Origin of the sequence: Wolbachia endosymbiont of Tettigetta isshikii (genome assembly GCF_041154185.1) — a bacterium.
In the GTDB taxonomy this organism is placed as follows: Bacteria; Pseudomonadota; Alphaproteobacteria; order Rickettsiales; family Anaplasmataceae; genus Wolbachia.
Map to the genome: position 1 here is coordinate 1 of NZ_JBFTEN010000003.1, position 57,671 is coordinate 57,671.

Genomic DNA, 57,671 nt, shown 5'->3' on the forward strand with positions numbered 1-57,671 from the left:
CCAGTGAAGTGAGGCGCATAATATTCAATATGCCGCCGCGCTCGATGAAGTCCATGTGCATCAGTGTTGCATGGCCCGTGCGGATACTGGGCAATCAGCCAACTGCAAGGATAATAGTTGCAAGCTATTCTCGGCGGCTTAGCGAAAAGCACTCGCTCGATACAAGGTGTATAATGCAGTCTGGTTGGTGTAAGGAGTTATTTCCTGGGGTAGAACTATCCAAAGAGCAAAATACTAAATATAAGTTTCAAACAGGGCAGAGAGGATACAGAATTGCAACATCTGTTGGAGTGACATTGACCGGTGAAGGCGGTGATTTCATCATTGTGGATGATCCACTGAGCTCCACTCAAGCTTTGAGCAAAACGCTTAGAAACCGTGCTACAAAATGGTTTGACCAGACTTTAGTAAGTAGGCTCAACAATAGAAAAAAAGGAGTCATCGTTCTTGTGATGCACAAACTCCACCTGGAAGATTTGACCGGCCACCTTCTTTCCAAACCAAAAATCATATGGCACCATATTCGTTTACCAATGATGTCTGAAAATAAGGAGGTTATCTATTCAGTTAAAAAGACAGCGCCTACTTTTTTTTGTTCCTGTCATCCAAGTAACTAAAAATGGGCACACCAGCAATAAACGCTGAGTTCCAGGGTCAGCTACTTACATAACACCACCTGCAAGGATATACTCAAGAGAAGAAGATAAGTTGCTATACCCCCTAGATGGAGGAAAAGAAGAAGTTGAGATGATAAAGGCTGAACTTGGGAGTTACGCTTTTGCTGCTCAATATCAACAAAACCCTCTACCGCTTTCAAGTGGTATACTCAAACTAGAGTGGCTGAAGCGCTATAGAAATTTTCCTGATGACCTCTCGCATGTAACCCAAAGCTGGGACACTACGGTTTCAACAAGCAACTCTAGCAACTTCAGCGTCTGCACCACTTGGACAAAAGCAAGCAATAAGTTTTATTTACTCGATGTATATCGTGCAAAACTCGAGTACCAAAAGCTTAAAGAGCAAGTTCTGTCACTGGCTGCAAGATGGACACCACACGCAGTTTTGATCGAAGCAAAAACGAGTGGTCAACAATTGGTGCAAGAGCTAAAAGCAAGCAGTGAGTTGCCAATCATTGAAATAGTACCATATGATGACAAACTTGCCCGATTCCACCAGATTGTTCCGATTATAGAGTCTGGAAAAGTTTTTCTGCCGCACCAGGCGATACGTCTCAATGATTTTGAGTATGAGATTTTAATGTTTCCAGAAGCACATTACAATGACCAAGTTGACAGCACCGTGCAATACCTACAGTGGATCAGAGAAAGCACCTCTCGGGTCGCAGCTATACGCACATTGTGATTTGAGCCTACCAGAAGACACCGTCATCCTGCAGCGACTCGAGATATTTTGCTATGCTCATCTGCGTTTCTCCTAAACCATAATGCAAGAGGTCTTTTGACTGAGATACCCAGTTTAAAGCTTAGGAGCATAGATAAACCTTACTTATTTTACTATCACTGTTTACTTCTTCTAAAAAACATGTTACTAGTAAACTGTAGGATTTTCAGTAGATAACGGAGGAAATTTTGGCAGTTCCAAAAAGAAAAAAGTCAAAGTCAAGGCGTGATATGCATCGTTCTCATCATGCTGTTCAGCCTAAGAACATTGTGGTATGCCAAACAACTGGGGAGTTTATGTTACCTCACAATATAGCAGTTGATGGCAGTTACAAAGGAAAACGGGTTTTTATCAAACAACAGGCAGAATAACTATCATGATATGTTACCAACAGTCAACAATAACATAGTCATTGCACTTGACGCTATGGGAGGTGATTTTGCACCTCTCTCAGTGATTCAAGGTGCTAGTTTTTTTTTAGATAACCTTGTCGACCCAGGTATTAAAGTTTTTTTTCATATTTATGGGGATCAAAAAGAAGTATCTCCTTTGCTTGCGAAATATAAGAAGGTAAGTAACGATTCTGAGTTTACTCACTGCTCTGACAATGTTCTTGCAAATGATAAGCCATCTTTTGCACTGAGGCATCGTAAAGACTCAAGTATGAAAGTGGCTATTGAGGCAGTGAAAGAAGACAAAGCTTCTGGGATAGTGTCCTCAGGCAATACCGGAGCGTTAATGGCAATTTCCAGATTTGTTTTAGGAACATTGCCAAACATTTATCGTCCCGCTATCGTATCTGTTTGTCCAACTAAGACAAAAAGCTTTGCACTGCTTGACCTTGGTGCAAATGTTGATTGCAATGCTGACTCACTATTTCAATTTGCATTAATGGGGAGTATATTTGCAAAAATAGCATTAAAAATTGACAACCCTGAGGTCGCTTTGCTAAATATTGGTACGGAAGAAGTTAAAGGCAATGACTCAGTACGAGGAGCCTTTGAGTTACTCAAGAATACTCCAAGTATTAACTTCAAAGGATATGTAGAGGCAAGTGAATTTTTAGAGGGTAATATAGATGTGATTGTTGCTGATGGTTTTGTTGGCAATGTAATGCTCAAAACGGCTGAGGCAACCGCTAGTACTTTCATTAATCTAATAAAAAAGGAGGTATTAAACTCATGGACAGCAAAAATGCTTGTTGGCATATTGTTGAAACCCAAGCTAAATAAAGCATTAATGCGTTTTAATCCTAAAATTAGAAGTGGCGCTATGTTTTTAGGGCTAAATGGTATTATCATTAAAAGTCATGGAAATTCTGATGCTATTTCTTTTGCTCATGCTATAAAATTTGCAGTAAACACCATTAGTGAAAATTTAAACCAGAAGATAATTAGTGAGGTAAGTCACGTTGAATAAAAGTTTTATATTAAGCACTGGATCTTGCCTGCCAAAAAAAACATTGAGTAATGACGAAATTGCACTAATGGTTGAGACAAGTGATGAATGGATCAGACAGAGAACAGGAATAACTCAAAGGCATATAGCAGACGAAGGAGAATTAACATCAGATCTAGCTGTCAGTGCAGCAAAAAATGCTATAGAAAAAGCTCAAATTTCAGTGGATGAAATTGGTTTAATCATAGTGGCAACAACAACACCTGATAAAACTTTTCCTAGCTGTGCAACTATTGTACAAAGTAAGCTAAAATGCAAAAACGCATTTGCCTTTGATGTGCAAGCGGCATGCTCTGGTTTTATATATGCAATTACAATTGCTGATTCGCTTATAAAAGCTAACAATAGAATTAAATATGCACTGGTTATAGGTGCCGAAATAATGTCTAGAATTGTTGATTGGAAAGACAGGTCAACTTGTGTACTCTTTGGTGATGGTGCCGGTGCGGTGGTAATAAAATCTGCGGCACATTGCAATGAAACAGCAGAGCACTACACAAGGGGTATAATATCAGCTAACCTATATTCTGATGGCAATGTAGATGTATTGTGTACAAATGGAGGAATATCTTCAACTGGTGATTCTGGAAAAATATGCATGAATGGAAGAGAAGTGTTTAAATGTGCAGTGGATAAGTTAACAGCCTCAATAGAAGAAACACTAAGATGCAATAATTTGAAAATTGCTAATATTGATTGGCTGATTCCCCATCAAGCAAACATCCGTATCATTGAAGCTATAGTAAAGAAATTAGATTTACCTATGGAAAAAGTAGCTAATACAGTTGATCAACACGCAAATACTTCAGCAGCATCGATCCCGCTAGCAATTGATTATGCAATACAAGAGTCAAAAATAAAACCAGGGAGTCTGGGATTACTGACTGCAATAGGTGCAGGTTTAACCTGGGGTTCCGTGTTGCTGCGCTACTGACAACTTCAGCTATTACTACTTGCTACTTTCAATTTTCTCTATCAATTTCTTGACCAAACCTCTCAGTTTTCTACTGGATTCATCAAGCTCTTGAATCTGCGAGTTATCCTTTTTCATGAGCTCCTTATAATTACCCTTTATGTAGTCAATCATCTCCTTTATCTGAGCAATCATCTTGTTAATATCCATACTGCCTAAACTAGGTATCATGTCAGGCATAGCTCCGTCTAACATACCACCAGCCATAAGCTGCTGAAACATTTGCATGAATGGCCTTAAGGTCTGATTAAGCAATTCAGGATCCTTAGCTAATTTTTCTATTTGCTCTTTGCAATTATCCATATACTGCTTCATAAATTCATCGCCTTGCGCTTTACCTGTCATAATTACACCTACTTAAAATACGTATTTTCTATTATATATCTTTCTCAAATTAAAAACAATACAAAATGCCAATCGCAGCTACATTAATACTTTGTTAAACAATGAAAATGCTGCTCTTTGGCTCATAAAGAACTGCATACTCCCTTTAACCACTCCTTATCTTTAACACTGTTTTCTAAGTTTTTATAGACAAATTGATGGTAGCTATTTATCCACTTAATTTCATCTTGGGCAAGTATTTGCACGTCTATTAACCTTCTATCATATGGAATGGAGGTCAATTGTTTAAAGTTTAAGAAGCCGTTTTCTTGCCTTTCAACATACATCAGGTTTTCAATTCTTATTCCATACTCTCTTGGAATGTAATAACCAGGTTCATTGGAAAGTATCATCCCTGGCATAAGTTTTACTTTATTTCCTTTTGATATTGCCTGTGGCCCTTCGTGCACTGATAGATAACTTCCCACTCCATGCCCTGTACCATGCATATAATCTATTCCAAATTTCCATAAGTGAATACGTGCCAGGATATCCAATTCTCCACCAGTAGTGCCAAGAGGAAAGACGGCATTTGCCACAGCAATGTGAGCTTTGAGTACTATCGTATAGTGGGCTATTTGTTCATTGGTTGGATTGCCAATTGCTACAGTTCTTGTAGCATCGGTTGTACCATCAAGATATTGGCTACCAGAGTCAATCAAGTATAGTCCATCTTTCTGAATTGCCTTATTCGTCTGACTACTTGCACGGTAATGAATAATTGCTCCATTTTCATTAAATGCAGAAATTGTTGGAAAACTTGGTTGCTTAAACAAATCCTGCTCTTTTTTGTATTCTAAGAGTTTTTCTTCAGCGTTAAGTTCGGTGATTTCATTGCTAATATTATTTTTAAACCAACATAGAAAATTTGTAACTGCTACTCCATCTCGGATATGTGCGTTTATAGCTCCAGTTATTTCAATTTGATTTTTTACTGCTTTATGAATCAAGCAAGGATCCTCTCTTTCAACTACCTGCTTATTTTGTATTACAGTCATAATACTCATTGGAGTTGTGCTTGGATCTATCATTATCGAATTTGGCTTGCGCAGCGAACTTTCCAGTTCACTGACATCAAAAACATTTATATGGTTATCCAAATTTGCTTCTATAGTTGAATGTTCTTTGTCTTGAACAAACAAATCAACATTGCCGCTTTTATACAATACGGCGCGGCCTAGTATACATGGAGTATATTTAGTATTTTCATTTCTTAAATTTAATAACCACGAAATTGAATTTGGATCAGTCAAAAGCACTGCCTCAACTTCTTTATCTATGCTTTTAGTGACTTTTTCACATTTATTCTTATTACTTTCACCGGATGAATGCGAAACTATCTTTTGTTCTCTACGACTAATTTCTTTTTTAATTGAATAGGGTACCAATTTACAAATATCTTCATATTTTCTTATCTCTTTTACGGTAAAATATTGCAAATAATAACCTAGTGAGGTGGTCAATGTTAAGTTTGCTTTTACCCATTCGCGTGGATCCTCTTCTTGTATATTATATAGTTGAAAACTACCCTGATCGAGCTGATTGCGAGCTTGTGTGATATAGCGTCCATCCGTAAAAAATGGGCACTTGTTGTCTTTTGTAACGATAAGTAGCCCATTTGTTCCTGTAAAGCCACATAGCTTTGTTAGCTCCTCTGAATACTCATTTAAATATTCGTCTTTAGTATGCAACATAAACGCATCAACATTTATTTCGCGCATAAAAAAACGAAACTCTTCTATTTTTGACATAATATTACCTTTACGCAGAATTAGGAGCTGCTTTTATCTTCCTATTTCTCAAATACACCAATATGCTAACTATTGCTGCTGGAGTGATGCCTTGTATTTGTTTTGCAATGCCGATTGTTGCTGGTTTTATCGCCTGCAACTTTTCTATTACCTCACTTGATAAGCCTTTAACTTGTGAATAGTTGAAATTTATTGGAATTTGAGTGTTAATTTCCTCTCGTAGAAACTTCATATCTGCTTCTTGTCTTACTAGGTAAGGCTTGTATTTTGCTTCAATTGCAATTGCTTCACGCACTTCATTTTTAGCTGTATTATACGTTTTGGTATTATTCAGGCACGTGATGCTGTTTAACTCCAGCCATATTTCTTGTAATTTGTTCCAATCAATATTGGGGTAGCTAAGTAGATCCAGCGCTGTTTTTCTTATTCCATCATAAGATATTTTAATACCATAGAACCTGAGCTGCTGAGGAGTAATTTTTAGGCTCTCCAACTTCTCTTCAAGCTGTTTAATGGATTTAAGTTTATTCTGTAAAACAGAGTTCCTCTCATATGACACAAGAGAAATGTCATAACCTTTTTGTGTGAGCCTCCTATCCGCATTATCTGACCTGATTGCTAGCCTATATTCTGCACGTGAGGTGAATAATCTGTAAGGCTCGTTTACTCCTTTGGTGACCAGATCATCTATCATTACGCCGATATACGAATCTGTGCGGTGAAGAACAAAGCTTTCTTTTTTTTTAGATGTAGAGAGTGCTGCGTTGACTCCGGCAATAATCCCTTGCCCTGCCGCTTCTTCATATCCGGTGGTGCCATTAATTTGGCCGGCAAAATATAGACCTTTAATTTTCTTAGTTTCGAGGGTATGAAATAGCTCTCGTGGATCAATATAGTCATACTCAACCGCATATCCAGGTCTTAATATTTCTGCGTTTTCAAGCCCTTTGATACTTCTTATCATTTTATGCTGCACTTCGATGGGCAATGAATTTGAAATTCCGTTTGGGTATACAGTATCATCATCGAGCCCTTCTGGTTCTAGGAATATTTGATGACTATTTTTTTCTGAAAATTTTTTAACTTTAGCTTCAATAGACGGGCAGTATCTTGGTGCAACAACATCATCTAAATATGAAGAAGCTGACCTGTGAAGATTCTCTCGAATTATTCTATGTGTATTTTCATTAGTATGAGTAATGAAACATGAAACCTGAGGTTGGTTAATTTTCTCTGTGAGATAAGAAAACGGTGCAGGTGGATTGTCGCCCACTTGCTCTTGCAATACTGGCCAATTTATAGTGCCACGATCGAGTCTCGGTGGAGTTCCAGTGCGCAGCCTACCTAGTTTAAAATCATATTTCTTCAGCGTATTTGCAAGCCCTACTGCAGACTTATCCCCCATTCTTCCTAAAGGGGTTGTTTGTTCTCCTATATGAACCACACCACACAGAAAAGTCCCTGTAGTTAGAACGACTTTGCTTGTTAATATATGTTCCCCTGAGCTTGTTATTACAGCTTTGATGTGCGGTTCTCCGTTGCTATTACTTTCGATAAGGAAATCATCAACTGACTCTTCTTTTACGGTCAAATTACTATAGTTTAGAATGATCTCCTGTATTGCTTGCTTGTATAATTTTCGGTCTGCTTGTGCTCGTGGTCCCCATACTGCTGCGCCTCTGCTGCTATTTAGAACGACCGAGTGTATACTTGCTTGATCGATTGCTCTTCCCATCATGCCATCAAGAGCATCAACTTCTCTGACTACAGCACCTTTTGCAACTCCTCCAATTGCTGGATTGCAGGACATTTCTCCTATAGTTGAAATTTTATGGGTTATAAGTAGCGTGCTTGCACCAAGGCGAGCTGCAGCTGAAGCTGCTTCACACCCTGCATGACCGCCACCTACTACCACTACATCATATTTATGCATGCTTTCTTGAGTAATTCCTACCATACTAATATTCCAATTATTAGTGGTTAATGTCAAATTTTACGGTATCTGTTATCTCAACGCTGCATGCACAATCGTATGAACATTTGTTCCAAAACAGTGTATGTAGAGGGTTTTGCCTCAAACACAAGGTATTCCAATCCTCGCTACACAAGGAACGAGCGTACAACAGTGGAAAAAGCTACCCAATAGCAACAAAAAAACTACTTGACAACCTTCGCCGTTACCCTTACCATAGTACTGAAGTTATTATTTATCTTCAGTCTGCGCAGATTAAATGACAAAAAAACTTAGCATATTTGGTGTCTCATATTTAATTTTTTGCACTATGTGTGCTGCATGTCTTTTTAAAACTTCTGGTTTTTTATCTATACAAGCTGAAACGCGCTTATAAGTCGTTTAAAACATCAAAAAACGCCAATGTTATAAGATAGATAGTGAATAACTAGCTACTCGGTTTTTTTGCCTTTTTTCCCGCTTAGTAAATTTCTTAAATATTTATTATTAAAGTAGTATCCTAGATCCCAGTATCGAGTACTGGGATGACAAAAAAGGCTACTTGGGTGACGCAATTGTAAAATGAAATGAGATTCCAGCGTCGCGTGCTGGGATGACGGGAAAAGTGCGCTTAGATGATACCCATAACTTTGTCATTCCAGCGCGTGAAGCTGGAATCTAGGAAAGTTTGCTTGCTCACAAGCAAACTAATTTTGTGAACATAGAAAGTAGCTAATCTCAATTTAAAACACACCATTTAATCATTATGGAAAGACTGAATCCCAGTGTCGGAGCACTGGGATGAGTGTGCCGTAGAAGCGGTAAGCTGAAGCTGCACAATAGATGAGCCTCGGAGCTGATTTACAAGAGCAGGCTTCAAACAACCATAAGCTGCTTTGGTAAAGAGCCAAGGTAGTGAGCGTTATGGAAAAGGTGCAATTATGCGTCATGTGTGAAATAGAGAGGCGAATGAAAATGAACCACTGAAGAAGTGTCGAAAGGCTTTAGACGACGTCAAAACCAGGGGTTTCATCCTAACCTGGGATAAATCTACAGGAAACTTGTTTACTGGGTAGGTGGCGTCCGGCATAGAGGTGGCGCGAATCTATTTTTGGCTATTGTGTAGAACTACGGGAACCTGTCGTTTCGATGATAAGGTAGGAATCCAAGAAGCTAAACTTCAAGGATGAGAGTACCGATGCGGAAAACATGGGAGGATCAGTTTGTAGTAGTGAAGAAGTCTCTGTAATGGAGATGGAGAGAAGGGACTGAGTCATTTGGATTTTAGTTATTTGTCAACCGAAATGGGAGGAGCAAATAATTAAGGTAGGTCTTTGATGTAAAGGCTAAAAATGACAAGAGCTCTGTGAATCGAGAGGTTCATGCACAGTTCTGTGAGGTGCTGGTGGGGAAGTTCCACCGGTCTACTCGACCAAGAAAAGGCTACCTGGATGACAGGAGAGAGTGTCATTTCAGCTAGCATCAGTTTCCCGGCGCACTTGCTCTCATTGGTTGATTACTTATTGTTATACCACTTAAATAAGGTTCAGGCTTATTACATGTCTTGCACGCTTCCTCGCATCTCTAATTTCACTACTTGAACCTTCAAAAGGGATTAATCTTGTTGCTTGTATTACCTCTTCCACATTCTTGCTACTTTTCAAGTGACCAAGATATTCTCTAGCTGTCATACTTATTTCTTTTTTATCTAGATGATCTTGGAATTTTTTGCTACTTAGATTCATATTAACATTGATAAGTACCGGCAGGCTACCTTCTACATTAATTTTAGTTCCGAAGTCATATAACTGTACTCTGGATATCTCTTGACCATTAACCTTAATAAGACCAAGCTCCTTATCCTGTTCTGCTAGAAGTTGACATTCTGTTTTAATTTCTTTCGCTAAGATTTGCTTATCTTCATTGAATAATTGGCTGTTACCTTTAGTAACATCAAAGTGTTTAATAAGCAAACCTTTTTTCTCTACTTTATAGCCAGCAGATTTTATTCCTTTTTCTACAACTTCAATAAGCTGATCGACATCCTTTAACCAAGAAACAAATGTTGCATTGCTGTCAAAGTAAGGATAATTATATCCTATTCTATAAATGGCAACAACGTGATTACTTGTCACTAAGTGAATGGCAAAATTACCTTTAATTCCGGCTATATAATTTGATAAATCACTGAATGTTTTGTAGCCCTTATTATATATTGAGTTTGAAGGTAGGCTATTTGTAGCAGGATCTAGCTGTCTTTCAAAGCTACTAAGTAATTTACTAAAAGCAAAAATCTCTCTTTCTTCCCTTTTAGATATTTATTTACCATGCGCTATACGCTCATAAATTTCAGCCGAAGTTTCTAGATTATTTAAAAATAGCTTGCCACTCTGTGATAATAAAGCCTGAGATAAGCCACGCGTGATAGCAGTACAACTTATCATTAATTTTAACGTTCCTTGCTTCAAAAGAAGGCAGATATAGACCTTGTTTTACTTGTCTTACATCTGCATTAGAAATACTATGTAAAAACTTTTCTTGTTGCTTTTTCTCAGAGTGTGTTGATAGTATAACACAGCTCTCATAAGGAGAAAGCAATTCTACAATACTTGAATGACCTTTCCTCCTGGCAACGTCGCTTGGTTTTTCACCACACTCATTCTTGATACCAGCATCAGCACCTCTTCTTAGAAGAAACTCTATAACCTCTCGTTGACCTTCTTGAGCAGCATAATGCAATGGTGTTCAGCCACCTTTATCAGGATCACTAACACTCATTCCTCGGTCGAGGAAAAACTCTACAACATCCTTATGCCCCCTTGCAGCAGCCACATGCAAAGCATTATCTCCATTAACATTTCTAGCATAAATATCTGCTTTTTTTTTGCTATAAGAAATTCTGCAACCTCTAGATGGCCTGCTTCAGCAGCAACATGTAACGGTGTAAAACCATTACCTCCAGGGTAGTTAATGCTTAGTCCTCGGTTAAGGAAAAATTCTACAACGTTCTTATGACCATTAAAAGCAGCAGCGTGTAAAGCTTTATTTCCATTAGCGCTTTTAGCATAGATATTAGCCCCTTGGTTAATGCGCCTTTTTAACCCTATCGAGATTGCCTTGCTGTGCAGCATCAAGTAATTCTTGATCAATTGTTCTCATAAACCCTCCAAAGTTGTTACTAAATTATGTAAATTCCACTGCCTATACCATAGATATTTTTTGTATGCAACAACTTTTTTTGAAATTGTGAGTTTGAATTGATGGTAACTTTTATGTTGTTACACTCTGAGCCAGCTAGTAACTACTCTATTTCTGCCACTATTTTTTGCTTTATATAGGTATCTGTCAGCGCGTACTATAAATTTTTTAATGTTATCAAGATCAGATTTTTGCATTTCTGCAATTCCAATGCTCACAGTCACACTATGAGTCGTGTTCTCGCCTGAGAGCACAAAAGGTTCTGTAGCGATAATTTCACGTATCCTCTCTGCAACAGTGTATGCATCTGATATATTGGTATCTGGCATTACAATAACAAATTCCTCACCACCAAACCTAGCTAGCAAATCCGTCACTCTGATATTTTCAGAGATTCTCTTCTGCATTTGCTTTAAAAGTTCATCCCCAGCACTATGCCCGAAATCGTCATTTACTACCTTAAAATAGTCTATATCAAGTATCATAAGAGATAACCTTCTGTCCTTCTCTACAGAATCTTTAACAATGTTTTTCAAGTGCGCATCAAAATATCTTCTGTTATAACAGTTAGTTAGCGGATCCTTTATAGACATTTCTGCATTATTGAACAAGTTCATTCTCAAGGCATCTTGATACCTCTTACGTTTCACTTGTAAATTAACTCTTGCTATTAACTCACTCTCGTCCAGCGGTACTGTTAAGTAATCGTTAGCACCCACGTTAAGCGCTTTTACTAAATTGTTTTTATCATAATCTTCAGAGAGAATCAGAATTGGCGTGTAACGTGTTTCTACTTTACTGCGAAACTCAGAACATAAACGTAGGCCATCAGTTTGCGAAAATTGCATGTCGGAAATAATCAGGTCGTAGTTATCCTCAATACCAGTTTTCGATGCCTCAGTTGGATCATTCAGCACTTTAATTGAACCAAAACGTTGACTCAGTACATTATATATCTGTTCCGCTTGAAAGACATCCTCATCCACAACAAGTATGTTAGCATCAAAAATCTGGTTGGAATAATCCATAATACTGCTTCCTGCTATCCCACCAATCTCAGCGTTAGTTTCTCCTCTCAAACGCAATTCATCTATTACCATCTTCAAGCGCGTGAGGGACTTGATTCTCGCAGACAGAGCAGTTTCATCTATTGGTTTAGTTAGAAAGTCATCTGCACCAGCATTAATGCCCTGCACTCTATCATGAGTGTCATGCAGCGCAGTCACCATAATTATTGGAATATGGGTTGTTAAGGGATCACTCTTTAAGCTCTTACAAACTTCAAAGCCATTTATTTTCGGCATCATGATATCGAGTAATATAATATCTGGCTGCTGCTTTGCTACCAAATCTATAGCTTCTTTGCCATCATGAGCTACGATAACTGTATAGTACTCTGCTTTTAGTCGAGCTTCTAAAAGCTTAACATTAGATAGTACATCATCTACTACCAGAATCTTTGCTGTCATTGCCTTTAGATGTATTATCTATATTATAACTAGCATAAAACTTACCATCTTTACCAACTATATAATTTACCTTTTCGACACTATACTTTTTATACAAATCTTCAATTCCGGCATCTTTTAACAATTTCCTAGTTCTCGACTTTGCAATCATAAAATACCTATATATATTCCTAATAAGGTCAATAAACGCAGGCATCTGATTCTTATCAAGAACAACTATACTCACTAGTGCTATAACTAAAATTTCTGAAAGACCTATATTGAACATTTTTCCTACGAGGCAAGTACTTTAATTCTTCTTATTATAAATATTAATTTACTTAAATCAAGCTTAGAAGCAACCATCTCATCTAAGAAACTATTATAACGTTCTATGCAATCCATATCGTTACAAGCCCAGGCTTGAACTTTATCTTCACTGTTACTGGTGGATTTTATAACTTTGACAGCTAGCTTATAGTGATAATTGCTTAAGTCATCCAATAAATCATTAATTAAGCTGCGGTCCCAATAAGAAGAATGACTTTTCATCTTGATAGCAATTGTTCTAATCAGATCGAACCTCAGTAGCGACTTTAATTCAAAGTATATTTTACCAGTGTCAAGAATAGGTAAAGATGTCTGCTCAGAAATGGATATAACGTCCAATGCATAGGCCAAAATACACAGATCAGCAACTTTTTTGGCTAGATCTTTATTTATATTAAGTTCCACTAAAGAAGCAGACCCATGGTGATAGACCTTCAATAGATGTTCATCTAAAACATCAGTTAGGTTCTGGCCTAAAGTCTCAATTGCATCTTTAAATTTTGTGACATCATCCAGCTCTATAGAGCCGAGCTTGCTGAGATTTTTTACCAACCAAAATGACACTCTACCAATAAACTTTTGCACATTCCTAACTATTTGCAAGTATGAGTTAACATCAATCTTTCCATCCAATTCATCAATTTTCTGCCACAGGTTATTTAAACTATATAAACGGTTAACAACAATATACACATTAACTGCTTCATGCACTTTGATTCCAGTATTTTCAACTAGATTATTAATAAATATGCACCCCATCCTATTCACTATATCGTTTGCAATGCAAGTGGAGATAATTTCTCTGCGAAGTTGGTGTTTTAATATGTAATCCTTGAACTCTGTTACCATTTTTTGCGGAAAGTAGTTTAGCAAGTAATCACGACACAAGGAATCTTTTTCAGGCAGGCTGGAAAGTATAATTTCATTTTTTATTGCTGTTCTAGCGTAAGATATCAGGACAGAAAGCTGAGGGGAACTAAAACCCTCTGCTCCAGTTAACATTCTTGCTATTTCCTCATCAGCTGGAAGAAATTCCACACTTCGGTTCAGCAGCCCAGATCTCTCCAAGCTGAGTAATAATCTGTGATGCTGCTCTAACCTTTCCTTAGCTTGCAAGCACTCAAGAAGTAATGCTTTTGTTTCAATCCTGTTATGATCCTCTAGTACTTTAGATGCAACTTCGTCTACCATACTAGCCAGTATTTCGTTCCTTTTTTCTAAGGAAATGCCTCCTCCTTTCATAATCGAAACAAATGCAATTTTGATGTTAACTTCCAAATCAGAACATATTACTCCTGCCGAATTATCAATGAAATCTGCATTGATATATCCACCCTTCTCTGCATACTCTATTCTTCCAAGCTGCGTACAACCGAGATTACCACCTTCTATGAACATAGAAGCTTTAATATCCTCACCATTCACTCTTAACTCATCATTTGCTTTGTCACCGACCATGTCATGGCTTTCACTTTTCGCTTTGACAAACGTGCCAATTCCTCCATTCCATATAAAGTCCACTCTTGCTTTCAACAGATATCGTATTAAGTCATTTGGAGATAACGTATCTTCTGTTATGTCGAAACGTCTTTTTATTTCTTGAGAAATGTTTACTTGCTTTCTGCTGCGCTCAAATACCCCACCACCCTCAGAAATCAAATACTTGTTATAATCCATCCAAGTTGAAAATGGCAATTCAAAGAGACGTTTACGTTCTGTGAAACTCTTTTCTGCATCAGGACTCGGGTCAACAAAAATATGCATATGGTTAAATGTGCCGATTAAACGCATATTTCTTGAAAGCAGCATGCCGTTCCCAAACAGATCGCCAGCCATATCTCCAATTCCAATAACAGTTACATCTTGATAAATATCCCTATTCATTCTCCAAAAATGCCTTTGTGCTGCAATCCACGCACCTCTTGCTGTAATACCCATCTTTTTGTGGTCGTAACCTGCCGATCCACCAGATGCAAATGCATCGCCAAGCCAAAAATTATACTCAGAGGCTATTTGGTTGGCATAATCAGAAAATGAAGCAGTGCCTTTATCTGCCGCAACTACTAAGTATGGATCATCTTCATCATACCTGATCACGTTTTCTGGTGGAATTATTTTACCATCAACTACATTGTCAGTAATATCAAGCATTCCTCTGATAAAATTCTTATAGCACTCAACGCTTTTCTTTCTTAAGATATTTTTATCTCTATAAACTTTCTTTATTATAAACCCACCCTTTGCACCAACAGGGACTATAACCGCGTTTTTCGTCATCTGAGCTTTCATGAGCCCCAAAACTTCAGTACGGAAATCTTCCGTCCTATTCGACCATCTCAAACCACCACGGGCTAGTTTTCCTCCCCTTAAATGTATTCCCTCAAAAAGGTTCGAATACACGTACAATTCACGATATGGATGCGGGTCAGGCAAACCATTTATTTTACTTGAATCGAATTTTGTAGATAAATATGGTTTATCATCTTGATAATAACTGGTTCTTAAAACGGCCATTATCAAGTTAAATATCGAACGTATAACGTAATCATGTGAAACATTGCTGATCTCTTTTAAAAGCTCCTCAATTTTCTCTCTGAAGATGTCTGTAGTTTCTGCTCTATCAATATCTATACTAGGATCAAATCTTGCATGAAATAACTGTATCAAATACTTCACTATCTTTGGATACTCTGAAACTACTTTTTGAATGTATTCTGGGTTGTATTTAAATGACGTTTGCTTCAGATAAGCACTTAGCGCTCTAACCAGAAGTACCTCCTTCCACTCCAGCCCAGCAATAATGATCAAACTGTTGAAATAGTCATTTTTAATTTCCCCTTTAAATACTTTTGCAAGCGTTATCTCAAACTGCTCTTTTAGAGTAATGTTGTCTATTATCTCATCGACCCTCGACAATACAAAATGGTGTATCCATATTCCGCCATTGATTTCTATGTAATAACCATTATGAGATAGGATCTTCGCCCCCAGATTCTTAGTAATTCTCAATATCTTTGATAATTCAAGGCCGCCATTGCTCGGAGTGTAAACCTTTAATTGGTAATTTAGATTGTCACAAGTAAGTCTTAAATCGACCTCACTTACTCTTTTTTTCCTTACTATCTCCAATTTTTTCATATCGTAATATGCGTCGTTAGGCTCGAAACTCTCTTGATAGCTTATCGGAAATGCTTTGCAATAACGGATAAATACATCCTCAACAGTACCGAAAGTATTATATAGGTTATCTATAAAACGATCTTCCCACTTTTCTGTAATGTTTCTCAACTTGTTTTCGATACAAAGAACTTCATCATCAAGAACACTAGCACCTTCAGCCTTTAGCACAACATGCAATTTCATCAAGTCATACTCGTTTATAATGTGGTGGTTATAAATATCTGCACCTTTTGCATTTATCTCATCCTTCAATATGTCACGTACCTTGAACATTAACCTTGCACTAGCATAACGCATCGGTATCAGCACTATGCAACTAACAAAGTCTCCTATCTTTCTTAAAAACAATTTGACTCTTGGTCTAATTGCAAGAGACATGATCGAAGTACAAATTTTAAATAACTCATCTTCATTGGACTGGAATAATTCATCACAAGAGAATGCTTGCAAGATAGAAACTAAAGCTTTATTGTTGTGGCCACCAGGTATGAAGCCTGCCCTTTTCTCTATTATCTCAATTTTACCCTTTATTACCGGAATAGTTCGAATATCTTGAACTTCAGCTATAGAAGTAAACAATCCAAAAAAACGCCGTTCCTTTATCACGTTACCCTGATCATTAAATTCTCTCACCCCTATACAATTCATGTATGTACGCCGATGAACTATTGAAATCAGATCTGACCTTAATATATATAAATGATCAATGCCTACACAGGGAACCAATACATTTTGATACTCTTCACTTGCTCTCATCAAACCAAGATTTTCCTTACCAATTGGAGTGAACTTCCCATCTTCATCAGGAATGTATTCTTGATAACCTAAAAATACAAAGTTGTTATTCTTCAACCAAGCTAGAAAATCTTTTTCCTGGATCCCAGTATCAAGTACTGGGATGACAGAACGACTTACCTCATCAAGCTTCTGCAGCATCAGGTGCCAATCTTTTACAACGCAATTAACCGCCTCCAGTGTTCTGTGTAGAGACTCTTTTAGAGTATCAACAAAACTGTCACTTATGCATTTAATAACCACATATATCACCGACTCCTTGATACCATTATCATCTTCTAAATGGCAAATCTCATTAATAAGGCCACTTTTTCTTTGGATGTTAATTATGCTGTTGCTGTAGTAGCATATAGTTAAATCGTGCGACTTAATGGTGGCAATAATAGAGTCAACCAGAAAAGGCATGTTGTCATTTGCTACTTTAATTATAGTAAAATTGCCTTCTATCCCTGGTACATCATTTACATTGCTTACCATTAGCTTACTTTCTTCTTTCTCTTTTTTAAGGATGAAGTTGTATGCGTCTTCTGCAATGTACAGAAGAAATTTATCATTGATCTTTAGGTCGCTATTATAGACAAAATTATAAAAGTACTTAATAAACTCTTTGACTTTTTCCTTTTCTTCTTGATTTTCTTGATTAATCAACTTAAATAAAGACTCAGTGTCAACATTATGCTCTACACACATTTTTTGCAATCAAAATACATAGCGAGTTTAAACCATTTTGACTAAGATTTCATTACTAAAAGCACATATTATTAGCTCATGCCTTTCTATTGCATTCACCAGACCACCATAAGTGCCCTGAAAAGGAGTGTGAAGTTTCCCTGCAATAAAGGTGCTAAAGTGATACATAAGAACTACCTAGCTATAAGTCCAGTTCCACCTATGGTTATTACCACATATGATGCAAACTTTTTTTGATCAGGCATTAACTTCCTACTTCAAATTATTATAATCCTTTGTTATTGCATAATTCCGAACAAATGTCAATTATATAACAGAGGTTTCAGATTGACTTTTAACGCACTTCAGTATATATAATTTCAATATCTTAAGTTATCAGATATGTCAGATTTAAAAACAATGATGTTGAATTTTGGACCTCAGCACCCAGCTGCACATGGAGTGTTGCGTCTTGTATTGGAAATGGATGGTGAAGTAATCGAAAGAGCAGATCCCCATATTGGGCTTTTGCATCGCGGCACTGAAAAATTAATAGAACACAAAACGTATCTCCAAGCTTTGCCGTATTTTGATCGTCTTGACTACGTATCACCAATGTCGCAAGAGCACGCATATTCACTGTGTGTAGAGAAATTGTTGCAATGTGAAGTGCCAGTCAGAGCAAAGTATTTGCGTGTTTTGTTTTGTGAGCTGACCAGAATACTAAATCACTTACTCAGTATCTCTTCTCAAGCACTGGATGTTGGAGCAATGACTCCTCTTTTATGGCTATTTGAAGAAAGAGAAAAAATATTGGCATTCTACGAAAGAGCTTCGGGTGCAAGGTTTCACGCAGCTTACATTAGGCCAGGTGGAGTGGCGGCAGATATTCCAGAAGGCTTGATTGAGGACATTGCAAAGTTCATAGAGCAATTTCCGCAGTATATAGACGATGTCGACGAACTTTTGACGGAAAATAGGATATGGAAACAACGTACTGTAGAAATCAGTGAAATATCGATCAAACAAGCGCTTGACTGGGGTTTTAGCGGACCAATGCTGCGTGCTGCTGGGCTTGCTTGGGATTTGCGAAAAAGCCAGCCATATGAGATATACGACCAACTGGATTTTGATATACCAATCGGCCAAAATGGCGACTGTTATGACCGTTATTTAGTCAGGATGGCGGAGATTAGGCAATCTATTAGTTTGGTAAAGCAGTGCATAGAAAAAATGCCCGAAGGACCAGTAAAAACTGAAGATAGAAAGATTTCTCCACCGCCAAGAGCAGAGATGAAAACGTCCATGGAGGCTCTCATTCACCATTTTAAGCTTTATTCGGAAGGGTATCGTGTGCCAGAAGGTGAGGCTTATGCAGCTGTTGAGGCACCAAAAGGCGAGTTTGGGGTATATATAGTTTCAGATGGTACTAATATGCCCTATAGGTGCAGAATAAGAGCACCAGGCTTTGCGCATTTGCAAGCCTTGGACTTCATGTCAAAAGGGCACATGCTTGCTGATATTGCAGCAATTATTGGCTCGCTCGATATAGTTTTTGGTGAGATTGATAGGTAAACTATAGATCGTTTGGTAGCAACCAGAAGTTAATAGATCTACTGCATAACAAATCGGCTTTTGGCATATGCAAAAAACTACTTGACAACCTTCGACGTTACCAATACTGTAGTATTGGAACTATTCATTTAGCTTCAATCTGTGCAGATTAAACGACCAAAGTATCACGGTTGGCGTCTTATGTTTAATTTTTTGCACTATGTGCACCTTATGTCTTTATTAATTTTACTTAAACTTCTAGGTTTTTCCCTATACAAGCTGAAACCAGCTTATAAGTCGTTTAAGACAGTATAGTATGCCAATTTGCATGATTAGAGAGTGAGCAACTTCTACCATGGGATTTCTTTTGTCTTTTTTTCTGCTTAGTAAATTTCTTAAATATTTTTTGCTAAAGTAGTATTCTGGATTGTGTCATTGTGCTTTTGAATATCAATAGCTTGTTTCTTATACTCGTTAGTTCGTTCTAAAAAGTCTTTACCCATTTTCCTTACATTAAAAATGTTGTCAGATTTCTTCGTTCCATAACATTTACCTCAATTTCAGTTAAACATAGTAACACTCGAATGTTAATTTTTAGTTTAATTACCTCCATAAATTAACCTTGGTTTGCATCAGACTTCTTGCATAACCTGATATGGTTTTGCAAAAAGTCCAATGTCTACACAGACTCAAGAAGCATCGCTAGAGGATTTTCTATATAATGCTTAAATGCGTTTAAAAATCTTGCCCCGAGTGCTCCATCAGCTGTTCTATGATCAACAGAAAGTGTTACCATTATTATTTCTGCTATCTCTATTTTTTCATTGATAACAATAGGCTGTTTCTTAGATGTACCAACAGCCATAATGCAGGATTGCGGTGGGTTAATTATAGCGCTGAAAGTTTTTATACCAAACATGCCTAAGTTGGAGATAGTAAACCCTCCTCCTTGAAATTCTTCAGGTCTTAATTTTCCAGATCTTGCTCTGCTTACTAGATCTTTCACTTCCTTTGATATAGATAAAACACTTTTTTTATCAGCATTTTTTACTATGGGAGTGATTAGTCCATCTTCAAGTGCTACAGCGATTGAAATATCTATATTTGCATATCTCAGTATCTTATCATCTATCCAGGAAGAATTTACATCAGGGAATTTCCTCATGCTGAAAGCCACAGCTTTTATAATTAGATCATTAATTGTTACTTTGTTGTTTTTATCTGCTGAATTAATCTCGTTTTTGAGCGATATTAGCTTATCAACCCGACAGTCTACAGTTAAATAAAAATGTGGTATATTCTGCTTAGACTCAATCAGGCGTTGTGCTATCACCTGGCGCATGTTACTTACTTTGACTATAACGTCTTCGCTCGATCTTTCACTATTTTCAATTTGTACACCACCGTCTAAAAACTCCAATACGTCAGCTTTAATGATACGGCCATATGGCCCGGTACCTTTTAGTCGCTTTATATCCAGATTTTCATTTTGAGCTATTTTCTTGGCTAATGGGCTTATTTTTATTCTACCTTCCGTTGTCTTGGTATTTTCTTCTTTTCTGGATCCCAGTGTCAAGCACTTGGATGAAACTGAAGGGTTAGATGACACTGAAGAATCAGATGGCATTAAAGGGTTAGATAACGTTGAAGGGTTGAATGGCGCTGCAGAATTGGATGACGTTGAAGAGCGTGCTTCAGCTTCTTTCTTAGCTTCAACATTGGTAGTAGAAACTGTAACATAGTTATCAAGTGCACTACTATCTTCTCCCTCTTCCAGCATTAGAGCTATTGGTTGATTTACAGGCACGCCACTTGCTCCTTCCGGTACTAGAATTTTTGCTAAAACCCCTTCATCCACAGACTCAAACTCCATTATGGCTTTATCAGTCTCTATTTCAGCAATTACATCACCTACTTCAACTCTATTCTGCTCTTTTTTACACCACTTTACGATTTTTCCCCCAGTTTTGCTCATTGTTGGGGAAAGAGCAGGCATTAATATTTCTATGGACATCTATTGTAAATTAAAAATCTACTCAATTTTTAATTTACTCTTTATCTTATGTCAATCTAATCGTGAATTATGATGAATAAACCACTTATGTCATTCCAGTGCGTGATACTGGGATCTTGGTTCAAAAATAGATCTACTATTATCCTATTGTTTTTGTTGCTTAGTCCTAACTTGTTTGCCAGAAACTTTGTTTCAATAAAATCAAATAAAGTCAATATGAGAACAGAACCAGTGTTTCACTATCCTGTAACATGGATATACACTTGCAAAAATCTGCCACTGAAAGTGACAGAAGAGTTTGAAAACTGGAAAAAGGTCTGTGATATAAAAGAAGACTGCGGATGGATAAAAAGTAATCTGCTCAGTAACAGGCGCTACGCGATGATAAAAGAAGATACTTATGGATATCAAAAACAAAATATGGACAGTAAGATTACTATGAAAATGGACGAATACGTTATAATGAGAATAGAAAAATGCAATGAGAAATGGTGCTCGCTATCCTCCTCAAAACGTAAGGCGTGGGTGCAAAAAGAGTATATATATGGGGTTGATTAGGTTGAAAAAGGATCTTGATTGGTAGCAGTTTCTAAACCTTCTGTGGTAGGCTCTTCAGGTAAAGCAGAGGGCGCATCATTGATTTTTTGAGACTCATGGGAACTGCTTTCCTCTGCAGAGCTATTGCATTGCCCACAAAAGCTCTGTAACATTTTCTCAGCAGATGAATTTAAAATTTGTATAATAGACTTTTCACTCTGCTCTTTTAGCGATTGATCCATTCTAGAAATCAACTAAGAAAACTTGCTATCTTCCTTTTCAGCTTCACTTCTTATTTTATTTCCTATACTTTCAATATTATCCTGGTCAATTTCTTCTTTTGTTATGTTAAATGAATTTGCAATTTCTTGATACTTGATCTTACATTCGCCACTGCCAGTTGTACAAAGAGCAATGGAATCGGACATTTCACTTGCAGCCCACTTGTGTATAGCGTAAGCCAAATAGTTATCATGGTTTTAATGTTAAATTGTTGTTCTATTAGCCCAGAAATCTTATTTCTTAGAGACATAAAGCACCACCTTACATTAGCTGTACCTTTTTGTTAAAATACAGCAATTGAACTGAATAGCAAATTAATACGTGATTTACTTTAATTAATTATTAAAGTAAGAGGTAAAACACATGGTGTTAAGGCACTTTAAGCTATGATTCAGAATCTTTTGGCTCTGACCCTAACAATTCCTTTTTAACTTCCTCTTCTATTACCTCTCTTATATTCACGTTAAGGTTCCCTATCGAAAAATCAGTCATAGTTTCAAGATCGTATCGATTCTCTATTACTTTTTCAATAGTAGCATTTATTTTTTCTGTACTAAATTCCTTTATAATAGGTCTAATATTCAAATGTCCTGGAGAGCCTTTACCATAAATTCTTTTGCTTTTGTTAATGCAACCACCTGCACCAGGTCTACTGCTTCTCAAACTACTGTTACACTCTACTGCTTCATACTTGATTTCACCATCTTTTATATATGCTATTTGATTATCTGTGGATGTTTTATCTGTTACTATTAGTTTTTCTAATTTTAAATCTCCTTGAGATGCTAAATTGTCTACATGAACCTGTGTGCGATACTCCTTATCGCTATATAACTTATTTACCCCTCCACCTGCAACAGTAATTAATGGCTTGCAATCTTGTTTGTTCGAACGACATTTTTCTATAAAAATGGGTCCCCCGTCTTTATCTGTGTAACTAGATTCTTGGTTACCTCCTCCACCTGTAACTCGCACCTTAATCACAGGATAATCAGGATCAATTTTCAATTGAGCTTTAATATAATCTCCTGGCATTCCTGTTCTAGTTTTAGTGGAACAGGCATCCTTCCCTCTGGAGCGCATACGCCAGCAGCCAGGAGGTGTATCTTTTATGTGACCTGCTTCACCACTTCCCCATGCTTCTATTTCAACACGATCAAACATTATTGATAAGTCATCTGTATAACCATCTCCAAGATCATAAGATCCTTGATTACTTTCCTCAAGTTTTTGTTTCTTATCTTTCAATTGTTTTATTATTATTTCACACAATCTATTTTTTAAACCCGCCAAGTCAAGCCTACACAATTTATCAGCATAAAAAACCTCTGTTCTATTTGCTTTAACCAGCTGATCTTTCAATTGTGTACACTTTTGTATTTCACCTCCTTCGTTTTTCAGTGTTCTACCATCTTTATCTTTACAATCCACTTCCTCATATCTTAAGTAAAATGATTGACCATCTTCTTTGTTCAAATACTGCGTTGAGAGACTACAAGCCTCACCAAAGCAAAGGCAACCATCTTGACTCTGTTCACATTTTTCTTTACGCTTTCCATCTATTAATTTATATACTATCTTGCATTTGTTGCAATCCTGTTTTGTATCCATTTCATCATCCTTTTTCGCAACGCAATTGTTTCTATTCGTATTCCCTTCGGGAATGAAAATATATCCATGCTTATTGAATATTATTTTATTTAGCTCGCTCTGTGGCTTTGCCAAAACATCAGTTGTTTCGTTGCAAGGGAAATAATAAAGTTGATTCGACTCCTTTGAATAAACAGTATTGTACTTAATGTACCTTGCTCCCATTGATTTTAATGATATTATCTCATTTTCTCTCTTAAGTACAAACTCTTCTGGTTCTGGCTTCCAACCAGAAAGACAGAGCATTTTTCTTTTAGAATTTTTTTGGTCCATTACTCTCGTGTACATTACTTTTATCTTTGGCAGTCCCATATCATCTAATTCCAACTTAGTAGATTTGATTTCGTTGCCTTCTGTGGGATTTGTTATACTGTAATCCTCACCATTAGGAAACTGGATCCCAATATTAGGAGTAAGTCCATATTTTTCCAAAATTGCAAACTGAGGATTCTTTCTCAATATACCTTCTATAATATCAGTGATGTTACTTTCATCATTACTATTCTTAGTTGTTTTTTTTACTATTCTTGGTTTTACCACTCTAAAAGACCGTGGGTCAATTTTTTCCCTATCTTCACTGGCATCAAAACTGATGTTAAAAGTACAATAGCCATCACTATAACTTCCATTTACTTGCTGCATGCAATTTTCTCTTCTCATCTTTATTTCTATTTTTAACGTATTTTCATCTACTAACTCCACTACTTTGGGCTCTGGAGCAGGAGGTGATGGGAAACAACGAGCAGGAAATTGCAATCTTCTTTGAGATTCCTCCTCTTCAGTACCACGGTATTCAGTGCAGAGTTTATTTTTTTTTCTGTATGTTTCGAAGTAGTGTGTAGTACCATCTCTATCTAAGATAGAATGCTCCTTAACTTCACACGGAGTAGGGCTCCCCCCAACCTTATCCTTTTTGTACTTTCTGGGGAAATCTAACTTTTCTCCGATTTCTCCGTCTTTTCCTATTAGGTCACCAATGATTACCTTAACCTTAGGATCAAAGTAGTCATTTTTTTCGTTTGTCACAGGAACAATTCTAACTTGTGGGGGTAACATCGCAAGTTGTTCGCAGAACGCAAGTGGGCCAGGTGCAAGTGGTACAGGAGTGCACTTTACTTTTGTTTGATAGCAAGTATCACAGGTATTTGCCATATCTCCAGGACGGAAAATATTTGCTCCTTCGCCTATTCTAGAAAAATATGAGAAAACCCCCCCCATGCAGGCTGCTTTTTGGCTGCAAGCACATATCTTAGGAGAGTTAACAAATTTACTTTTCTCTTCGTCAGTGACATCATCTGCCCATTCCCATCCAAGACCTTCCACAATTCCTTCCTTAATTTTGCCGCCATCTAATATTGTATCTCCTTCCCAATCGATGAAAACTGCTGCAGAAATTCCAGCTCCGCTTGTCTGCGTTCCGTATATCTGGCGGCATGATGTTTTATTGGGTAATATATAACAATTACCTCCTTCATAGTCGCAAACTTGAATCTTCGGATCAAAATAATCACTTATTCCTTGATCTTTCACTGCCGTTACTTTAATTTCTTTTAATAAGTGAGGATCAAATTTTAAATCATCCCATTTGCCAGTAATGAAGTTCCAAAAACCTTTTCCTATTGAGCTCCCTGTAGCTTCAGCGTCAGTACGAAAATATATATCCGGGCAAACATCAGAGTACCCACTGTTTGCACCAAGCAAAATCAACACTAGGAAAAAAAATTTGGCTTTAAGCCTTACACTTCTCATAAAACACCGGTAACCACTTACTAACTTCTTCCCCTTTTTCTTTTATTGCTTCGTACATATACTTTATAGTATCTTTATTAGCTGAAAGTATGTATATTTCTTGCATATCTTTCAAATCTAAATTCAAAGTTACTAATCCTTTGTACTGTTTTATTAAAAATAAACCTTCTTGTGTTGGCGTTTGCAGGATTATGTTCAGTTCCTCTTTCGATAGAGAAAATGCTTTCATGTATAACCTATTTGCATTGACGTTCGGCATCAAAATCCTTGTATCAACGTGTTTATCCAGATATTGAGTAAATTTGCTGGCAAATGCCAGGTTTAAGTTCTCAGTACTTAGAATTACCACAACATTTAATTTTGTCATCCTGTTCATCCAGTTATCAAACTCTTTTTCTGTAGGAAAAATATTACTTATTTTCCATGCTTCATCTAAAACGAGTATTGCAGGTGAACCATCACATTTTGCTTCAAAAGAGTATAAGAAATAGTAAAGTATCACGGACATAGATTCCTTTCGTTTTGTAAGATTTGCTGTGTTGAGAGATATAGTTCTCATTTCCCAGTCAATGTCCGATTCATCACCATCTTGAAATAAATAAGCAAACTCACCATCACCACACCATTTACTTATCTTACCCCCAAGAAGTAAGAGCGCTTCAGAAATTTGTGAAATAGAACGCGATTCCCTTGGTATAGCAAATATAGAATCTACAATTTTTTTTATCTTCTCTTCCACATCCACCGAGTTTGTATCAGCCACCATTCTTTTGATCAGTTCAACTAGCATATTCCGATTGGAGGCACTATCTTCAATGTTTAGGGGATTAAATTTCAAGCTTTTATCTTTATATTTTGGATCAATTATGTAATATCTACCGTTCACCGCTTTAGTAAAAATTATTGACTTTCCAGTGTTATCTAATATGACAATTCTTGGATTAAACTTTCTTGACTCTGACAATAGGAAGTTAATCAGTGAAGTTCTGCCTGAATTTGGAGCGCCAAGTATCGTAGTATGACCATTGTTTTTCTTTCCATGAAAATTAAAAAAGTAAGAGCTTCCTTTTTTTGAAAAAAAGACTGTTACTGCTTCCTTCCACCTTCCTCCTTTTAATGTACCTGACGTAAAATCATGTAGCATAGCAAAGCTGCAGGCATATCTTTTTAATATATTCTTCGGTTGTGTAACAAAAGTAAAATTGCCAGGAAGTTGTGCCCAAAAATGATCTTCCATATGTAGATCAGCTCTAAACATCATCAAACCGACTAACGACATTACGGCGGACAAATCGCTGATGTTTTCGGCTAGTCTCTTTCTATCGTCAGCAAAAATTGTGAAAATAATTTTCTGTTGACAAAAGTTTATAGCAGAAGTTTTTTCCAGTTCTATTATTTCTTTGATTTCTGAGTTTTGAAGTAATGTACTATCCTCACTGACTTGCAGCATATTGATTTGTTTTTTGAATTCTTTGACTGCTTTGTTATTACTAGTGAATATTATTATCTCTGTAATAATAAGCTCAGAGTCAAGTTGTAAACACCTATCTATATTTTCTAAAGGGATTTCCCGATATTCCTTTATACAAAAAATAGAACCAAATTTCTGTTGATTTTCAAATGTTGTTTGAAATGTGTTAAAACCAAAAGCTACCTTTAAGTTTTGAACATGTTGCGACAGGTCGCTTTCACATATCGGGTAGTCTTTGTGTGTTAACGTAACAATATAATGAAGAAATTCCATCATTTCAGAATACATTTTACATTCACTAAACCTTAGGCCCAGCTTTTTAGCTCCGAAATGCTCCAAATCACTTTGAATTAAATCAGTTACCCTTTGTAATTCCCGATGGTTTTCTTGTAGAGACAGCTTATGCTGATTTTTTATTCTGCTAAGAAAAAATGAATTATTAGTATGCTCACCAAAATCGCTAAATAATACTATGATGTACAACTCGTTTATGTACTGCAGTTTACTATCAGTAAGTTTATTAAGCCACGTTGAATGTAGCTTATCAGAAAAGTCTCCAGTTTTATTCCATTTTAAGCTCAGTTTATTGCGCTTTCGGACAGTATGAATCCAAACAGTGAAATATAAGCTATTGATATTTTTTGATATGCTTTTTCTAATTTCAGTTCTAAGGTCGCTGTAGTTATCAGCAGAGGAATAATCTTCCAACTTGATTATTTTTAATAATTCTCCCTGTTTTGTTAGTATGGTTTCTTCATCATAATGACAAGCGTAAGGGATAAAGTCTAAATCAATGCTTTCTAGTAATGCTAAATTATTCTTTTTTTCAAGCTTAATGTTAATTGCTGGTATTTTTGGCTGCATACAACATCATGTGCGTTCAATAAATGTAGTGATACTTAATTTTTATCTTTTTCGTTATCAGGTTTTACTTTTGCAAAACTAAACTTCTCTTTCAAGTAGTCAGTTGCCTTTTCCGTGCTACCGAACATCATGACAAATACACCAAACATTATCATGAAAAAGATCAGACCCCTAAACAATATTGCAAGTATCACTGCAGCTATGCATAATCCTATGATTATCGAAGGACTAATATTTTCTAAGGTATCCTTAACTGAAAATGAAGAAATAAAATTCTTTACCGTTTCTTGTATATCCTTTAGTTCATTATCCACTGGAATCGCCTCGCCTGAGTATGATGTAAAAATGAAGCTTAATAGGGCTATAAAAACTAAAACTTTATTCAATTGAATGCACATCAACTAAATACCTTTTAAACACCGCCTGATTATAACAACTTTCATATCAACAGGCAAGAACTGAATTTGCCTGTTCACTACGAGTAACATATATTTAATTTTTACCGCTGTTTACTATCATAAATAAGAGGACTCAAATCGGTGGATGTTAATTTACTTGAAGGAGGGGTTAAATACCGTGTGACTGCTGCTGCTATAGCAAACACTACAGACATAACCAACAATTCTGCCCCTACTATCCCCAAAGTTACTACTCCTGCAACAAGACATCCTACTGAAAGAGCACAACATGTTGCCAGTGCAGTGCGAAAATTTCTGTTATTTGGTTGTTTTGTAGGCTCTGAGTTTTCATTTTCTCGCTTCTTTGGCTTTTCTTCTGGATTCTGCTTTGGTGGTTGCGGTTGATCCTCATTTCTTTTTTGTGGATTACCATTACCGATTGGATTTGCTTGGTCATCTGAGTTTTCATTTTCTTGCGTATTTTGCTTTTTTTTTGCAGGCTGCTCCTGTTGCGTTTGATTATCAATTTCTTCTCTTTGTATATCATCATCTTCTTCAACCGAGCTTAATGTTGTGCTTATACTACACCTTCTGCTACTTACTGGTGATGATGGTGGGCTTTTCTTATTCAGCGCGGGTAAATTTGCTCTACTACCTTGATCTCCATTGAGTTTGGAAGTTTCTGTAGATTTTTCTAACTCTTTTTTACCATTTATTTTTAAATTTTCAGGGCCTTGATTTCGAATAGTACTATTAGGATGATTTTTATCATTTCCCTTGTTAGTAATCCCTAAAATTATTCCTACTATTCTCCCTTTTATTGTTTGTGGTCTTTGTGGTTGTTCTATTTCACTGTTAAATACTGCAGGTACAGACAACTCTGTTGATTTTATTACTTCATCTTTCAACGCAGGAAGAAATTTGTTGATGTAATAATCATAATGTTTTTCTTGTCCTATCAGTGATTTTTCTAATTCACTTAATATATTAGGATCAGCCCCATCCTTGAAAAACCCTATACATTCTATGATAGTTCTATCTCCCTTTTGTGGGCTTGGGTAGTTATGCTTTTCTTTTGTTACCTTTTTGTATATAGCGTTGTACAATTGTTGGTTAATATTTGCTTTATCACTCTTATCAACTATGTTTTTTAAAAATTTTTTATTTTTTAAAGTACTTAGCATAACATTCCTCCACACATAACAAAATGTATAGATACCTCATCAGCATTAATTTTACATTAAAACTGGGCGATTGTTTCCCATTATGGACGATTACGGCGATTTGCTTGTTGGTTGATATTTGCTTTGCTAATGACTGAGTTTTCCACTTCCACAGATTTGTTTTCGATATAATTATTCGCTTGTTGAATTAACATATCTATCACTTCTTTTACGGGTCTTTCCCTATCAACCATGCCAACGCTTTGACCAGCCATTAAAGATCCCGTTTCAATATCTCCTTCAATCACCGCTCTTCTTAACGCTCCAGCCCAGAACTTTTCTATTTCAAGTTGCCCATCTTCTTTTGAAATCTGCCCTTTTTGGTACTTATCAATAACTTCTCTTTGGTGCTTCACAAAGTCATCACTCGCTTTATTGGCTATGGCTCTTACTGGAATTACAGGAAAATCAGCACTTATTTGTACAGAAGAAACCGTGTTACGTGCGGCTGATTTAATAAACACCTCCTTAAAATTTTTGTGGGCAATCGACTCATTTGTGCAGACGAATAATGTACCTATTTGACAGCCAATTGCTCCCATTTCTAGGTAATTCACTATCATTTCGCCCCTTCCTATTCCACCTGCAACAAACACTGGTGTTTGCTCATTTTTAAAGTAAGGTAATATCTCTTGTGCGAGAACAGAAGTGCTAACTGGACCTATATGCCCACCTGCTTCCATTCCTTCTATTATTAATGCATCCACCCCTATTTTTACTAACCTTTTTGCAAGGCTTAATGATGGTGCAAAACACATAACTTTAGTGCCCACATTCTTGATTTTTTCTATGCTAGGTTTTGTCTGTAACCCACCTGCAAGAACTATGTGGCTTACTTTTGCTTCAATACACACATCTATCAACTCACTCAAGTTTGGGTGCATAGTGATTAGATTGACGCCAAATGGCTTGTTAGTTAGTTTCTGTGTCTCTGTGATTTCTTTTTTCAGCAATTCTGGAGACATAGCACCACACGCAATTACACCAAAACCACCAGCGTTTGAGATTGCTGAGACCAAGCTTCTTTCTGAAACCCAGCTCATAGCACCACCCATTATTGCAAACTCACTACCAAGAAAATCCGTTCCTTTTTTCCAGAGATTACTCAACATATAATCTATATAATGCGTTTAAAAATGTTTTGCTTATCTATCAATGTGTGTTTTAAAGCAGCAAGTATATGCAAGACTATAAAGAATACTATAAAGTATGCAAGTATTGAATGTAGCCCATTGGCAGCGCTCGCTAGCTCTTTGTTTTTACTAATCAACAAAGGGATATGAAAAAAATATTTGATCCCCCTACCAGAGGCAGAGGACATGACATAACCAGATAACGGTACCAGTATCATTAAAGCATATAAACCAAGATGCACTGTTTTGCTTATATTGATCTCAAATTGAGAAAAACTTGCTGGAAGTGGCGGAATGCAAGTAGAGGCGCGAAAAAGTATGCGTATTACGACCAACCCAAAAACAGTGACTCCGCAAGCCTTATGAATAGTGTACATGCTGAATTTAAACTCATTGCTAACTGGCAAGCTTTTCATATAAAACCCAGAGCAGAGCATACCGATAATAAAAACAGCCATTAGCCAATGAATAATCCTTAAACCTAAGCTATATTTATTGTCTTCCATTTTGATTACTCTAAAGTATTATTTATATAATAGAGGAATTATTTTTCAATCAAAATTTATTAAAGCAACTTAGGTGTGACAACAATACAGCTATAGGCGTCATCCAACAGAAACAAAAAAACTACTTGACAACCTTTGCCGACTTCAGTATCATAATACTGAGGATATTTCTGACTCAAAACTTGTTTTTGATCTACAGGCTCAATGACAAAATTCAGTAAAGAACTCAGGGTATTTTTTGGCTGATTGTATCAAATTGTAGCGGCTCCATGTCTTTTTCATTTTTTCTACATTAATCCAAATCACGCTTAAACTAAGCGTCAGTAAATTATTATAGTGCCAATTTAAAGAGTCAAAACTCGCCACTCGGGATTTCTTTGCCTTTTTTTCGCTTGGTAAATTTTTAAAATATTTATGACCAAAGTAGTATCCTGTGTCCCAGTGTCAGCTACTTGGATGACAGGAATGGGAAATGCTTAGATGACATCATAGGGACTGAGGCACAGCTGTACGAACATTGCAATTAGCAGGTAATTTGCGGGTTTCATCCCAGTGCTCCGACACTGGGACACAGCCTTTCCATAATCATCAAAAACGTCGTATTTTATCATAAAACAGCTACTTTTATACTCACCAACTTAATAAAATTCCTGGATGCCAGTGTCAGCTACTTGGATGACACCCTAGTGGTAGGCTCAAATCACAATGTTCGTACAGTTGTGGAACTGAGGTGACAAGAAAAGGCTACTTGAAGATACCCTTGAGCTTTAATATACTACAGGATTTTTAGCTCTTGCAGCAATGTTAAAAAATAATGTTCCGTGCCTACGTTCAAAGGCAAAATATTTTTTGGCTAAGCTGATGTAGCCGAATTTTTTCCAAAGATGGTTGATTTAAAAAAAGATATTGAAGTTATAGAGTAAACAATTGAGGAAATTCCATGGATTTGTGCCTTAATTGGCATTCACACGTTATTAACATAACTAATTTATAAAAGCAGATATTGTAGAGAAAGAAACACGTTATGGTAGAACAAGAAAATTCTAAAAAGAATATAACTTATAAATTAGTCGATGATAAAGGTGAGTTAACAGAGGAAGATAAAGAAAAGGTTCTTAAGCTAGTGGGCAAAATAAAAGCAGAAAAAGGTATTGCTGAAAAATTCAAGAAATCTAGTTATAACACACGAAAAATTTTAACAACAAAAATAGTTCGCGAACACGAAGGTAGAAAAGAAACGGTTACACCACTACATCATGCTATGCTGCACAGCAATGAAAAAGCTATAAATGATATTTTTGAAAAAGCCAAAGAACACCAGCTTTTTGAGCAAGTTTCTAAAGAACTAATGACCTCAGAGCATTTAGGTAGCCAAGGGGAGCTGATACGTACTTTTAGTGCTGTTGAATATAAGGATGGTGTAGTGAGCACACGCGCTTTAAAAGCCGAATTTATCACACAAGATACCCTGCCCACTACTCCTGCAATAGAAACTGATACACCAACTTGTGAAAATAGCAAAGATTCTGATAATGCTGAAGCTACTAACAAAAAAAAATGAAAAAGATAGTACCACTACTTCAACAGAAACTGTTACGCAAGGGCTAAGTGCTTCTAACAACACAGATAAAATCAATACTTTGCCTTTCACTGAGAAAGAAAATCAAACAAAACCGTATTCCCATAGTGAGCCTAAAAAAGAAAACGTTGTAAACGAAGGAGAAAAATCATCAACAAAAACAACGCAGCAAAGACGAGCAATCATAGCTGGTGGTGCTGGTACAGCGTTATTAGTAAGTAGTATTGCATCTTATGCTTTGAAGATGCACATCATAGCGGTGGTTGGAGGGGTTGTTGGGCTAGCATGCATGAGTTTTGCATTGTATAATGTTTTAAAGCCTAGTACCAAACTTGAGAAAGTGAAAGATGTGGAGTGTTCCCGAAAGTTACCAGAGGTTGCCTTATAAGCATGGGTATTACTCTTCTTTTTTATTACCTTCAGGCTTTTCTTGGTCAACCATTTCTTTGCCAATCTCTTTTATTTTTAGTATCAAAGACTCCGGTATATATACATCAACTATATCTTCTACTGTTGAAAATAAAGCCTGGTAAGAGTGCGAATTTATTATCCAATTAGGCAATATATCTTCAGCTTCTATTTTAGACTGTTCCTCTTTTTTGTCATACGCCATACAGCAATATAAGTGCACGGCAAAGAATAGTACATAAGAAAGCAATATTCCTCTGAGCGCTCCGACAAGGATTCCAGTAACTCTATCGATTAACCCCAACCTTATGGGTGACAATATGTACATCAGCCAGTTGTTTACTATCATAAATATAAGGTTGAGTATAATAAATACAGAAATTGTAGAAAGTATGTTTTGCGTAGCTTTAGAATCAAAGTATTTGTTATAGTTTATAGCGAGGAAATCATAATGATTAGCTGTCAGAAAAACCGACAAAAACAAAAACATTAACGCGCATAATTCTTTTATAAAACCTCTAGTTACGGAGATTATTACGCATACGACAATAATGAAAATAATTAGACAGTCAAAAAGCATACTACATATTATATAGTTTTCAAGATATAATAATTGCAAACAACAAAATTGTAAAATTAATTGTATCTATGCTGCATCAACTGGTCTAAATATCTAGCGATCATGTCGACTTCTAAATTTAGATAATCATCCACTTTGTTATACTGAAAAGTTGTGTTTTGCCATGTGTAGGGAATAATATTAACAACAAATTCTTGGCTGGTAACTGAATTTACTGTGAGAGAAACTCCATCTAGCGTCACAGATCCCTTTTTTGCAACAAATTTAATTAACTCTTGTGACCACGACAGCTTGATTTCATGAGAATCCAAATTTTGCTTGATTGCAAGAATTTGTACTGTCTTATCTACATGACCCTGGACTAGGTGGCCATCGATTCTATCACTCAGTCTCATTGCTTGTTCTAGGTTTATTTTCTTTCCTACTTTCCAATTATTTAGGTTAGTAACCTTCATGGTTTCTTGAGACACTTGAACTGTGAATATATCGTTAATTATGTCAACGACAGTTAAACACACACCAGAGCAAGCTATTGAATCTCCTTTACCTATGAAAGATAAATTTTGTGCCTTAATATGGAAGATTTGATCGTAGTTAGAGCAAGCCTTGGTGTCAATTATAGTTCCAATATCTGTAATAATTCCCTTAAACATACAGTAAAATAAATAATGTTATCACAAAAAATCTTTTAAAATAGCTATCCATTAAGTGGGAGCAAGAGGCTTGTTTTTACCTACCTGCTCAATAGATTCTACCGAATATTTAGAATATATAAAATAAGCCAAACTAAAAACACATAATGTGGCTAGTATTGGTAACCATATGTTCAATGCCAACCCAACACTTTCTCTTTTCTCTGGGGGCACTAATCCATTTAAAATTGACACTTTCTCTAGCGGCAAGTGCTACAGGCAGAGTGCTGATATAGAGGATGCTATCAACAATAGACAAAAGTAAGTCTCTTTCGAAGAAAACACGATTTTTAACAACGGTTTGAAAGCAGTATTAGTAGCTGGTGGAGTTGTACTTGTTACTGGTGAAGGGCTTGTGGTTTTATTTGGTAAAGGATTTCACTTTCATGAGAAACGTTTTCAGGCTGTGGAGAAGGTTGTTGTATGGGAATACCTGAAACTAATTTGAGTAATTGCTCTTTTTTTCTATACACCTGCCTTTGTAAATATTCTTTACCTAAAAGTGAGTTATTAGAAGGTTGTGGCCTTTCGAGTATCTGTAACACTTCTAATACTTCGCCTGGATCTAATATTTCATGTAATTGCTTATCTTGAAAATAAACAATATTGAACACTTAGTTGAAAATATTGCGAAATGTTTCTGGATCCTGATTTTTGTATCCATTTATTACTTCAATAAATATTTTATCGAGTTTTTCCCCTTGTGCTCAGCTTGATTATCTATCACAGCTACTCTGGCATCATTTTGTGCTTGTCTTACGGCTAATTGTTTTTCTTCTTCTGATAGTGTTTTAGTTTGCTTTTTTGATTTCTTTCTTCTATTAGCCTTAAAACAATCTGTATGTGACTTGGTTTCACCTATATCGGAGAGCTTTGTGGTTTCATCTGTTTCTCCCTCATTTTTTTGTATTACCTCATTTGGTTCTGTCTCTTTGGGTATTTGGTAAGCTAAAGCCCTCTGTTTTCGTGACAGCTTTGGTGGCTGTTGAAAGAAGAATTGTACTGTACTAAAAAAGTTGAGTAGGCGAAAAGGCTTAAACCAAGTAAAATTGTCGTACATTGCAGAAACAACTACTGGTGCACGTGTAACTTGCTTCCTGCTATTCGTCACATTGCAGCCAAACGAGACCCTAATTGGTACGATTTGTTTATCTTGTATGTTCTCTTCTTGAACTGTATTCCGTTCTTTTCTGCTTTTAGTTTTTTCTGCTTGTGTCGTATCCTGACTTTGTTTCTCACCTTTGGTCTCTTCCGCGCATTTTAGCTTCTCATTTAGGAATAACTTAATCTTGTGCAAATTACCTAGGTCAATGTCTTTGATATTTGCTTGCAGTTTAATTGTGATTCCTTCCAGGAGGATTTGAAGAGGAGCATTACTTATAAATTCTTCTACAGTTTTGAAATTATTAACTTCGCCATGGCTGTTATATAATTCCTCACTTTCTTTCGATACTTCTATGTTGACTGTGAAATTTTTCTCCTGAGAAAGGCAGGTTTTAAAAAAATCAATTAAAGGTTTTATTTGAAGAGGTCTCGTATTAGAGGTGTCTTTACCTGTTGCTGTCAACAGTCTTAGCTTAAACGAGAATTCTTGCACATTGTTTTTAGTGCTTCTCGAGCGAATGGTGCTGACCTCCACCGATTCATTAGAAAATGCTTTACTTATGTCCTTAGATCTCTTATTAAAGAACCTAGGTAAATCCTCTGTTTTATACTCCTTCTCAGTTCCAGTGTCGCCGTTGTGCATATTCTCGTTTATTAACTTCTTAATATAAAATTAAATAAAAAGTATAATTAGTCAATAAATTAATAGTTAAAATAGGACAATTTTTCAGATTGTTGATGATATTGAAGATTTTACTATAATAAAAGTTTAAGCTAGCGTTTCTGAGATGAATAAAGAGCTATTGAATGAAATACCTTCGCTTGAGGATAAAGCAGTTTCTGAAATTGAGGGTGCTTCTTCTTTGCAAGATTTAGAAAAAGTCAGGCTATCATATTTGGGAAAAAAAGGTGTAATTAAAATTTATTTTGATGACTTAAAAAAGATAGAAGACGCAGAAAAAAAACGTGATTTGGGCGCAGTTATTAACGTTTTACGTAATAAGCTGGTCCAGCTTATAACAAACAAGGAAACCATATTAAAAGCCGAAGAAATCAACTTTAAATTACAAAACGAGGCTGTTGATATCACATTGCCAGTTAGGCCAGAAAAAATTGGCAGGATTCATCCATTGAGTAAGGTTATAAGTGAGGTAAAACTCATTTTTGCACATATGGGTTTCAAAGCAGTCGATGGTCCTGACATTGAAGATGAGTTTCATGTGTTTGATGCGCTAAATACCCCAAATCATCATCCTGCACGGGAGGAGCAAGATACCTTCTACTTAAAGAATAAAATAAACAACAAAAGAATGGTGTTGCGCACTCATACCTCATCTGTGCAGATTAGAACCATGGAAAAGGCAAAAACTTTCCCAATTAAAATAGTGGCCGCAGGTAGGGTATACAGAAATGATTTTGATGCAACTCACACTCCTATGTTTCACCAGATAGAGGGGTTATATGTCAATGAGAATATCAATATGGGCCAGTTAAAATTTACCATTCATCATTTCCTCAATAAGTTTTTTGGAGATAAGGGATTAAAGATACGTTTTCGTAATAGTTTCTTCCCTTTTACTGAGCCTTCTGCAGAAGTGGATATAAGTTATGATGGTAGTAAATGGATAGAAGTACTTGGATGCGGTATGGTGCATCCAAATGTCTTTCAAAATGTTGGAATAGACCATGCTAAATACAATGGCTTTGCGTTTGGCATTGGCATAGAAAGACTTGCGATGCTGAAATATAAAATTGGTGACCTAAGGAACTTTTATGATAACAAGGTCAGCTGGCTCAACCAATATGGTTTTCACTTTTCATCTTTAAGATAAGGTGACAAATAAAGCTTACACATTTATTATACTTGCTGCTGGGCATGGCAAACGAATGAATTCGGGCTTACCCAAAGTCCTACACAAAATAGGCAATTTCTCTATGCTTGAGCATGTCATTTACAATGTAAAACAGCTAAGTCCAGAAAATATAGCTGTTGTAGTCGATTTGTCTTTAATTGAGCAGTTGCAGTGCTTTTAGCATATACAATTGATTACACAAAAGTCAACGCTTGGGACAGGAGATGCAGTTAAAACTGCGATGAGAAACCTGACAAAATTGCCAGATTCGAGCATAGTTGTTGTGTAGTATGGAGATACCCCATTCATAAAAAGCAGCACGATAACTAAAATGGTTAGCTCTTTAGAAGGCAAGGGACTAATTTGCCTAGGTTTTAGGGCAAGCAATAAAGAATATGGTAGGTTAGTTATTGAGGATGGTTCCCCAAGAGAAATCGTAGAAGCACAAAATGGTGAAAATAATGATTAGGAATTTCTTGCTAATGCTGCGATAATGGTTGCATATGCAAAGAATTTACGTGAATTGGTGGGGAAGATAGAGTGTAATAAGTTGACACAAGAGTATTATTTAACTGATATAGTCTCCATTGCCGCGAAGAGCAATTTAAATGTTGGTTACGTTATTACTGACGAAGAAGAAGCAATTGGAATAAATAACAGAAATGACCTTGCAAAAGCTGAGCTTTACTTCCAAGAGAATAAAAGAAGATTTTTTACCAACTTCGGAGTAATGCTTGTAGCTCCAGAGACTGTTTTCTTCTCTCTTGATACACAAATTGGTATGGATTCGATTATTTACCCACACGGGTTTTTCGGTCCTGGAATAAAAGTGGGATCTAATGTTAGAATCGGTCCGTTTGCCAAGTGTGAAGGCACAACAATTGGTGACAGCGCAATCGTGGGAAACTTTGTTGAAGCAAAAGCAAGTGATATAGGCATGGATACTAAAATAAAGCACTTAAGTTATATAGGAAACACTAAAGTAGGCCAGGGAAGTAACATAGGTGCAGGTACTGTTGTGTGTAATTATGATGGAAAAAAGAAACACAAAACAAATATTGGAAGCAATTGCTTTATTGGTGCCAATAGTTCGTTGATTGCGCCGCTTAATATCCACGACGACTCTGTAATCGCAGCAGGTAGTGTTATAGTGGAAGATGTACCAAAGGAAAGCCTTGCAATTGCAAGAGAAAGGCAAGTGATTAAGAAAATAAAGTAGTCCTTTATTGCTGAAAAGTTTAGAAGTGGAATATTCATAAGATGTATGGTTCCAGAGATATCAACTATGTTTTTAAAAATTTTTTGTTTGTGTAATTTTGCAACACTTTGCCCAAGTATATAGGCAACAAAAGTCCGTTTGTCATGAAAATAAGATTTTATATCAAACAACTATTACACCAATTTCTGCTTGAATTAATGTGAATAAGTACCTTTAATCTGTGTGGGCGCACAGTTATACTAACCAGAATCCTGGATAAAGTCTAGGTAAATTATTGAAAATTGCGGTTTTAATCAAGTCTAATCGAATTTAAAAATGGCAATTTACTGTTCTCAACTTGCCCATACATCTAAGGATGGCTAACTTTTGTTAGACGATGTTCAATGTTATTCTTTTCACAAACCCTATCAAATATGTGTTGAAAAGCGTTCTTATGGCGCTTTTGGTTGGTAAATTGTATGCCGTTATTTGTCAAAATGATGTGGATTTTATATGGTAAAATTCTTACGTAAAAACTCAGCAGCTATGGGTTTTGCAGCACTTTTATGTAACTCAACAATTTGGATGTTCTATCTATTGCAACAAACAAATACAACTTTCCTTCTTCTGTTCTGACTTCTGCGATATCAATATGGGAATAGCCTATAGGATATATAATTTATTTAACTACATATGAAAATTTTAGTTTGATTAAAACGGATAAAAGCTGTATTACTGTTTAATATAACTGAGAAATGAAATGATCCCGTAGCTCAGCCGGTAGAGCAACTGACTTTTAATCAGTGGGTCGCGCGTTCGATTCGCGCCGGGATCACTAGTCGTGTTTTACGAACTTCTCTCTATAGTAATTTACCACAGCATAAAATCCCCCACACTAGCCTGTTTTGAACACCTACAGGTACGACCTTTTTGTCTAATTATTTGCCCAAAAATTCCTATTTCTTTCCATAATTCGTTAATTTTTTGCTATTTTTCTCAAAAAGGTGGGTACTTTTTTGCTATTTTGAGAAAGGTAAACAAGTCAATAAATGAATTTTTCGCGACGCTAAAGATGACCTGTTTTCTTCAGAACATAAGTCAATCTAATTAAATCCAATATTAAATATGAAAAAAATGAATTTTCGTCATCCTGCTGCTTAGATGTTGTCCAGAAACTAGTAAATTCAAGCATATTCCTTCTTTAACATAATCCTACTAATAGCTAGGTATATGAAATTCTCAGTGGATGTTGTGAGTCTCCTTCGATAGCCTCCTATTCCTATTAATCCAAGCAAAAGTCCTTTCTACAACCCATCTTGTATGATACTCTGAAGTGTTTTTCTATTCTTGCCACATTCCCTTTCGCTTAGGTCTGTTGGATACTTTTTTCTCATCTTTACCACGTACTAAAATTTCAGATATTATAGCCTTTTACTAGTTTCCGGACAACCTCTTAGAGCATCTTGTATACCTAATTTTACCACTCCGCTGAACGGGCACAAATTACAAACAAAAAATTTTAAAAAAACATAGTTGATCTCATCCACCAACACGTAGCGGAACGACGAATTGTTGGTAGACATACTGTAATTGCAATTACAGTATGTCTATTGTTTCCACTTTATTGTGCAGTTATTGGAGATAGTCTCTAATCTTCTTCAAATCTTCCCAAGCTAAACGTTTTTGTGCTGGCTGGCGAAGTAGGTAAGCTGGGTGAAATATAGCAGCTGTGGTAATTGAATGAGACAAATATTGGTTAGTATACGTATGAAATCTGCCACGCAGGGTTGATATAGTTTTTGTGTTATCAAGTAGGTTATAACACGCGATTCCCCCGGCCAGAATTAAAATCTGCGGTGAAACTAGTGCAATATGTTTTTCGACGAATGGCCTGCACATATCAAGTTCTAGGTCAGTTGGTTTTCTGTTACCAGGTGGACGCCAAAATACGGTATTGCTTATGTAAACTTTGGTGCGATCAAGATTAATTGCACCAAGCATTTTATCAAGCAACATCCCGCTTGCACCACAAAATGGTATGCCTTGCAGGTCTTCATTTGTTCCTGGAGCTTCACCAACGAGCATAATTTTCGCATTTGGATTACCGTCGGAAAAAACAGTATTGGTTGCAGTTTTCTTTATTTCACAACCTTCAAATGATAGAACTGCACTTCTTAGCTCATCCACATTACTGCATTTACTTGCAAGTTTCCTTGCTTCAATTATCCAGTCACTTGGAAACATGGATTGTTGCTCTTTTCCACCTTTAGTGTCATTCCAGCGCGTGACGCTGGAATCTGCATCTTTCCCAGTGTTGGCTACTTGGATAACAGAAGGCTGCACATTCTCTTTGCTCCCCAGCTCTTTTTCTTCCTCACCTTCTGTTAGCGTGCAATCAACACCCACTTCATGGTAAAATTTTAATAATTCTAAATCCTCATCGCTCATAGTGCCTCTTGATCTTTTGTGCTTTTTTTATGGCGATATCATACTTCAATTTAGACAAATGTCTAATATATAATATACCATTTAAGTGATCTAGCTCATGCTGAATACATCTTGCAAGCCAACCACTGGCTTTTAGCGTCCGTTCTTCATTATTTAAGTCTCTATATTTTGCAGTTAAATATTTTGGGCGCTTAATTTCGTGACTTTGTTCTTGGACTGAAAGACATCCTTCCTTGAAAATTGTTTGTTCATCAGATAATTCCGTAATTTCAGGATTAATCATGCAAAATTTGCCATTCGATTTATATCCTGCTGGCCCGCCTTCAATGTTCTCTAGCTGAACATCCATAACAAAAATTCTCTTTAGTACTCCAACTTGCACTGCAGCAAGGCCAAGACCATCTGCATCGTACATAGTTTCGAACATGTCGTTTGCTAATTCTTTAATTTCATCGTTTATAGCTGTTACTTCACTGGCACGTGTAGTTAACCTTTCATCAGGGGCAATTGCAATTGGTAATTTAGACATAAAATTATAATTCTATGTTTTATTTTTTCTTTTGTCCAGTGTTTGGGGTATATTAAAATGTTGCTGTATTTTTATAATAGAATATAAACTATTAAAGAAAGCTACAATTTAAATTGAATTGTGTCATAAGGTCAACTGATGTACTCTGCAGTAATAGTAAAGCCAAAGAGAAGCGTTTTTGCTGTTTTAGACATAGGTACAACAAAGATTATCTATCTAATCGTCGAGGTCAGTGGCAATTTCAGTTATAAAATAACAGGAACAGGTTATAAGATTGCAGAAGGTATAAATGGTGGATCAATAACCGACGTAAAGCATGCAAATTACTCTATTTCATCAACTATAGGTCTGGCTGAGCAAGTATCGGAGGAGACTATAGATCAGATATATATTAATATTGCTGGGTGTGGAATTTCATCTTTCAACATGCACAATGAAATTATTGCAGCTAATCATGAAATCTCTGACCGGGACATAAAACGTGTAGTCTTCCAAACGTTTGAGAAATATATTGAGGAAAATGTTATCATTCACAATATACCGCTAAAATATCACTTAGATGACATGACCGACATAAAGGAAGTTAGTGGATTGTATGGAAAAAGATTATCTGCTGACGTTAATGTTGTTACTGCTTCTCGTCCGGCGCTTACCAATATTGAAAACTGCGTAACCAATAACAGTGGGCTAAGTATGGCCGGCTGTATTGCCTCTTCATATTCTGCAGGTCTTGCTTGCCTAAGTGAAGATGAGAAAGAACTCGGAACTGCCATTGTTGACATAGGAGGTGGGTGCGCTGCAATTGGAATTTTTAAAAGGGGGAAACTTATATATGCAGACAGCATTCCAATTGGTGGCATTCATATCACTCGAGATATTGCTTATGGGCTATGTACGAGTATAGAACATGCAGAGCGCATAAAAATACTATATGGTAATACTATTGTGACTTCAATAGATGAAAACGAGTATATCACAGTGCAAAATAATGAAAGTGATGAACCGACCCAAGTGCTCAAGTCTGAGCTTGTTGACATTATAAGACCGAGAATCGAAGAAATACTTGAACTAGTAAAAGAGCAATTTCGGGAGCAAAAAGACACGATTAATAAAGTAGTCATCACAGGCGGAACCAGTCAGCTCACAAGCATGAAAGAGATTGCAAGCTATATATTCAATAAGCAAGTCCGTATTGGGTGTCCTAAGTCGTGTAGTGGCCTTGATGGCGAATACGATAAAAATCCTGTATTTTCTGCTGCAATAGGTTCTATAAAACTAATAGTTGATACTTTTTATAAAAATAGTCCAGGAATGCTCGGCCAGGATGGTAAAATAAGTAAATTGTATCACTGGGTTAAATCGAAAGTTACAGTCTAGATTCCTGTTTTCTCTTATCATGCAAGCGTCACGCGCACAACTGTATGAGCATTGCAATTAGCAGGTAATTTGCGGGTGTCATTCAAGTAGCCTTTCTTATCATCCCAGTACTTGATACTGAGATCTAGTTTCCATAAAATGGTGTATTTTAACATAACGTTTATACTCACTAACCTAATAAAATTCCTAGATTCAAGCGTCACGCGCTGGAATGACAACATTTGTTGTAAAAATGAATGTTCGTTCATGAATTGCAACTAGCTATAAACATTAAAAATTTTACTAAATGGAGAAAAAGGCAAAAAAATCCCGAGTGGCGAGTTTTGACTCTATAATACTGTAAATTGGCGCTATAATAATTTACTGACGCTTAGTTCAAGCGCGATTTGGCTGAATGTAGAAAAATGAAAAAGACGTACAGCCGCTATAATTTGATATAACATACCGAAAAATACCCTGAGTTTTTTACTGAATTTTGTCATTGAGCCTGTGGATAAAAAACAAGTTTTGAGTCAAAAATACCCTTAGTGTTATAATAATGAAATCGGCAAAAGTTGTAAAGTAGTTTTTTTTAGTTCCGTTTCTTAGTTGGTACGCGCCATGCTTTTAAGCAGAGATAAAAGCACAATTATCACGAACAACATTCCACCAACAACTGATACAGCTCCACCCATAATGAAACAGATGCGCGCTAGCACCGACGAAATGCTTGGTAAATCCGCAACTTTCCTTAAAGCTCCATACCCACCAAGCCATACAAGGCCAGTAATATGGAGAAAATGTCCCAAACTGTATGAGTAAATCTGTAATCTTACTACAGAGCTTTTTATCTCTTTACAACCTAGTTTTGGCAACAGCCAGTAGACAAAATTCATAAAAGCTATAGTGATACCAACCACAGAACCATGGTAATGAGCAGGAATTGTGACATTTCCCTCAATAGTCAGCACTCCAAGCATGTCTCCATAGATAAATAATACAAATGAATGGAGCAAATAATTGCCCTTCTCATCAAGTAAGGTTTTTATGTTGCGATACACGAGCATTATTAAGAAACACGGCAAAACTGCTCCAGCAATTCTCATATGCCAAGTAAAAAACTGTATCAATTCAGCACTATCCACCGAATAAACAAAATATGTAAACGGCGCGCCTACAGCCAAGATTGTGTTGATAAATAGCGCTAAAATGGTAATTTTATTGTTTAAAGCTAGATTGGCGCTGGAACTTAGTATTATCAAATAAACTAAAAACATTCCTTGAGCAAATGCAAATTGCAATAAATGTCCGCCTCCCCAGAAGAGATATTCGTAAAATAAACTCTTGTCTGAGTGATACAGACCTGGAGGCATATTTTTATGTGCTAGAACAAAGCAAAGAAATGATGATACAAGTATAATAACTAGTCCAATTTGCCCAACGGAAAGGTAGGAAGCTTGTTTATTTGACATGTAGATGAGGGCTGCATTTACCAATATGCTGGTAATAAACAAACCGAGCCCAAACAAAAATAATTTGTTTTGTAATACGGGGATATAGTTACTTTTGATCACTTCAGTGTTTGGGACAAATGCTGATATGAACATCAGCAGCATGGAAAGGGTTGATAGAATCCATAAAAAGTTGAGCCAATTATTGGTGTTTTGTAGATTTATGATAAAGAGCAGGGATATTATAGAGCACATCCACACCAAAATTGACAAGTTCACGTGTATCACCAGCGCATTGTCAAAAATATATTGTGCAGAAGGAATGAGAGAGGAAATAAAAGGCAATCGTAGAAAAATAACAATTATTGACAGCAACCCAGAACAAGCAAGAGCACACACTGCTAAGAATATCCATTGCATGCAAAGTGGAGCGTTATTTTGTATGTTGAGCACGGTTATTTCCCTTTTTTATTTTTGATTGCTGTAATACAAGGTAGCACAAGTTTTTCAAATTGGTTAGCATTTCCGTGCATAGTTCAAATGAATGACATCACAACAATATCTTTCATCCTGAAAATGCCGCGTCCATTTCCGTTTCATATTACAATAGTATTCCTGACAGCATTAGTCTGGGCTGTTGATGTTTCCTTTAGTCCATACTTGATAAAAATTATTATAGATCGTGCTTCAACATCAGCTGCAGATAATCTTTTTTATAATATAGCAACTCCTGCCATATTTTATGTACTGATATTACTTTTACTTGAGTGCATTACCAGGCTATATAACTATTTTTTTGAAATTAAAATGATTACCAATCTCCAAAAAACATTGTTGAATCAAGTATTTCTATATTATTAAATCAAGATAATAGCTACTACCAAAACAACTTCTCTGGCAGTCTTGCCAACAAGGTTAATGATTTAATAAATTATATTCCAGATATCATGCAAATTATGGCTGACAGAGTCATGGGTCGTGCATTAGCGCTTAGTATCGCAGTTTACTTTTTATGGCAAGTGAATATCAGCTTTGCTTTATTGATGTTAACTTGGTCTGCATTATTTGTTCTGTCTTCCCTCTTACTTGCAGGAAAGATAACGCATCTTGCAGATGCGTGGTCAGAGCTTGGTTCAAGCATTACTGGTAAAATGGTGGATATATTCTCAAATATCATGTCTGTAAGGTTGTTTGCGAGTAAGTACCAGGAAAAATTATCTTTGCTAGCTACTCATAGTGAAGCTGTTAAAGCAGAGCAAAGACTTCAGTGGCTGTGTACGTGGATTTTTACTTTCTATGGTTTCTTATTTTTAATCATGCAAATACTTAATTTATACTTCCTAATTAAAGGAAGGGGGCAAGGGTCAATTACTACTGGAGATTTTGCTTTTGTTATGACTGTTAATATAGCAATAGCTAATTTTCTTTGGATGATAGCCAAGGACTTCTCACAATTTTATAAATCATTGGGAAGGATTACTCAGGCTTTGAGGACAATTACTGCGGTCCCTGGAATTCAAGACCGGCCAGATGCTGTAGATCTGGTTGTTAAAAAAGGTGAGATTACTTTTGATAAGGTTCATTTTCATTATAAAGATGCAAAATCAATATTTGAAGACAAGTCCATAGTGATTGAATCTGGTCAAAAAGTAGGGCTTGTTGGTTACTCAGGTGGTGGCAAGTCAGCATTTGTTAATTTAATTCTTCGCCTTTACGATGTAAAATCTGGAAAGATTTCAATTGACGGACAAGATATTCGCAATGTAACCCAGGATTCTTTGCACAGAAACATTGGAATAATTCCACAAGATCCATCGCTTTTTCATAGAACTCTGATGGAAAATATTCGCTATGGCAAAGCAGATGCTAGTGATGATGAAGTGATAGAGGCTGCCAACGTGCGCATGCCCATGAATTTATTTCAAAATTACCACAGGGTTATGAGTCACTCGTTGGCAAAAGAGGTATAAAACTTTCAGGTGGGCAGAGGCAGCGTATTGCAATTGCAAGAGCTATTTTTAAAAACGCTCCTATATTAATTTTGGATGAAGCAACTTTACAACTTGATTCTGTAACTGAAAGTGATATTCAAAAGTCCCTATGGGAGTTGATGCAAGGCAAAACTACAATATTGATAGCTCATCGCCTATCTACGCTTTTGCATATGGATCGCATTTTAGTGTTTGACAAGGGTGAGATTATAGAAGACGGCACGCACCAAGCATTGCTCGATAAAAATGGAATGTATAAGACTCTGTGTGATGCACAAGTTGGTGGGTTTTTTGCCAGAGGAAAGTGGAGGGGTATGCATCAAGAGATGCGTTGAAGAGCAAACGTAAGTATTTTTTGATCAACATATTCAGAGCTTAAAAATTTAGGCACAAAAAGATTGAATATTTGCAAGAAATTGTGTGTAGTTATTAATATCTTCTAATACCAAATCCCAATGGTAAGTTAAAAAGTTTTCCTGCGATTAGCGAATTTATTATGTGTCTTGTTTGATAACGAAAGTTGATATAAGCTTTATGCTTAAGAAATTTACCAAATGAGAAAAAAAGCAAAAGAAATCCCGTGGTAGAAGTTGCCCACTCTCTAATCCTGCAAATTGGCGTTTTTGATGTCTTAAACGACTTATAAGCGCGTTTCAGCTTATATAGGGAAAAACCTAGAAGTCTAGGTGAAATTAATAAAGACATGAGGTGCACATAGTGCAAAAAATTAAATATAAGACGCCAAACGTGATACTTTCGTCGTTTAATCTGTACAGATTGAAGCTAAATGAATAGCTCCAGTTCTATGGTAAGGATAACAGCGAAGGTTGTCAAGTGTTTTTTAGTTCCATGGCTTAGACAGCTATTTGGGCAATAAAACACATTTAATACTTTTAACTTCTATTCAGGGTAGTAAATATTTGGTCTTCATCAAAACTCATCTTAGGACGCCAAATAGGTCCATCTAAGTGCATATCAATATAAACTGGACTACTACGGCCTGGTGGAATGAAGAAAAATCTGGATAAAGAAACTAAAGTGAAGCTAGATAAGGTTAGATTAGAAGAAGTAGACCCTGACGCTTGATTAATTTGAAATTGTAAACTAGTTGAGCATATACCATTTTTAATGCTTGCTTTTCCGCTAACATTTTCAAAAAGTGTACTGCCATTATATATACCAACGTTAGTAAGCGTGGAAACTTCAGATTTATTCTTACTGCTTAGTAAATTAGTAATGAACGAATTAAAATCCACGTTAGTAAATTCTATTCCTCGTGTTTGCAAATTAATTTCCCCTGACGAATTATTAGCCCAATCATGAAAGCTCTTTCCTTGAGCTTTAATTGCGCCATTTAAGCTTATCTGACCATTTACATTATTAATTCCTATAACCTTGCCAACCCTTTCAGTGTCCAAATTTGCTGTGAAAAATTTTATATACATTGAATTTGGCCTTAGATAACCCTGAAAAGATACTTGTCCATGCCCTAGTGCATAGTCCACTTTTTTAACAGTAATGATGTTATTTATCATTACTGCATTCAAATTAAAGTCCTTCAAAATATCCTGCTCAGCCTTAAGTTCTGCAACATTAATCTGCACATTTGCATCAAAGTCTTTTTTGTTGTCTAAAAAATCAAGATGTTTTGCTGACCATTGAATCTGGTTTATCTTACTTTTTGAATCTCTTTTCACCTCTATTAAATTCGGTAATTTTAAGATACTGACATTAAGTTTTTTGCCCGTAAGGTTCACATCTAACAAAGGCTTGATGTATTTTTTGTCCACTAATATTTTTATGTCGCCGGTGATATCAAAATCTTCTCCTGATAGTTTTATCTTATCTGCAACTAGCTTACCATTTTCTATTTTCAACGAAAAACCCAACTCTTCAATTTTAGTATCATTTAACGTAAAATCACTAACGTTGGTTTCTATGCTTACATCATACTTCGAATTTTTTAACCATTTCATTTTAGATAAACTACTGAGTAATGAATAATCATATTTGTCCGCGTTAAGGTTATGTACACTGAATCTACCACCAATCACATTACGTTTTTTTGTGTGACTTACTTTAATTGATCCCTGCAAAAATTCTTTATCATTCAGCAATCTAATGTCTGGAATAGACAATATCCTGGGTGCAAGGTGTAATTTGAAACTTATTGTAAATTGATTTTTTTCGCTTTCTTTTATCCTTATAGAAGGGAAAAAGCATGAAATGAACGATTCGAAATTATCCCCTTTTACTAATAAACCACCATTAAATTCAGATAAGGCACCACTATTCGAGACTTTTCCTGATAGGTGAGATATGTTATTGGTTCCAGGAAATTGAAGTAGCGTATCAACTTTTACTTCGCCATCAGCGAATTTTAACATAGCGTGAAATTTATCCAATACTCTGTTTTGGTATTGAATATTTGAAACCTCCATATTAAAGTCTAGGCTCAAGTTTTTTGGCACAACATCTCTAAAACATTCTAAGAGATCTTTTATCTCCGTTGTTTTTCGTGAGTCATTTTGTATAGAATCCAAATCAACTTTACTGAAGATAATATTGACGTTAGTGTGATTATTTTTTCTATCATTTCGTATTGTACCGCTGGCTTGCATGCTTTTAGAATCGATTCTCAAATCAGTTGCTGCAAACTCATCTTCATTGAGGTTGATGTTAGACGATATCTCGATATTTTCACTAGGGATAGCATAAGCAAGAAAGCTGAGATTGATAATCTTTGCTAGATCATTTACAAAATCAGAACTGTTATTAATTGTCAGTGTTAGCTTGCCCTGGAGCCCTTCTTGATTTCTGTTGCCTGTAAATAGCAACTTTATAAAGTTTGATTCGATATTAATGTGTACATTCTTTTTTGTAATATCAACCTTTCCTAAAAAATCATAATTATTATCACCTACCTTTACTTCACCAAAGAATTGCCCATTTCTCTTAATAGCAATCTCTTTTATGTTAACAATATTGCTATAATCAACGAAGTTATTGCTTAAACTTACTTGGCTGTCTTTTATTATTATATCAACTTTACTGGCTTTTTCATTTGTAATATTAACAAAATTTTCTTTACTGCTTTTCATACCGAATAATGTAATTGACTTTGGTTGTAGCGAAAGCAAAAATAACGATAGAAGGGACGGTCTTACTTCAATTTTATTTATGCTAATCAAATCCGGTAATTTTTGCTCTCTATTGTTGTTGGACTGAATGTACACGTTATAAATAGTGAGGTTTGGAGTAATTAGTGAAGCTTTGACTTTTCCTCCAATGCGTACTTTAGCGTTGTATGTATTTTCTAATTTTTGCACAATATGTTCCTTGTAGCTATTCCAGTCCTTGAAAGTTGCGGCAATGTGCAAAAGGATTAATACCAAAGAGATTGATAATATTGTGTATATAGAAAATCTCATAGTTTTATATACTTAAAATCACCCATAAACATTAGATAAAGAGTACCAAAATAAACAACGACACTTAAAAATATTAGCGCTGCTAAATGGATGACACGAGCAAATATTTTATCGAGAAATAATCCTGCTGATAAGGAACTAGAAACATAAAGAACTACTGACATGACTAACGTTGCAATAAGAATTTTTACGATATTTAATAGTAATACTTGGCTAATCTTATACATTTTATTTATTGCTAGATAATTAATTAGCAGAATGGAATTTATCCAAGTGGAAATGGAAGTAGCGATAGCAATTCCTGTGTGCTGATATTTGTGCATTAACAAGAGGTTTAGCACCACGTTGATTTCAAGGCACATTAGTGAGAATATAGTTGGTATTTTAAAATTGCCCTTAGCAAAAAACGTGGGTAGCAATGCTTTATTTGTAATAAATGCAGGTAAAGAAAGAGAAAGCGCTATCAACGTAGGAGCAGTTTGTTGCACTGCATAGTGATCAAATTTACCGTAAGAAAAAAGCGTAAGTAAAATTATGTCGGGAATAATAATAAAGGCGGCAGTTGTTGGCATAGTTAATATTAATCCTACATTGAGAGCTTTGCTTTGTATTTTGGCTATATTTTCAGTATCATTTATTTGTTTTGAAATTAAAGGAAGAAGCACTGTACCAATTGCAGTGCCGATTATTCCCTGTTGTAGTTGATTTAGTCTATCGGCATAATATATATAGGACACCGCATTTGGTATAAAACTCGTCATGATTGTGTCAATCCATAGGCTTATCTGAGTTACACAATTGTTGATAATTGCTGGTATTACACGCTTAAAAACAACTTTACTTCATTACTCAATTTTGTGCTAAAAAAATGCAGCCTTTAGTTTGTATGCACTAAACAGCATCAACAATAGTTGAAAAATCCCTCCAATCAGGACGGCTATGGAGAGATTGTGAGCCGGTGTTTTTATGTAAGGCACAAGTAAACTAACAATTAAACAGAGATTCAAAATGATCGGTGCAATGGCTGTTGAAGCAAAATGTTGCTTTACTTGCAGAATTTTCCCGATAAGTGATGCTATTGAAATAAAAATTATGTAAGGCATCATAATTCTTGATAAAGTCACAGTGAGGGTGAGTTTACTTTGGTCAAACCCAGGAGTGAATACTTGAATCATATAAGGAAAAAAGTCTGCATAATAAGGCAAAAAATCAATAAAACAATAAACGTGAGAGATATTACGCTACTTGCAAAGCTAAATGCCTTTTTACTATCGCGTGATTCTGCTGAATATAACGGTATAAAAGAGGTAGTGAACGCTCCATCTGCAAAAAACGCTCGAAATAGATTGGCAAAGCGAAACGAAGAAAAAAATACATCTGCAAGAGGGGTTGCACCGACAACCATGGCAATTAATATATCCCTTATTAGTCCTGAGATTCTTGAAATAGCCGTAAAAAACTAAATTTGAAAATACTTTTAAACATTCCTATTTACCACTACTCCAGATGATACTCAGTGTCAATAGACTCTTCGCATAGCAAACCAGCTTTTAGCATATGCGAAAAAACTACTTGACAACCTTCGCCGTTACCTTTATAATGATACTGAGGCTATTCATTTAACTTCCCAATCTGCAGATTAAAATGACAAAGGAAACTTTGTATTTGGCGTCTCATGTTTAAATTTTTGCACTATGTGCACCTCACGTCTTTTTAAAACTTCTGGTTTTTACCTATACAAGCTGAAATGCGCTTATAAGTCGTTTAAGACAGTATAGAACGTCAAATAGAACAAGGGAGAATTTGAGTACTAGCTACTCGGTGTTTCTTTTGCCTTTTTTCTGTTTAGTAAATTTTTAATATTTAAACTAAGGTCTGTTGTAGTTTAAAAGTCGCTAAATTGCAGCGTTTAAGACACAAAAACGCCAACACTGAAAATAAATACCGACCATGGCTTCTTTTGCTTTTTTTTTATTTGGTAAATTTCTTAATATTTATGACTAATGGTTAGTTGCAAGTGGAATCCGCGTGAGACCCGCAGAAGCATGGCGTAACTAGTAAATTGCTTTTTTTCTGCTTAGTTTTGGTTTGCAGGAAGTTTATCTTCAAATCTTTTGAGAATATTTCTTATTTTTGCTGCATCTTTGAACTCTAGATTTTCAGCATGTTTTAACATCTGCTTCTTTAAATTTTTTAAATCAACATTACTAATATTGATGTTTTCCTCAGCTACTACTTTATCTTGTAGGGTATTTGATATAGCCTTTATTATAGTTTTTGGTGTAATATTATGTAGTGTATTATATTCTTGTTGTTTCTTTCTTCTTTTTTCTGTTTCTTTCAACGCGCGGTCTAAAGAACCGGTCATTTTATCTGCATATAAAACTACCCTACCTTCGGCATTGCGTGCAGCACGACCTATCGTTTGAATGAGCGAAGTTTCTGATCGCAAAAATCCTTCCTTATCAGCATCCAAAATTGCAACCAATCCACATTCTGGAATATCAAGACCTTCCCGCAGTAAGTTAACACCAACTAGAACATCGATTTCTTTTGATCTTAATTTGCATATAATGTCAATCCTCTCCAGCGCACCGATATCTGAATGTATGTAACTCACCTTCATATTTAGCTCACTCATATGTTCAGCTAGCTTTTCAGCCATTTTTTTTGTCAATGTGGTAATAAGAACACAAAACCCTTTCTTTATCGTCACTTGCGCTTCGTGAAGCACATCATCAACTTGAGTTTCTGTTGGCTTTATAATGCAGATTGGATCTGTAAGCCCCGTTGGACGAATAACTTGTTCTATGAATACATTATTGGTTTTTGCCAACTCATATTTTCCGGGAGTAGCGGAAATGAAAATGGTTTGCGGCCGTACTGCTTCCCACTCTTCAAATTTTAATGGACGATTGTCGAAAGCAGAAGGGAGCCTAAATCCGTGGTCCACCAATTTTTCTTTACGTGCCTCGTTACCGCTATACATCGCACCAATCTGAGGAACGGTAACATGACTCTCATCGACAAATAAAATTACATCTTTGGGTAAATACTCAAACAAAGTAGGCGGTGCATCTCCAGCTTCCATACCGTAGAGATAACGCGAATAATTTTCGATACCTTTACATGTTCCTGTTGCTAGGATCATTTCGATATCAAAGTTGGTGCGCTGCTCAAGGTGCTTTGCTTCAACAATTTTGTTCTGTGAATAGTAATAATCCAAACGTTCATGCAGCTCTTTTTTGATCAGCTGAACCGCTTGCAATAGAGTTTCACGTGAGGTAATGTGGTAGCTGTTTGGAAAAATAGTGATTTTATCTATGCGCTTGATGATATTGCCGGTCATAGCATCAATCTCAGAAATTTCTTCTATTTCATCACCTATTAGCGATAAACGCCAAGCTTTGTTTTCGTAGTAGGCAGGAAATATGTCGATAATATCGCCGCGCACCCTGAAATATCCTCTCTCAAATCTGACATCAGAGCGCTTGTATTGGAGATTAGCTAAATTATTCAGGAAGTCATTAACACGAATTTTATCTCCAGCACTTAAAGTCAAGGTCATATTAAGATAGCTTTCGGGCGAACCAAGACCATATATACAGGAAACACTGGCAACTACAATTGTGTCCCTGCGCTCCAAAAGAGAACAAACAGCAGAATAACGCAGCATGTCAATTCTTTCGTTAATTACAGAGTCCTTTTCAATATAGGTATCAGTTTGTGGCGAATAGGCCTCGGGCTGATAGTAATCATAATAAGAAATGAAGTATCCAACAGCGTTATGGGGAAAAAATCCTCTCATTTCCTCATAAAGCTGCGCCGCCAAAGTTTTGTTGTGTGCCATAATTAATGCAGGTCTGTTTGTTCTTGCAATAACGTTTGCCATAGTGAAAGTTTTTCCAGAACCGGTAACTCCAAGCAAAACCTGGTCTTTTTTATTGCTATTTAGCCCTGCAACTAAGCTATCGATTGCTTGTGGCTGATCTCCGGCTGGTTTAAAGTGTGTAACGATTTGAAATTCCATAGTTCTATATTTTCATAATACATTTACTATTAATATACTTATTAGTATAAATAAGGTATGAAAGTGAGTGTCAATATAAAAAACTTTATCTTTTCTTTTTATAGAGCTTGCTCCAAATTTTATTGTTAGTTAACACAAAAAACACTGTTAAAATTACAAAATATGCTACCACTTTAAATCCAAGCTTGTGTCGGTGCTCTAGTTCTGGCTCTGATGCCCATTGTAAAAAATTTACCACATCATACGCCATGTTTTCAACTATAGCCTGCCTTGTACCGTCATACTCCACAATTCCTTCAGAAAGTGGTGGTGCCATAGCTAACTTACCTGTTGGAAAATACGGGTTGAAATATAAATCATTTTCATCGTGCTCACCGTTTTGATAACCTGTCAGCAGTGAATAGACATAATTTGCACCATCGTGGCTCGCTTTAATAATTAATGACAAGTCCGGTGGAACTGCACCATTATTACTTGCTGCAGCTGCTTCTTTCGAATCAAAAGGTGCGATAAAATAATCCGAAGGTATTCCAGGTCTATCGAACATTTCACCTAAATCGCTCGGACCATCTTTAACTTGATAAGAGGCTGCAATCTGTTTCACGTCCTCCTCAGAAAAACCGATATCTTGCAAATTACGAAATGCCACTCTGTTCATTGAATGACAAGCAGCACAAACTTCCTTGTATACTTTATAACCACGTTGAATTGACTCCCTATCAAAAGACCCGGTAATTCCATCAAAACTCCAGTCCATTTTTTTATTTGGTGATGGCTTAAACTCTTCAGCACACAAAAAATGAGCAAGAAATAATGTGCAGAACATAGCTAATATATTTTTAACCAGCATTACTTCATCTCCAGCACAGAATCACTTATGGTTTTTGGTGGTTTCTCTGGTTTCTCATACTTACTGAGCAGAGGTAAAACTATTACAAAGTATGTAAAATAATAAAGAGTGGAAAGCCTACTTAGAGTAATGTAAGGTTCTTTGACTTCCTGTCCCCCAAGCCAGGTAAGAAATGCAAAATTTACTACAAAGGCCCAGAAAAATTTCTTAAATAATGGGCGATAAGCGCCACTTCTAACTTTTGATTTGTCGAGCCAGGGTAATAAAAACCACACTAAAATAGACCCAAACATGCTAAGCACACCAATAAGCTTATTTGGAATTGAACGCAACATTGCATAAAAAGGCAAAAAATACCATTCCGGTACTATATGTACTGGAGTTACCATAGGGTCAGCTTCTATATAATTATCGGGGTGTCCTAGATAATTGGGTGCGTAGAAAACAAACGCAAACAGAACTATAAAAAACAGACCAAAAGTTATACAGTCCTTTACTACATAATAAGGGTAGAGCGGAATGGTATCGTTATCTGATTTTACTTCTGTCCCACTTGGGTTACCAGAGCCAAATCTATGCAGAGCAATGACATGCAGCATAGCTAAAGCGACAATGACAAAAGGCAGAAGGTAATGCAGAGCAAAAAAACGATTGAGCGTTGGATTATCAACAGAGAAGCCTCCCCATAACCATACAACTATTTTATCACCAATTAAAGGTATAGCTGAAAATAAGTTAGTTATAACTGTTGCACCCCAAAAGCTCATTTGCCCCCAAGGGAGAACATATCCCATAAAAGCTGTTGCCATCATTGCAAAGAATATAAATATACCAATAAACCAGACCATCTCTCGTGGCCTTTTATAAGATCCATAATATAACCCACGCATTATATGAACATAGACCACCATAAAGAAGAGCGATGCCCCGACGGCATGAGTGTAACGTATCAGCCATCCATAGTTAACGTCACGCATTATACGCTCCACGCTGTTAAATGCATGTTCGACATGCGGAGTGTAATGCATAGCAAGAAAGATGCCCGTTATTATTTGTAAAATTAGCGCTATACCAGCCAAAGAGCCAAAATTCCAAGCATAATTTAGATTTTTTGGCACTTGGTAAGAAGCAACGTGCTTTAGAAAAGAAAATATAGGTAATCTATATTCTACCCAACCCAATATACCTTTTTCTTCTACTGTCGTTTTTTTTTTAGTATCATCCTGCATAACTTGAAGTTTTCTCTATCTTTATTTTTTATTGTAGCAGCTTATCCTCTATAGACAATAAAAACTTTAAACTCAGAAATCAGATCCCTTGCATAATTGTTTAGCAATAACGCACTTTTCGATGTCATCCTAACTGTACAGCTAGTGCAACCCTACGTCATAGATCCCGCTAGCAGGTAGGGGGACAGAGGTAAACTTCATTTATTTTAACTATAGCGACTTAAAAAGCAACACTTATTAGAAAATGAAAAGTTTAATGATTAGCACCACTATTACAAACCACAGTGAAAAATAGGTCTTTCGATTTGATCTAATCTTAACCTGGATATTCTCTAGTTTTTGATCAGCTATTAGGTTCAATTTCTCTACAAGGCTGAATACTTCCTGAATTGTCTTTACAGGATAAGAACTTTTTACTCTTTCCCTATAACCTATTTTATTTTTATGTTGATTCTCCGTCCATGCTTCAACTATTTTCCACATATTGATCTCTGGGTAGATTTTTCTACATGTTCCCTCTAGTAAAATCATAGTTTTCTGCAGTAATAACAATTGTGTTTGAACTTTCATATCAAAATCACCAGTTATTTTGAACAATTGAGCGAGTAAACTAGCAAAAGAAATTTTCTGTATAGGTTGTCCTATAATAGGTTCACCTATTGCTCTACACGCTGTAACGAAATTTTTGTGATGTGATGAGACATAGCCAGCTCTAAAATGTACCTTTGCAACGTGATCATAATCCCGACTTAAAAACCCTTTCAGTATCTCTATCACATAATAGCACGTTTCGCGGTCTATTCGGCCCATGATTCCACAATCGAGGGCGACAATATTGTTGTTACTATCGACCATGAGATTTCCAGGGTGCATATCTGCATGAAAGAAACAGTCTCTGTATACTTGATTGCAGAACGATTCTATAAGATTTATAGCTATTTGCTTATGATTATTTAGTTTCTCAACCTCGTATATTGGTGTTGCTTCTATCCATTCTAGCGTTAAAACTTTTTTTGAAGTCCTGCTCCAATCCACTCCAGATACATAAAAACCTCTATCGTTTTTTGTGTTCTCCTTTAGCTCTGAAGAATGAGCGGCTTCAAAACGTAGGTCTAGCTCTAATCGGCAAATTTCAGCAAAAGTTTTGATTAACTCAATCGGTCTTAGCCTTTTTGATTGTTCACTAAATCTTTCTGTAACCTCTGCAAGCCAAAAAAGTGTTTTTATATCCCTTGAAAATGCTCTCTCAATGTTTGGCCTTAAAATCTTTACCGCAACTTCTTTACCTTCCGTTGTAGTTGCTTTATGCACTTGAGAAATTGATGCTGCTGCAATTGGCTCTTCAGAAAAGCTTGAAAAAATATCGCTTAACTTGCAATTAAATTCGCTTTCTATAGTTTTAACTGCTATTTTGTGTGAAAAAGATGGCAGCCTATCACATATTAACAATAAGTTATTTGTTATATCCTCATTTAAAATATCAGTGCGTGATGAAATGGATTGTCCAAATTTAATAAACACTGGGCCTAATTTTTCAAGAGCACACTTTAGTTTGTAGCCTTGTATCTTGTTTATTGACTTCCTTGAAGGAGCAAGCAAACAAGGTAATATGTTGTAACGAGTCAGCACTGCGGTTATATACAAAAGGCGCAGAATATTTTGAATCATTTCGCTGCGTAACTGCCAAATATTTCACTCAGAGTTTTATTCTTCATAATTTCACCAGGCTTACCTTGGCAATAGATAGTATTATTTATGCAAATTATATAATCTGAACATGGTACTATGGAGTTTAAATCATGAGATGTCATAAGAATCGAACCAAGTCGTTTTTTTGCTATCTTACTTATAATATCGTAAAACTTAGCCCGTGCGCTAACATCCATTGCACTGACCGGCTCATCCAGAATAATTAAGTCAGGTTCTACGATTAAACAGCGTGCAAGCAGTAATAATTGTGTTTGCCCTGCAGAAATCTCTAACACTTGATTCTTCAAAATGTTGCCAATACCAACCAATTCTA

At 36.2% G+C, this 57,671-nt stretch carries 44 protein-coding genes, 1 tRNA gene and 6 pseudogenes (1 of these 51 running past the window's edge); 15 read left to right on the plus strand and 36 right to left on the minus strand.

Going from position 1 to position 57,671, the window contains the following annotated elements; all coding sequences use genetic code 11:
- The 4 genes and pseudogenes from terL to AB6N09_RS01065 form a co-directional block, all read left to right on the plus strand.
- Positions 1 to 1,362 (plus strand): annotated as a pseudogene (terL, locus tag AB6N09_RS01050) (phage terminase large subunit); the annotation flags it as partial.
- 227 nt (positions 1,363 to 1,589) lie between these two features.
- Positions 1,590 to 1,772, plus strand: a complete 183-nt coding sequence (gene rpmF, locus AB6N09_RS01055; RefSeq protein ID WP_411131115.1) for a 50S ribosomal protein L32 — start codon at positions 1,590 to 1,592, stop codon at positions 1,770 to 1,772.
- A 10-nt stretch (positions 1,773 to 1,782) separates the two neighbouring features.
- Positions 1,783 to 2,820, plus strand: coding sequence for a phosphate acyltransferase PlsX (gene plsX, locus AB6N09_RS01060; RefSeq protein ID WP_411131173.1), 1,038 nt, complete (start codon positions 1,783 to 1,785; stop codon positions 2,818 to 2,820).
- Entirely contained in the window at positions 2,813 to 3,793 is a 981-nt protein-coding gene (locus AB6N09_RS01065; protein WP_411131116.1) for a beta-ketoacyl-ACP synthase III, read from the plus strand. The genes plsX and AB6N09_RS01065 overlap by 8 nt, the downstream gene beginning before the upstream one ends.
- Positions 3,794 to 3,808: 15 nt before the next feature.
- Here the strand turns inward: AB6N09_RS01065 and AB6N09_RS01070 are convergent, their stop codons facing one another.
- The 10 genes and pseudogenes from AB6N09_RS01070 to AB6N09_RS01115 all read right to left on the minus strand — a co-directional run bounded on the left by AB6N09_RS01070 (position 3,809) and on the right by AB6N09_RS01115 (position 17,559).
- A complete protein-coding gene (locus tag AB6N09_RS01070) occupies positions 3,809 to 4,177 on the minus strand; it encodes a hypothetical protein (RefSeq protein ID WP_411131117.1) in 369 nt (122 codons plus the stop codon).
- A gap of 122 nt (positions 4,178 to 4,299) precedes the next feature.
- Entirely contained in the window at positions 4,300 to 5,967 is a 1,668-nt protein-coding gene (locus AB6N09_RS01075) for a M24 family metallopeptidase (protein ID WP_411131118.1), read from the minus strand.
- Positions 5,968 to 5,977: 10 nt separating this feature from the next.
- On the minus strand, positions 5,978 to 7,900 hold the full coding sequence (gene mnmG / locus AB6N09_RS01080) for a tRNA uridine-5-carboxymethylaminomethyl(34) synthesis enzyme MnmG (RefSeq protein ID WP_411131174.1): 1,923 nt from the start codon (positions 7,898 to 7,900) through the stop codon (positions 5,978 to 5,980).
- Positions 7,901 to 9,453: 1,553 nt separating this feature from the next.
- Positions 9,454 to 10,053 (minus strand): hypothetical protein, encoded by a 600-nt coding sequence (locus AB6N09_RS01085; RefSeq protein ID WP_411131119.1) that lies wholly within the window; start codon positions 10,051 to 10,053, stop codon positions 9,454 to 9,456.
- A 232-nt stretch (positions 10,054 to 10,285) separates the two neighbouring features.
- Complete coding sequence (locus tag AB6N09_RS01090) at positions 10,286 to 10,657, minus strand: ankyrin repeat domain-containing protein (RefSeq protein WP_411131120.1); 372 nt, start codon at positions 10,655 to 10,657, stop codon at positions 10,286 to 10,288.
- A gap of 6 nt (positions 10,658 to 10,663) precedes the next feature.
- Entirely contained in the window at positions 10,664 to 10,816 is a 153-nt protein-coding gene (locus tag AB6N09_RS01095; RefSeq protein ID WP_411131175.1) for an ankyrin repeat domain-containing protein, read from the minus strand.
- Positions 10,810 to 11,049, minus strand: a pseudogene (locus AB6N09_RS01100) (ankyrin repeat domain-containing protein); the annotation flags it as partial. The pseudogene AB6N09_RS01100 and the gene AB6N09_RS01095, both read right to left, overlap by 7 nt.
- 147 nt (positions 11,050 to 11,196) lie before the next feature.
- Positions 11,197 to 12,585, minus strand: coding sequence for a PleD family two-component system response regulator (locus AB6N09_RS01105; protein WP_411131121.1), 1,389 nt, complete (start codon positions 12,583 to 12,585; stop codon positions 11,197 to 11,199).
- Positions 12,557 to 12,853: a Sec-independent protein translocase subunit TatB gene (gene tatB, locus AB6N09_RS01110; RefSeq protein WP_411131122.1), complete on the minus strand. Its 297-nt coding sequence runs from the start codon at positions 12,851 to 12,853 to the stop codon at positions 12,557 to 12,559. The genes AB6N09_RS01105 and tatB overlap by 29 nt, the downstream gene beginning before the upstream one ends.
- A gap of 5 nt (positions 12,854 to 12,858) precedes the next feature.
- On the minus strand, positions 12,859 to 17,559 hold the full coding sequence (locus AB6N09_RS01115; protein ID WP_411131123.1) for an NAD-glutamate dehydrogenase: 4,701 nt from the start codon (positions 17,557 to 17,559) through the stop codon (positions 12,859 to 12,861).
- A gap of 381 nt (positions 17,560 to 17,940) precedes the next feature.
- On the opposite strand from AB6N09_RS01115, the gene AB6N09_RS01120 reads away from it, so the two are divergent.
- Positions 17,941 to 19,113 carry an NADH-quinone oxidoreductase subunit D gene (locus AB6N09_RS01120; protein WP_411131124.1) on the plus strand — a complete coding sequence of 391 codons (1,173 nt, stop codon included), beginning with the start codon at positions 17,941 to 17,943 and terminating at the stop codon, positions 19,111 to 19,113.
- A 658-nt stretch (positions 19,114 to 19,771) separates the two neighbouring features.
- Here AB6N09_RS01120 and AB6N09_RS01125 read toward each other — a convergent pair.
- The gene (locus tag AB6N09_RS01125; protein WP_411131125.1) at positions 19,772 to 21,106 is read right to left on the minus strand and encodes a pyruvate dehydrogenase complex dihydrolipoamide acetyltransferase; all 1,335 of its coding nucleotides are present in this window, start codon (positions 21,104 to 21,106) and stop codon (positions 19,772 to 19,774) included.
- A 69-nt stretch (positions 21,107 to 21,175) separates the two neighbouring features.
- Here AB6N09_RS01125 and AB6N09_RS01130 point away from each other — a divergent pair, with 69 nt between their 5' ends.
- Positions 21,176 to 21,664, plus strand: a complete 489-nt coding sequence (locus AB6N09_RS01130; protein WP_411131126.1) for an SH3 domain-containing protein — start codon at positions 21,176 to 21,178, stop codon at positions 21,662 to 21,664.
- On the opposite strand, the gene AB6N09_RS01135 is transcribed toward AB6N09_RS01130, so the two are convergent.
- The 9 genes from AB6N09_RS01135 to AB6N09_RS01175 form a co-directional block, all read right to left on the minus strand.
- A complete protein-coding gene (locus AB6N09_RS01135; protein ID WP_411131127.1) occupies positions 21,661 to 21,885 on the minus strand; it encodes a hypothetical protein in 225 nt (74 codons plus the stop codon). The genes AB6N09_RS01130 and AB6N09_RS01135 overlap by 4 nt on opposite strands.
- Positions 21,886 to 21,897: 12 nt before the next feature.
- On the minus strand, positions 21,898 to 22,107 hold the full coding sequence (locus AB6N09_RS01140; protein WP_411131128.1) for a hypothetical protein: 210 nt from the start codon (positions 22,105 to 22,107) through the stop codon (positions 21,898 to 21,900).
- 202 nt (positions 22,108 to 22,309) lie between these two features.
- Positions 22,310 to 25,324: a hypothetical protein gene (locus AB6N09_RS01145; RefSeq protein WP_411131129.1), complete on the minus strand. Its 3,015-nt coding sequence runs from the start codon at positions 25,322 to 25,324 to the stop codon at positions 22,310 to 22,312.
- Positions 25,305 to 27,659, minus strand: coding sequence for a VirB4 family type IV secretion/conjugal transfer ATPase (locus AB6N09_RS01150; protein WP_411131130.1), 2,355 nt, complete (start codon positions 27,657 to 27,659; stop codon positions 25,305 to 25,307). Before AB6N09_RS01150 ends, AB6N09_RS01145 begins: the two co-directional genes overlap by 20 nt.
- A gap of 35 nt (positions 27,660 to 27,694) precedes the next feature.
- Complete coding sequence (locus AB6N09_RS01155; RefSeq protein WP_411131131.1) at positions 27,695 to 28,057, minus strand: hypothetical protein; 363 nt, start codon at positions 28,055 to 28,057, stop codon at positions 27,695 to 27,697.
- Between the two features lie 101 nt (positions 28,058 to 28,158).
- The gene (locus AB6N09_RS01160; protein WP_411131132.1) at positions 28,159 to 29,241 is read right to left on the minus strand and encodes a hypothetical protein; all 1,083 of its coding nucleotides are present in this window, start codon (positions 29,239 to 29,241) and stop codon (positions 28,159 to 28,161) included.
- Between the two features lie 80 nt (positions 29,242 to 29,321).
- Entirely contained in the window at positions 29,322 to 30,392 is a 1,071-nt protein-coding gene (locus AB6N09_RS01165) for an NAD(P)H-dependent flavin oxidoreductase (RefSeq protein ID WP_411131133.1), read from the minus strand.
- Positions 30,393 to 30,397: 5 nt separating this feature from the next.
- Complete coding sequence (locus tag AB6N09_RS01170; RefSeq protein WP_411131134.1) at positions 30,398 to 30,919, minus strand: cytochrome b; 522 nt, start codon at positions 30,917 to 30,919, stop codon at positions 30,398 to 30,400.
- A 476-nt stretch (positions 30,920 to 31,395) separates the two neighbouring features.
- Entirely contained in the window at positions 31,396 to 31,530 is a 135-nt protein-coding gene (locus AB6N09_RS01175; RefSeq protein WP_411131135.1) for a hypothetical protein, read from the minus strand.
- Positions 31,531 to 31,943: 413 nt separating this feature from the next.
- On the opposite strand from AB6N09_RS01175, the gene AB6N09_RS01180 reads away from it, so the two are divergent.
- Positions 31,944 to 32,480 carry a hypothetical protein gene (locus tag AB6N09_RS01180; protein WP_411131136.1) on the plus strand — a complete coding sequence of 179 codons (537 nt, stop codon included), beginning with the start codon at positions 31,944 to 31,946 and terminating at the stop codon, positions 32,478 to 32,480.
- Positions 32,452 to 32,886 carry a hypothetical protein gene (locus AB6N09_RS01185; protein ID WP_411131137.1) on the plus strand — a complete coding sequence of 145 codons (435 nt, stop codon included), beginning with the start codon at positions 32,452 to 32,454 and terminating at the stop codon, positions 32,884 to 32,886. The genes AB6N09_RS01180 and AB6N09_RS01185 overlap by 29 nt, the downstream gene beginning before the upstream one ends.
- Before the next feature lie 9 nt (positions 32,887 to 32,895).
- Here AB6N09_RS01185 and AB6N09_RS01190 read toward each other — a convergent pair whose 3' ends face one another.
- Positions 32,896 to 33,486 carry a CvpA family protein gene (locus AB6N09_RS01190; RefSeq protein WP_411131138.1) on the minus strand — a complete coding sequence of 197 codons (591 nt, stop codon included), beginning with the start codon at positions 33,484 to 33,486 and terminating at the stop codon, positions 32,896 to 32,898.
- 56 nt (positions 33,487 to 33,542) lie between these two features.
- The gene (locus AB6N09_RS01195; RefSeq protein WP_411131139.1) at positions 33,543 to 34,139 is read right to left on the minus strand and encodes a riboflavin synthase; all 597 of its coding nucleotides are present in this window, start codon (positions 34,137 to 34,139) and stop codon (positions 33,543 to 33,545) included.
- Positions 34,140 to 34,287: 148 nt separating this feature from the next.
- Between AB6N09_RS01195 and AB6N09_RS01200 the strand changes: the two genes are divergently transcribed.
- Entirely contained in the window at positions 34,288 to 34,443 is a 156-nt protein-coding gene (locus AB6N09_RS01200; protein ID WP_411131140.1) for a hypothetical protein, read from the plus strand.
- Positions 34,444 to 34,516: 73 nt separating this feature from the next.
- Here the strand turns inward: AB6N09_RS01200 and AB6N09_RS01205 are convergent, their stop codons facing one another.
- Positions 34,517 to 34,792 (minus strand): hypothetical protein, encoded by a 276-nt coding sequence (locus tag AB6N09_RS01205; RefSeq protein WP_411131141.1) that lies wholly within the window; start codon positions 34,790 to 34,792, stop codon positions 34,517 to 34,519.
- Positions 34,793 to 34,845: 53 nt separating this feature from the next.
- Complete coding sequence (locus AB6N09_RS01210; RefSeq protein WP_411131142.1) at positions 34,846 to 35,925, minus strand: hypothetical protein; 1,080 nt, start codon at positions 35,923 to 35,925, stop codon at positions 34,846 to 34,848.
- A gap of 145 nt (positions 35,926 to 36,070) precedes the next feature.
- Here AB6N09_RS01210 and pheS point away from each other — a divergent pair, with 145 nt between their 5' ends.
- Together pheS and AB6N09_RS01220 are read left to right on the plus strand one after the other, a co-directional pair.
- Positions 36,071 to 37,114, plus strand: coding sequence for a phenylalanine--tRNA ligase subunit alpha (gene pheS / locus AB6N09_RS01215; RefSeq protein WP_411131143.1), 1,044 nt, complete (start codon positions 36,071 to 36,073; stop codon positions 37,112 to 37,114).
- A 1-nt stretch (position 37,115) separates the two neighbouring features.
- A pseudogene (locus AB6N09_RS01220) lies at positions 37,116 to 38,354 on the plus strand (NTP transferase domain-containing protein).
- Positions 38,355 to 38,706: 352 nt separating this feature from the next.
- Here AB6N09_RS01220 and AB6N09_RS01225 read toward each other — a convergent pair.
- A pseudogene (locus AB6N09_RS01225) lies at positions 38,707 to 39,006 on the minus strand (IS481 family transposase); the annotation flags it as partial.
- Between the two features lie 89 nt (positions 39,007 to 39,095).
- Here AB6N09_RS01225 and AB6N09_RS01230 point away from each other — a divergent pair.
- Positions 39,096 to 39,168 (plus strand) — tRNA-Lys (locus AB6N09_RS01230).
- Between the two features lie 349 nt (positions 39,169 to 39,517).
- Here the strand turns inward: AB6N09_RS01230 and AB6N09_RS01235 are convergent.
- The 3 genes and pseudogenes from AB6N09_RS01235 to def all read right to left on the minus strand — a co-directional run.
- A pseudogene (locus tag AB6N09_RS01235) lies at positions 39,518 to 39,650 on the minus strand (transposase); the annotation flags it as partial.
- A gap of 315 nt (positions 39,651 to 39,965) precedes the next feature.
- Positions 39,966 to 40,781, minus strand: coding sequence for a uracil-DNA glycosylase (locus tag AB6N09_RS01240; protein ID WP_411131144.1), 816 nt, complete (start codon positions 40,779 to 40,781; stop codon positions 39,966 to 39,968).
- A complete protein-coding gene (gene def, locus AB6N09_RS01245) occupies positions 40,771 to 41,310 on the minus strand; it encodes a peptide deformylase (RefSeq protein WP_411131145.1) in 540 nt (179 codons plus the stop codon). The genes AB6N09_RS01240 and def overlap by 11 nt, the downstream gene beginning before the upstream one ends.
- 138 nt (positions 41,311 to 41,448) lie before the next feature.
- On the opposite strand from def, the gene ftsA reads away from it, so the two are divergent.
- Positions 41,449 to 42,687 (plus strand): cell division protein FtsA, encoded by a 1,239-nt coding sequence (gene ftsA, locus AB6N09_RS01250; protein ID WP_411131146.1) that lies wholly within the window; start codon positions 41,449 to 41,451, stop codon positions 42,685 to 42,687.
- 584 nt (positions 42,688 to 43,271) lie between these two features.
- On the opposite strand, the gene AB6N09_RS01255 is transcribed toward ftsA, so the two are convergent.
- Positions 43,272 to 44,570, minus strand: coding sequence for a cbb3-type cytochrome c oxidase subunit I (locus AB6N09_RS01255; RefSeq protein ID WP_411131147.1), 1,299 nt, complete (start codon positions 44,568 to 44,570; stop codon positions 43,272 to 43,274).
- A gap of 398 nt (positions 44,571 to 44,968) precedes the next feature.
- Between AB6N09_RS01255 and AB6N09_RS01260 the strand changes: the two genes are divergently transcribed.
- Entirely contained in the window at positions 44,969 to 46,087 is a 1,119-nt protein-coding gene (locus AB6N09_RS01260) for an ATP-binding cassette domain-containing protein (RefSeq protein ID WP_411131176.1), read from the plus strand.
- 71 nt (positions 46,088 to 46,158) lie between these two features.
- Positions 46,159 to 46,443, plus strand: coding sequence for a hypothetical protein (locus AB6N09_RS01265; RefSeq protein WP_411131149.1), 285 nt, complete (start codon positions 46,159 to 46,161; stop codon positions 46,441 to 46,443).
- A gap of 558 nt (positions 46,444 to 47,001) precedes the next feature.
- Here the strand turns inward: AB6N09_RS01265 and AB6N09_RS01270 are convergent.
- The 7 genes and pseudogenes from AB6N09_RS01270 to AB6N09_RS01300 all read right to left on the minus strand — a co-directional run.
- Entirely contained in the window at positions 47,002 to 49,539 is a 2,538-nt protein-coding gene (locus tag AB6N09_RS01270; RefSeq protein WP_411131150.1) for an AsmA family protein, read from the minus strand.
- A pseudogene (gene murJ / locus AB6N09_RS01275) lies at positions 49,536 to 50,944 on the minus strand (murein biosynthesis integral membrane protein MurJ). The gene AB6N09_RS01270 and the pseudogene murJ overlap by 4 nt, the downstream one beginning before the upstream one ends.
- 672 nt (positions 50,945 to 51,616) lie before the next feature.
- Complete coding sequence (gene uvrB / locus AB6N09_RS01280; RefSeq protein ID WP_411131151.1) at positions 51,617 to 53,569, minus strand: excinuclease ABC subunit UvrB; 1,953 nt, start codon at positions 53,567 to 53,569, stop codon at positions 51,617 to 51,619.
- 85 nt (positions 53,570 to 53,654) lie between these two features.
- Positions 53,655 to 54,419 carry a cytochrome c1 gene (locus AB6N09_RS01285; RefSeq protein ID WP_411131152.1) on the minus strand — a complete coding sequence of 255 codons (765 nt, stop codon included), beginning with the start codon at positions 54,417 to 54,419 and terminating at the stop codon, positions 53,655 to 53,657.
- Positions 54,419 to 55,648: a cytochrome b gene (locus AB6N09_RS01290; protein WP_411131153.1), complete on the minus strand. Its 1,230-nt coding sequence runs from the start codon at positions 55,646 to 55,648 to the stop codon at positions 54,419 to 54,421. Before AB6N09_RS01290 ends, AB6N09_RS01285 begins: the two co-directional genes overlap by 1 nt.
- Positions 55,649 to 55,885: 237 nt before the next feature.
- The gene (ubiB, locus tag AB6N09_RS01295) at positions 55,886 to 57,316 is read right to left on the minus strand and encodes a 2-polyprenylphenol 6-hydroxylase (protein ID WP_411131154.1); all 1,431 of its coding nucleotides are present in this window, start codon (positions 57,314 to 57,316) and stop codon (positions 55,886 to 55,888) included.
- Positions 57,313 to 57,671: the final stretch of a metal ABC transporter ATP-binding protein gene (locus tag AB6N09_RS01300; RefSeq protein ID WP_411131155.1), read on the minus strand. Its footprint extends 385 nt past the window's final position; only the last 359 of its 744 coding nucleotides appear in the window; the start codon falls outside the window, past its right edge; its stop codon occupies positions 57,313 to 57,315. The genes ubiB and AB6N09_RS01300 overlap by 4 nt, the downstream gene beginning before the upstream one ends.

Bases quoted from the DNA above. Each gene is read 5' to 3' on its own strand.
- AB6N09_RS01190 (WP_411131138.1), bottom strand. From the start codon at position 33,486: ATGCTTTTTGACTGTCTAATTATTTTCATTATTGTCGTATGCGTAATA.
- ubiB (WP_411131154.1), bottom strand. From the start codon at position 57,316: ATGATTCAAAATATTCTGCGCCTTTTGTATATAACCGCAGTGCTGACT.
- AB6N09_RS01170 (WP_411131134.1), bottom strand. From the start codon at position 30,919: ATGGAAGACAATAAATATAGCTTAGGTTTAAGGATTATTCATTGGCTA.
- AB6N09_RS01070 (WP_411131117.1), bottom strand. From the start codon at position 4,177: ATGACAGGTAAAGCGCAAGGCGATGAATTTATGAAGCAGTATATGGAT.
- AB6N09_RS01290 (WP_411131153.1), bottom strand. From the start codon at position 55,648: ATGCAGGATGATACTAAAAAAAAAACGACAGTAGAAGAAAAAGGTATA.
- uvrB (WP_411131151.1), bottom strand. From the start codon at position 53,569: ATGGAATTTCAAATCGTTACACACTTTAAACCAGCCGGAGATCAGCCA.
- AB6N09_RS01105 (WP_411131121.1), bottom strand. From the start codon at position 12,585: ATGACAGCAAAGATTCTGGTAGTAGATGATGTACTATCTAATGTTAAG.
- AB6N09_RS01270 (WP_411131150.1), bottom strand. From the start codon at position 49,539: ATGAGATTTTCTATATACACAATATTATCAATCTCTTTGGTATTAATC.
- def (WP_411131145.1), bottom strand. From the start codon at position 41,310: ATGTCTAAATTACCAATTGCAATTGCCCCTGATGAAAGGTTAACTACA.
- mnmG (WP_411131174.1), bottom strand. From the start codon at position 7,900: ATGCATAAATATGATGTAGTGGTAGTAGGTGGCGGTCATGCAGGGTGT.
- AB6N09_RS01195 (WP_411131139.1), bottom strand. From the start codon at position 34,139: ATGTTTAAGGGAATTATTACAGATATTGGAACTATAATTGACACCAAG.
- tatB (WP_411131122.1), bottom strand. From the start codon at position 12,853: ATGTTCAATATAGGTCTTTCAGAAATTTTAGTTATAGCACTAGTGAGT.
- AB6N09_RS01120 (WP_411131124.1), top strand. From the start codon at position 17,941: ATGTCAGATTTAAAAACAATGATGTTGAATTTTGGACCTCAGCACCCA.
- AB6N09_RS01115 (WP_411131123.1), bottom strand. From the start codon at position 17,559: ATGTGTGTAGAGCATAATGTTGACACTGAGTCTTTATTTAAGTTGATT.
- ftsA (WP_411131146.1), top strand. From the start codon at position 41,449: ATGTACTCTGCAGTAATAGTAAAGCCAAAGAGAAGCGTTTTTGCTGTT.
- AB6N09_RS01160 (WP_411131132.1), bottom strand. From the start codon at position 29,241: ATGCTAAGTACTTTAAAAAATAAAAAATTTTTAAAAAACATAGTTGAT.
- AB6N09_RS01075 (WP_411131118.1), bottom strand. From the start codon at position 5,967: ATGTCAAAAATAGAAGAGTTTCGTTTTTTTATGCGCGAAATAAATGTT.
- AB6N09_RS01145 (WP_411131129.1), bottom strand. From the start codon at position 25,324: ATGAGAAGTGTAAGGCTTAAAGCCAAATTTTTTTTCCTAGTGTTGATT.
- AB6N09_RS01210 (WP_411131142.1), bottom strand. From the start codon at position 35,925: ATGCACAACGGCGACACTGGAACTGAGAAGGAGTATAAAACAGAGGAT.
- AB6N09_RS01130 (WP_411131126.1), top strand. From the start codon at position 21,176: ATGATGAATAAACCACTTATGTCATTCCAGTGCGTGATACTGGGATCT.
- AB6N09_RS01180 (WP_411131136.1), top strand. From the start codon at position 31,944: ATGGTAGAACAAGAAAATTCTAAAAAGAATATAACTTATAAATTAGTC.
- plsX (WP_411131173.1), top strand. From the start codon at position 1,783: ATGTTACCAACAGTCAACAATAACATAGTCATTGCACTTGACGCTATG.
- AB6N09_RS01240 (WP_411131144.1), bottom strand. From the start codon at position 40,781: ATGAGCGATGAGGATTTAGAATTATTAAAATTTTACCATGAAGTGGGT.
- AB6N09_RS01125 (WP_411131125.1), bottom strand. From the start codon at position 21,106: ATGTCCATAGAAATATTAATGCCTGCTCTTTCCCCAACAATGAGCAAA.
- AB6N09_RS01175 (WP_411131135.1), bottom strand. From the start codon at position 31,530: ATGATAAAATACGACGTTTTTGATGATTATGGAAAGGCTGTGTCCCAG.
- AB6N09_RS01135 (WP_411131127.1), bottom strand. From the start codon at position 21,885: ATGGATCAATCGCTAAAAGAGCAGAGTGAAAAGTCTATTATACAAATT.
- AB6N09_RS01285 (WP_411131152.1), bottom strand. From the start codon at position 54,419: ATGCTGGTTAAAAATATATTAGCTATGTTCTGCACATTATTTCTTGCT.
- pheS (WP_411131143.1), top strand. From the start codon at position 36,071: ATGAATAAAGAGCTATTGAATGAAATACCTTCGCTTGAGGATAAAGCA.
- AB6N09_RS01155 (WP_411131131.1), bottom strand. From the start codon at position 28,057: ATGTGCATTCAATTGAATAAAGTTTTAGTTTTTATAGCCCTATTAAGC.
- AB6N09_RS01185 (WP_411131137.1), top strand. From the start codon at position 32,452: ATGCTGAAGCTACTAACAAAAAAAAATGAAAAAGATAGTACCACTACT.
- AB6N09_RS01150 (WP_411131130.1), bottom strand. From the start codon at position 27,659: ATGCAGCCAAAAATACCAGCAATTAACATTAAGCTTGAAAAAAAGAAT.
- AB6N09_RS01165 (WP_411131133.1), bottom strand. From the start codon at position 30,392: ATGTTGAGTAATCTCTGGAAAAAAGGAACGGATTTTCTTGGTAGTGAG.